Source organism: Pseudomonas sp. E45-MNA-CIBAN-0222 (assembly GCF_040310405.1).
Lineage (GTDB): Bacteria > Pseudomonadota > Gammaproteobacteria > Pseudomonadales > Pseudomonadaceae > Stutzerimonas > Stutzerimonas stutzeri_AC.
Window position 1 is genome coordinate 1 of the sequence record NZ_JBEOPU010000012.1, and the last position, 56,526, is coordinate 56,526.

Here is a 56,526-nt window from a genome sequence, read left to right on the forward strand (position 1 = left end):
GGAGCAGTTGAACACCTGGGTCAGTTTTCAGTCGGCAGAACAGCCTCTACTGGGTCAGTTTTCGGTCAGCGGCAACACTTCCAGCTTCAGAACGCTGGCGTCACCGTATTCATGAATTCTGACAATGCGTGCCATCATAGATATCTCGTTTATCAATGGGCCTCGACGTACATCCGGAAGGTATCCGGGCACTCGAAAGGTGACGAAAATTTAGTCATTGGTTGGCGCTAGATAAAGGCCTACGATGGCGCATTACTAGAAACAGAGTGTTTATAATGGATCGCCTGACCCAGATGGCCACGTTCGTCAAAACAGTTGAGCTGGGTTCATTCAGCGCCGCTGCGGAAGACCTGAATCTGTCCCCTCAATTGGTAGGGAAACAGGTGAAAATGCTCGAACAACATCTGGGTGTTTCCCTGCTGCACCGGACTACGCGCAGGCAAAGCCTCACCGACTTCGGCAGGGCGTTCTACCCGCGAGCAAAACTGATCCTTGCAGACATGCAGTCTGCCGAGAACCTGGCCGCCCTCACTCGGGGCACACCAAGCGGCCGCCTTCGCATCAACGCGCCGGTCACGTTCGGAATTCGCACGCTTTCGCCACGCCTGCTGGAATACATGGTTCGGTATCCTCAGGTGTCTGTTGACCTAACGTTATCGAACGAACTGGTCGATATCGTTGATGATGGTTACGACGTGGTATTTCGCATCGGCGAGCTGCTGAGCAGTGGGTTGAAGGCAGTGCCACTGGAGCCCTATCAGATGGTTTTATGCGCTGCGCCGTCCTATCTTGCACGTCGCCCTCCCATCATCAATCCGTGGGATCTACAGCAGCAGGAGTGTCTGGGGTTTACCTATTCTGATGGCCGCTCACACTGGAGCTTCGACAGCCCGGAGGGGCGTATAGATGTTCCTATTACAAGCAAATTAACGATCAATCAAGGTGATCCACTGCTGGCAGCGGCTGTAGCTGGTCTAGGTGTGGTTCTACAGCCGATAGAGTTGGTTAGCGATGCACTGCGCGATGGGACACTGGTGCGTCTGTTGCCGCAGTACCCCGTGCCGAATACCGCAATGCACATCCTCTATACCCCTGACCGAAGAATGACTCCAAAGCTGCGCAGCTTCTTGGAGTTTGCGCGTGAGGCTTTTGGGCAGCGAGGCCCTCTCTAACGCACGAAAATCAATGTCTGCGCTATCCGGTATTCGTAAAGGACGACGATTACCGTGGCTCACCGGATATGACCAAGCACCCCTTGCTGAGGAAGTACCTGCTGGAGCACTTCGCGGCGGAAGTCGAAGAACTGAAGGATGCCGTGTTCGTTGGCCTGGGGCCGCAGGTCCATAAGGTGCTGGACCGCCTGATCCAGGAGCGGGTGAATCGTCCATCCATTTTCGCACCTCGCGATTGAAACCTGGAATCACACCAGGCAATCCTGCTCCATGAACCTCGAACCGCAGTCAAAATAAGACCGTAAATTGAGTTGAGGTGATTATGATCGGGTGCCAACGGGAACACCTTAGAAACCCAAGACGCCTCCCTAGATCATTGGTAACTTCAAACTCAGGAGCGTTTGGCTTCAACGCAGCCTAAACCCAACCGACTGCGGGCAGCTCTACTCGCCAACGCACGCAAAGCCACTCTCACAGATAGGTGACTGCGATGCTTGACAAGGCTCGAAAGGTTCATATACTCGCGCTCACTGTGAGCAATCCAACAAATCAAGGTTTCTTGCATAATGCGCTGAAGCCTTGATTTGGCCGGGATATTGAAGTTTGGGATTCAAATCCCCCCGGCTCCACCAATACAACATCTAAAGACGTCCATGGACGTCTTTTTTTGTGCCTGAAACACAGTAAATAAGCGGCTTCCAGCACTATCACCATCCGATAGCGTCCAGCGACATCTACGTTTTGCTGTATTCCACATGGTATTCCAGGCGTTCCGCTGATATTTTTGGAATACACAACAACATGGAATACATCATGGGTGCCCACGCCACGCGCCTTTCAGACTCCAGAGTCAAAGCAGCCAAGCCAAGGGAAAAGGACTACACGCTGACTGATGGTAACGGCCTTCAGTTGCGAGTGAGAATCAATGGCTCTCGACTATGGAATTTCAATTACATCCATCCCGTGACAAAAAAACGAATCAATATGGGGCTTGGCACCTTTCCCGAGGTGAGCCTGGCCCACCAAACACAAAGCCCCGAGAATCTTGAGATTCTCGGGGCTTTTTCTTTGTGCTGGCGAAAAGGTATGAAGCTCTCAGATAACGGGGTGGAGTAGCTGCCAACAAATGCTTGAGGTTCAAGCGCCCATTTTGCGCAAGATGCCTGGCTCGTCCTCCCGACGCCTCTCATTCCATCACCGCAAAGCCAACCCGCACTATGCTGATTCTGCTACGCCTACCGCACGGCGCGGCGTGGAAAATAAAGCTGTCCCCCTTTAGCCCTTTATCTTCGCAGCGTCGAAAAAGTTTCGACTTACGTACGCTCAACGGCAGCTCCAATCTCGGCAACGTAGATTTTCACCGAGCTATTTGGAAACCGGGCGATGGTATTTACTGCCCAGTGGTACTCGATAAACGGCGCCCGGCTTATCCAGCACTCACCAACGGCAACGTCACCACGAATTCGCTGCCCTTCCCACTGCCCTCGCTCATGCCGACGACCTTGCCGCCGTGCGCTTCGACCAACTCCCGTACGACAGTCAGGCCGATGCCCAGCCCGGACCCGTTGAAGCCGATGGCGTGTTCGTCTTGCACGTAGGGGTCAAAGATGAAAGGCAGCACTTTGGCAGAAATGCCGATGCCGCTGTCGCTGATGCTGATTCTCAAAACGTCAGCATCGACCGTTGCAGCGAGGGCGATTTTGCCGCCGGCTGGTGTGTACTTGGCGGCATTGGCCAGCAAGTTGCCGAGAATCTGTGTGAGGCGAGCCGGGTCTCCGTTTACGAATAGAGCGCCGTTGGGAAGGTGGGTTTCGAAGTGCTGCTGTTTCGCCGTCATCACCGGGCTGCACGCCCCGATGGCATTGTTCAGAATCTCGATCATATCGACGTGCTGGCGCTCGACTCGCAGCTTTCCAGTGCTCACGCGGGAAACATCGAGCAGGTCGTCGACCAGCTTTGAAATATGCCGTACCTGCCCCTCGATCAACTCGCGCATCCGCGGTAGCTGGTCGCTCGGCAGCCGAACCATACGCTCGGCAATCAGGCTGATGGGCGTTAGTGGGTTGCGCAGTTCATGGGCCACCATTGCGAGGATGTTTTTCTGCTGACTCAGTGCGCGCTCTGCGGTGGCATGCAGGTCTTGCGCGCTGAGTGCAGCGAGGACCAGTTGCGCACTCGCTTCACGCAACTCTTGGTACAAACACTGATCCTCCAGGCGCGGGAGGGTTGCAGCGTCTGATTGCGCCAGCAGTATCGCCAAGACCAACTGCTGATTGGCCTCTATCAGTTGCTCGACCTGCTGGGTATCCACCAGTCGATTGCTGGCGTCGCTCAACTGATTTTGCAGCGCGGCCAACACGGCCCGCGCCTCGACGGCCTTTTGCCCAAGCAGGAAGAGCTCGTGAGCGGCATTGGCCACCTCGCGTTCCTCCTTGCCGTCGTTTTCGCTCACGAGTCGGGCTCAAACATTTTTTATGTCCTGCGTGTGGCGGTCCTGCACCCTGTTCGTCGGTCGGCCACCGAGCAGTCCTTCTTGATCCGGCAGCATGTCGCGAATCTGCAGGCCGTTTTCGTCGATGTGGTATTGGCGCAACTCATTGCAGTGCGCGCTGGCCCGTACCTTGACCACCGCCATGATGCGCAGCAAGCGGCTTTCCACTTCAATATAGCGCTGCACGATGATCGCGTCGGTCATGAACGCCGTACCGTAAGGGCTGAAGCGCAAGTCGGTGTAGCGGTCCTCCAGCTCAGAGGTCATCAACACGCTGACCCCGGCCCCCGTCAGCGCCGTGACCATGCGCGACAATGACTCACGGAAGTCCTCTCGGAAGGTCGGCGCCAGCGCCAGTTCGAAGCCCGACAGCGAATCGATTACCACCCGGGTGGCGTTCAGTCGGCTGATCTCGCTCAGGAGTAACTGGACGACTTCGTCGATGGAAAGATCCGGGGCACGGCTGTCCACCAAACCTACCTGCCCGCTCATGATCAGGTTGGCCAACTTGGGATTCTGCGAGTAGCTGGGCCGCTGCTCGAACACGGCGATTACGCCGGTTTCGCCATTGCGCGCGCCTTCGGCCAGGAAGGTCGCGGCCAGAATGCTCTTACCCGAGCCCGACGGTCCTGCTACCAGCAACGAGTACCCCCGAGGCAGGCCGCCACCGAGCATTTCGTCCAAAGCGGGCACGCCCATTTTCAAGCGCTTGATCGGAGATTCAGGTGGCGCATCCACCGAAAGATTGGCGATTGCCGGTGCGAAGACCTTGATCCCCCCAGTGGTGATGCGGAAGGTGTGCAGCCCCGGCAGGGTCGGCTGGCCGCGCATCTTCATGATCTCCATCTTGCGCACCATGGAATTGCGCTCGACGCTCTGGCGTAACCAGATCAGGCCATCGGCCACGGTGAAAATCGGGTTGGTGTCGGTTTCGGTGAAGTACTCACCGATCAGGAAGGTCGTCGCCTGCCAAGTAGTCATCAGCATCCCCAGTTGCTGGATAAACTGCGGCAGGTTGTTGTTCGGGTTGTCCTGGGTCTGGCTGGCCAGAACCACGGAGCGGAATGAGTCGACGAACACCAGCGACGGGGAGTGCGCCTCGACTTCACTGACGATACGCCGCAGCACTTCGTCCAGATCGCCGGCCAGGGTGTCGTCGGCCAGGTTGATGTAGCGAATCGACCGGTTTATCGCTTCGCTGTCGAAGAAGTCGAACTGCTGCTGATAACGCAGCATCTTAAGCGGCGGCTCGCCGAGTACCGTAAAGAACAGCGCCGGGCGTTCAGGCGTCGCCAGGGAAAACATCATCTGGTGCGCGAGGGTGGTTTTGCCGCAGCCAGGCGGACCGGCAATGAGGTTGAACGAAAACTCCGGAAGGCCTCCGCCCAGCACCTCGTCCAGTCCTGGCACGCCGGTGGCCAGACGGTTGATAGCTACTTTGGTGCTCATGGCGAATTTTCCTGCGAAGGGGTTTCACTCAAAGAAGGCTGCCACACGCCACGAAGCAGACGTGCGGTAAGCGAGGGCCCGATCAGCGTGGTCAGCAGCTCGTAGAGAGTAGTCAGCAACATCTCACCGAAAAACTGCGCGTCGGTTTCGTCCTGCTCGACGAGTACGGTTTTGAGTTCAATCAGATCCATCGGCGTCTGCAAATTGTCATACGTGCAGGCCAAACGAGGATGGGTGGATGCACACAGATGCAGGCTGCGGCGATAAAGCGCGATCACGCCTTGCTGACCAATGATGGGCGTAAAGGCTGCGCTTATATCCTGCAGTATCGCGACGATCGCTTCGGCAATTCGTGCAGTGTCAGCATCGGGACCAGCACGGTGCGCCAGAGAAGCTACGATCTGGCGGCTCTCTTCGCTTAGCGTGGACATGGCTGACTACTATCTGATGAGCAGAGCCCGATGGTACACCCTATAGCGCGCTATCGAGTCTCCATCGGGCGCAGCATTGCAAACGCGGTGTTTGCGGAGGGTGGATGGGGCGAAGGACAACGCCGGCGGGCACCGCCCCTAGCGTCGCGCCCCTTGGTTCAGACGCCTGCAGCAAGTGCAGCGCGAGGCCTGCCCTACTCCCTGATTGGCGCGGCAGGGCGATTGAGCCCTGTCGCAGCGCTGCCCTTCTACGCACAGCGTATTGAACCAATCATCCGTAAATCGCCGGCTCCCGATAGTGCCGGGTGCAGGCCTCGCCGTTTTCACGGAACAGATGGCACTTGTCGGCCTTGAGGCCGGCGGCGAAGGTTTCGCCTTCGGTGACGCGCAGGTTGCCGTCGACGCAGAGGGTAATGACGTCCTGCAGGCGTTCCAGGGTGAGGTAGAGCAGGTTGTACTGGCCCAGACGTTCGGCCACGGTGATCTGGCCGTGGAAGGTGAAGTCGGCCTCTTCCGGCATGACGAAATGTTCGGGGCGGATGCCGAGGGTGAGCGGGTCGCCGGGGCTCACCGCGCTGCCGTCCACCGGCAGGGTCAGTGGGTAACCGCTGGGCAGCTCGATGGTGACGGCTTCAGGGCTGGCGGAAATGGCCCGCACCTCGACGAAGTTCATTTGCGGCGAGCCAAGAAAGCCAGCCACGAAACGGTTCTTCGGGTAGTGGTACAGATGCAGCGGTTGGCCGACCTGGGCAATTTCGCCGGCATTGAGCACCACGATCTTGTCGGCCAGGGTCATGGCTTCAACCTGATCGTGGGTCACGTAGATCATGGTGGAGCGGATGCGCTGGTGCAGACGGGCAATCTCGATGCGCATCTGCACGCGGAGAAAAGCATCGAGGTTCGACAGTGGCTCGTCGAAGAGGAAGACCTTTGGCTCGCGGACCATGGTGCGACCGATGGCGACGCGCTGGCGCTGACCGCCGGAGAGGTCCTTGGGTTTGCGTTCGAGCAGCTTTTCCAGTTGCAGGATTTCCGCGACCGCCTCCACGCGGCGCGCGATCTCGCGCTTGTCGACGCTGGCGAGCTTGAGGCCGAAGGCCATGTTCTCGGCCACGGTCATGTGCGGATAGAGCGCGTAAGACTGAAAGACCATGCCCACCGAGCGATCCTTGGGTGGCAGGTCATTGACCCGCTGGTCGCCGATCAGCAGATCGCCCGAGGTGATGTCCTCCAGCCCGGCGATCAATCGCAGCAGGGTGGATTTGCCGCAACCGGATGGGCCGACGAAGACGACGAACTCACCGTCTTCGATATCCAGATCGATATGCCGGGTGATCGGCGTACCGTCGTAACTCTTGCAGATGTCGCGCAGCGTGACACTGGCCATCGTTGTTGTTCTCCGTTGGATGCCGCCATGCACTCTCTATTTGCAGCGGCGGGCTGGCCCACCGCTGCCAACTCGCTTAACCCTCGAGCCGCACGTAGCCGAAACCATGGGCCGGCAGCCGTGCCCATTGCCCATCGTATTCGGCGAAGCTGGCCGGCACGTCCACCAGCGGCACCGCCTGCCCGGGCAGCTCATAGCTGCGCGGCACGTCGCCCAGGTTGAACAGGCACAGCCAGACTTGCTCGCCGAGGCGCCGCTCGAACACCAGCAGGGCGTCGTCATGGTAGACCATGTGGATATCGCCCTCGATCAGCAGGCGCTGCTCACGTCGCCAGCCGAGAAAGCGCCGATAACAGTTGAGCATCGAATGCGGATCGGCTTCCTGCGCCGCCACCGACAGCGAGCGGTGCGAGTCATCCACCGGCAACCACGGCTGGCTCCCGGTAAAGCCGGCATGATGCGCCTCGCTCTGCCACGGCATCGGCGTGCGGCAACCGTCGCGCCCTTTGAATTCCGGCCAGAAGGTAATGCCGTACGGATCGACCAGATCTTCGTAGCGCAGTTCCGCTTCCGGCAGGCCCAGCTCTTCGCCCTGGTACATGCAAACGCTGCCACGCAGGGATAACAACAGTGCCATCAGCAACCGGCCGCGCTCCGGGTCGGGTCGGCCATTGAGCGCCCAGCGCGTCATCACCCGCACCACGTCGTGGTTACCCATGGACCAGCACGACCAACCGTCCGCGAGTTCGCGCTCGATGCCTTCCACGGTGTGGCGGATATAGGCCGGGCTGCACTGCTCGGTGAGCAGGTCGAAGGAATACGCCATGTGCAGCGTGTCGCCGCCGCTGGTGTAGGCGGCCATGGTGCGTAGCGACTCGTCGCAACCGATCTCCGCCACCGAGGAGGCACCGGGGTAACGCTGCAGCAGGGCGCGCAGGCGCCGCAGGAAGCCCATGTTCTCCGGCCGTGTCTTGTCGTAGATATGGCGCTGGTAGGCGTAAGGGTTGTCGATACGCACACCGATGCTGCCTTCGCGAATCTCGGTATTTGGCGGGTTGTCGCGCAGTTCGGCATCGTGGAAGTAGAAGTTCGCGGCATCCAGGCGGAAGCCGTCCACGCCGAGCTTGAGCCAGAACTCCATATCATCGAGCACCTGATCCTGCACGGCCTGGCAGTGGAAGTTCAGGTCCGGCTGGCTGGAGAGGAAGTTATGCAGGTAGTACTGCCGGCGCCGGCTGTCCCAGCTCCAGGCCGGACCGCCGAACACCGACAGCCAGTTGTTCGGCACGGTGCCGTCCGGCTTGGGGTCGGCCCAGACGTACCAGTCGGCCTTTTCGTTGTCGCGGCTGGAACGGCTTTCGACGAACCACTGATGCTGGTCGGAGGAATGGTTTAGCACCTGGTCGATCAGCACGCGCATGCCGCGTTCGTGGCACGCCTCGACCAGCCGGACGAAGTCATCCAACGTGCCGAACAGCGGATCGACACCGCGGTAATCGGCCACGTCGTAGCCGAAATCCTTCATCGGTGAGGTGAAGAAAGGCGACAGCCAGATGGCGTCGACGTTGAGGCTGGCGATGTAGTCCAGCTTGTGCAGCACGCCGGGCAGGTCGCCCACGCCGTCGCCGTTGCTGTCGAAGAAACTACGTGGGTAGACCTGATAGATCACCCCGCCGCGCCACCAATTCTGAAGTTGCTCGGACATGCCACGTTACCTATGAGTGACCAGTGAAGATGTGGCCACTCTAGGTGCGGCAACCGGTCGCAACATCCTCCGGCGGCGGGCTGTTGCAGGCGTAAGGCCTGGGCGTAGACCGCCCGCTTGCCGAGGGCGTAGACAGCGAGCCGGTCAGCGCAGCCGCGCCGGGTTGCCGACCACCGTGGCGCCGGCCGGCACGTCACGAGTGACCACGCTGCCGGCGCCGATCACCGCGTCGTCACCGACCGTCACACCCGGGAGGATGATCGCCCCGCCGCCAACCCAGACGTTGCGGCCGATATGGATCGGCCGGCCGAACTCCACGCCCGTGCGGCGCGCCTCGGGGTCACGCGGGTGATCGGCGGTGTAGAGCTGCACCGCCGGGCCGATCTGCGCACCGGCGCCAATATGCACCTCGACCACATCGAGAATCACGCAGTTGAAGTTGAGGAAGGCGCCTTCGCCCAGATGGATGTTGTAGCCGTAGTCGCAGTGGAACGGCGGGCGGATCACCGCGCCGGCACCGACCGCAGCCAGCCGCTCGGCCAGCAGCGCCCGACGCTCGTCCGGCGAGGCCGCGAGCGCCGCGTTGTAGCGCACCATCCAGGCCTTGGCAGCGGCCTGATCGGCGAGGATCTCCGGGTCACCGGGGTAGTACAGCTCGCCGGCCAGCATCTTCTGCTTCTCGCTCATCGCCATGGCAACGCCTCCATCTCTGAAGGCCCGAGGGTGCCACAGCCTGGCGCTGCGCTCCTCCTCCCCCGCCCGGCGGCGAGCGGGCGAGGCGATGGACGGTTCGGCCCGGCGCCTTCGCATCCACCGGCGGGCTCGACTAGGGTTGATGCACCGTCCAATCGCCTCTGGAGCACTGCCTGTGAAACTGATCGGTCGCTACATGTCGCCTTTCGTCCGCCGCGTCGGCGTCAGCCTGCATCTGTTGGACGTACCATTCACCAACGAACCGCTCAGCGTCCTGACGGATAGTCTGAAGATTCGCGGATACTCGCCGCTGGGTCGCTTGCCGGCGCTGGTGCTGGACGATGGCCAGGTGCTGATCGACAGCAACGCCATTCTCGATTATTTCGATCAGCAGGCGGGCGCCGAGCGCGCACTGCTGCCGCTGTCCGGCCCCCAGCGCAGCGAGGCGATGAACCTGCTGGCCTTCGCCGTCGGTGCCTGCGAGAAAACCGTGGCGGCCTACTACGAACGCGATCGGCGGCCAGAAGGGCTGGTCTGGGACGACTGGTATCGTCATTGCGAAGATCAGGCGCGCGGCGCACTGGCATTGCTGGACGCACGCCAGGCCGAGCGCGGCGAGCGACCATTGCTGGGCGAGCGCATGGGCCAGGTGGATATCAGCGCGGTGGTCGCCTATGACTTCGCCCGTATCACCCTGCCCGACACGCTGGCGCCGGACGGCGCCTTTCCGCATCTGACCTCAGCGTCGCAGCGCGCCAACACCCTGCCCGCCTTCTTCCAAACGCAATGGAAGGGCTAAGCGGCGCCCTGCAGCCCAAGCGCTATCGGCGCACTGCCGGTGAGCTCAGCGCGGCGCGCGAACCTGGGCCACTACCTCGTCCAGGGTCGGGTTGGCCTTGCCCATGCCATTGAAGAACACGGCGGGAATACCACCATTGAGCACCGCGACGGTGCGCTGCAGCTGCGCCTGCTGCTCAGCGTTGGGGTTGCTCGTCTCGGTACTGAAGTGGCTGAAGCGCTGCACCGCGATGCCCATGCGGGACAGCCCGGCCGCCAGCTCGTCGGCCCGCCGCGCTTCATCAGAAGGACAGTTGACCGGCGCAAAAACCATCACCACGCCCGGGCGCGCACCACCGGGCATCGCCACCGAGATGAACCCCGAGGGGCTGCTTGTCGTGCTTGCCTGGAGCAATGCCTCCTGCTGATGGCCGCTCCACAGTTTGTAGCCGAGACCCAGGACGGCGGCGATAAACAGCACGCGGGCCAGGCTCATGGGCGGCCTCCGTCGTGCTGTGCTGCGCCGAGCGGGCGCCGGCCGGTTCGTTGAGCTGTCGTTATCATCCGCCACATCCCTGTTGTGCTGTACGGCCCGCGAGCATAGCCGGTCGCATCGGCGGCGGCGAGCGGGCCTAGTCGCCCTGAATCTTGCTCAGCAGGTCGCGTGCCAGCTGCACCGCTTCGCTGCGATGGGCGATGTTGAGCTTCTGGTAGAGGCTGCGGATGTGCGTCTTGATGGTGGTGGGCGCGACGTTGAGGTGATCGGCGATCTGCTCGTTGGACTGCCCGGCGTGGATCAGGCTGAGCACCTGCCATTCGCGCCGGGTCAGCGGTGAGCGGCGGATCAGCTCGGGTACGTCGGGACGGTTGATGATGTCCTGGATCACCGCCTCGTCGAGGGTGATGCGGATGGCGCGACTGAAGTCGCGCTGCTGCTGCGCCAGCTGGATCAGCCGCGTGGCACGCTGGGCTTCCGGCTCGTCGAGGGTGCGCTCATGCAGCAGGCACTTGAGCATGCCGATGATCGGCTTGCCGACTCGCAGGAAGCTGCCGATTGCGCCGCTACCGCTGGCCAGGGACATGGCGCGCTGCAGGTGATCCAGCGCCTGCTGGCGTTCTTCACGCAGCCAGTGCAGCTGCGCCAGGAGGATGTGGTTGCGATTGCGGTCCATCAGCAGACCGTGACACTCGGCGTCGGTCAGCAGCTGGCGCAGGATGGGCAGCGCGCTGTCCAGCTGCCCCAGCGCCACATGGGCACGGGCGTGGTTGCGCGCGTTGAGCTGGGAAAAGTGGTTGGCACCGGCACTGACCGGCGGCGCGCTGATCAGCCATTGGCGAATCGCCTCGCGATCCTGGCTGGAATCCCAGTAGGCAAGCATCACCGCATGGGCGTTGGCCAGCCAGTCGATGTGGTAGCGGTCATCGGCGAGCATCGTTTGCATCTGGCTAATGTAATCGGCACAGGCATTCTGCTGGCCGCGGGCGTAGGCGACGCCGGCCAGCAGTGCGTGGCTCTGTAGGCGCCAGCGCTGGTCACCAAGTTCGTCGAGAATCTGGATGCCCTGCAGCGCGCACTGCTCGGCGGCATCCAGCTGATGCCACTCCAGCAGCACCTGACCGCGTATCCGGTAGATGAACTCGACAATCGGCGTGGCCTGCAGGTTCTGCTGTTCGATGTACTGGATGGCCCTTTCCTGCAGCGTGTAGGCCTTCTGCAGATGCCCCTGGGCGATGGCGATTTCAGACAGTTGGCCAAGGTTCCACACCACCAGATGCGAAGCATTGATCTCCCGTGCGCGACGCTCGGCTTCCTCGTACTGCTTCTGCGCCTGCGGCAGTGCCCCCTGCACGAAATGCGCCTCGGCTAGCCCTGACATCGCTGCCACGCGCGAGGTGCGCATGATCAGCGGTTCGCGGGTCAGCGCCTCCTGAGCCAGTGCGATGGCGCGTTGTTCATCGCCCTGGTTCATCGCCACCTGCGCCCGGACGGCATTGAACTCGCAGACAATGCGCGCCCAATCCTGTTCGGAGCAGCTGCGCTGCAGGGTCAGCTCGCTGGCCTTGAACCAGCGCTCGACGTGATCGAACTGATAGGAGTTCTGCGACACCCAGGCCTGCAACAGGGTTAGCAGCGGCGAGCCGGCGATTACCGGCTCCGGCAGGGTTTCCAGGCATTGCTGCAATAGCCCGAGACGGCCCTGACGATAGAAGGCGCGCCCGTGGCGCTGCAGAATTTCCGCGACCTGCTGCGGATCACTCGCCTGCACCGCGTGCCGTGCGGCCTCTTCGGGCATGTTCTCGGCCAGTAGCGCCTCGGCGGCACGCAGATGCAGCTGATTGACCCGCTGCGGCTGGTGGGTGCGCAGCTCGCCCTGCAGGAACACGGCGAACAATGGGTGATAGCTGTACCAGCGACGCAGGCTGTCCAGCGGCTGGATGAACAGCCCGCTGCGCTCGAGCCGCTCGAGCATTTCGCGGCCGTGACAGGCCTCGGTCAGACGATCGGCCAGGGCGGCGTCGAAGCGGTCGAGCAGGCAGGTCGCCTCGAGAAAACCGCGCAGGTCCTCGGGCAGCCCCTCGATTACCTGTTCGCGCATGTAGTCGCGGATATCGGGGTGGCCAAGCAGCAGGTTTTCCAGAAACAGGTCCATGCCGCGGCTGGTCTGCACTTCCTGCAGCGCCAGCTGCAGTGCGCAGGGCCAGCCACCGATGCGGCGGTTGAGCCGTTCGACCTGCTCGCGGTTGATGTTTACCGGCACGCCCAGCTCCAGCAGGGCCTGCACCTCGTCGTCCTCGAACGCCAGCTGGCGGGCATCGAGCAGCAGCAGCTGATGCTTGACCCGCAGCTCGGCAACGCCAAGCTCCGGCAGCCGGCGGCTGCACACCAGCAACGTCATCCAGCAGGGCATATGCCGCAGGAAGAAGCGCAACCCGGCGATCAGCTCACGCTCGTGCAGCACTTCAAATTCATCGAGCACGATCAGGATCGCCTCGTGCTCGCCCGGCAGTTCGGCCAGCAGTTGAGTGAACAGCGCATCCAGCGAGACCTGGCCCAGCTCGGCGAGTGCAGCGGATAGCGGGCAACCGGCATCGAGCTGGCGGTCCAGCGCCTGGGTCAGGTAGCGGCCGAACTGCAGCGCCAGGTTGTCGCTGGCATGCAGCTGTAGCCAGGCGACGCGGCCATCGAAGGCCCGCGCCCATTGCGCTGCCAGGGTGGTTTTGCCGAAGCCGCTGGCCGCATGCAGCACGGCCAGGCGTACCTGCGGCAGGCGCAGCTGCCACTCGTCCAGTCGTGGGCGTTCGAGCAGACCTGGCGGCAGCATGGGGATCGCCAGCTTGGTGGGGATCAGCGGCAGCAAGGCTGGCATCGAGGCATTCATGGACGGCTCCCTGTTCTCGTTATTGTTCTCGTCGTGGCCTGGCGAACCGGCTCGCATAGCTTCCGCTCCCCGGTCTGGCGCCTGTTTCGCTATATCCTTCAGCCCTTCACGCCGCCCGCGGTAAGACCGCCGACGATCCACTTCTGGCAGTAGAGGAACACCGCGGTGATGGGTATCCCGGAGAGCACCGCCGCCGCGGCGAAATCACCCCACAGGTAGTTTTGCGGGTACAGGTACTGCTGGGCACCCACCGACAGGGTCAGCTTGTCCACGTCCATCAGCAGCACCGAGGCGATGGGGTACTCGGTGACACTGGTGATGAATGCCAGGATGAACACCACCGCCAGGATCGGCACGCTCATCGGCAACAGGATATGGAAGAACGCCTGCCAGGTGGTCGCGCCATCTACGATGGCGGCTTCCTCCAACGAGGCATCGATGCTCTCGAAGTAACCCTTGATGGTCCAGATATGCAGTGCCATGCCGCCCAGCGAGGCGACGATCACCGCGCCGTGGCTGTTCACCCCGAGCCAGCTGACGTGCTGACCAAGCTGGTCGAACAGCGCGTAGATGGCCACCAGCGAGAGTACCGGCGGAAACATCTGAAAGATCAGCATGCCTTTGAGGATCGGCGCTTTGCCGCCGAAACGCATGCGTGCGAAGGCGTAGGCGCTGGTGGTCGACAAGAGCAGGATCAGCACCGAGCTGACCAGCGCGATCTTCACCGAATTCCACAGCCACAGCAGCACCGGGAATGGCGGCTGGGTGACGCTGCCATCCTCGTGGGTGTAGGGGATGCCCAGCGCCAGCGACCAGTGCTCCAGCGTCGGGTTCTCGGGGAAAAGGCTGCCGGTGGCGAAGTTACCCTCGCGGAAGGAAATCGAGATCACCATCAGCAGCGGAAAGAGGATCACCGCAACGAACGCCAGCAGCGCCGCGTGGGTTGCCCACAGCCGGTAACGGGCGGATTTGGGTTGCACCATGGCCATGCGGTTCTCCTTATACCTTCACTTTCGAGAGTTTGAGGTTGAGCAGCGCCATGGCGCCCACCAGCAGGAAGATCATCGTGGCGATCGCCGCGGCCAGGGCGAAGTCCTGCCCGGAGTCCTGGAAGGCGATGCGGTAGGTGTAGCTGACCAGCAGGTCCGTGGTGCCGGCCGGCGTGGTCGCGCCGATGATGTCCGGGCCGCCGCGGGTCAACAGCGTGATCAGCACGAAGTTGTTGAAGTTGAAGGCAAAGCTTGCGATCAGCAGCGGCATCAGCGGCTTGATCAGCTGCGGCAGGGTGATGCGCAGCAGGTTGTCCAGCGGACTGGCGCCGTCGATCGCCGATGCCTCGTACTGGTCCCGCGGGATGGCCTGCAGCAGCCCCATGCACAGCAGCAGCATGTACGGGTAGCCGAGCCAGGTGTTGACGATGAGAATCATCGTGCGCGCCAGGGCCGGGTCGCTGAACCAGTCCGGGCGCATGCCGAACAGGCTATCGAGCAGCAGGTTGATCTCACCGAAGTTCTGGTTGAACAGGCCGCGGAACACCAGGATGGAAATGAATGCCGGTACCGCATACGGAAGGATCAGCATCAGCCGGTAGAAGGCCTTGCCGCGCACCAGTTCCCACTGCAGCAGGCTGGCCAGCACCAGGCCCAAGGCCAGCGTGAAGACCACCGTCAGACCGGCGAAGGCGAAGGTCCAGGCGAAGATCTGCATGAAGGGTTCGCGGATGCTCGGCTCGGTCAGCACCCGGGAGAAGTTGGCGAAGCCGGCGAACACGGTGAAGCCCGGTGGCACAGCCTTGCCGGTTTCGTCGACATAGAAGCCGCGCTCCATGTCGGCGGTCAGCCGCGCGCCAGTGCGGTTGTCGACCAGCACGCCGGGGCCATCCTGCCGATATTGTGGCTCCACCGCCGCCACCTCGCGCAGCCCGTACAGCCGCAGCAGGCTGCCGTCCGGGGCCTGCATCACCCACTGTTCCAGCGCCTTGCGTCGCTGTATCACCTCGCGCAGCGCCAGCGCATCGCCCAACTCACCAGCGGCTTCGGCCGGTTGCAGGGAAAGCGGCGCATCGACGTCTGGCTCTCCGGTCAACGGCGGGCTGACGAACACGCCCTGCTCGCCCTTGTCGATGCGCAAGCGCTCGCCATCAGGACTTTGATGCAGCGTAAAACGGAAGCGCTCGCCGGCCAGGTAGGTCTGATTGAGGTGATAACGCTCGACCTGTGCCTGGCTCAGCAGATGGCTGCCGCTGTAGTTGGTAAAGCCGATGCCCACGGTGTAGAGCAGCGGGAAGATCACGAACACCAGCATCCCCGCCACCGACGGGAAGATGTAGCGCTGCGCGTACATGCGCCGGTTGATGAACAGGTAGCTGGCGATGCCCGAGACCACCAGCCCGAGCAGGGCGAATGCCATCTGCCCCTGAACGTAGAGGGCAACCACCAGATACAGCGCAAAGGCATTGAAGGCCAGCCAAAGCAGCCAGCGCAGGCCTGTGGTCACGGGGCGGGGCAGGCCCCAGGGAGTCGAACGGGTCATGGCAGGGCTGGGCAACTCGGCACGGGCATTCACGGGAGAAGAACCTATATGAACGGAGCTTAGTCTGCCGGCACGCCTGTGCAGGCGGCCGGCGACGGGTTCAACGGGTGATGCGCTTGGCGGCATCATCCAGCGCGGCATCGACGTCCTGTCGGCCGGAGGTGATGTTGGTCAGCGCAGCGGCCATGGATGACCAGAACGCCCCCATCTCCGGCACGTTGGGCATCGGCTCACCCATTTGCGCGTTCTCGAAGGTCGCCTTGATGTGCGGGTTGGCGGACAGCTCTTCCATATAGGCCGTGTTGGCCACCGCGCCCAGCGGCACGTCGGCGTTCACGGTCTTCAGCCCCTCGACCTGCAGCAGGTAGTTCTCGAGGAACTCCACGGCCAGATCCTTGTTCGGGCTTGCGGCGTTGAGCAGCGCAGCCGCGACGCCGACGAAGGGCTTGCCCGGCTCGCCGTCGACTCCCGGAATCGGTGCTACGCCGAAGTCGATGCCACTCTTCTCGATGTTCGACCAGGCCCAGGGGCCGCTGATCATCATCGCCGAATCGCCTTTGTTGAACGCCGCCTCAGCCACGCTGTAGTCGGCACCCTTGGGCATTGCACCCTTGTCGATCAGGTCGCGCAGCACCTGCGCACCGGCCTTGGCGCCAGCGTTGTTAACCCCGGTGGACTTGACGTTGTAACCGCCATCGGTCTGCTCGAACACGTAGCCGCCCTTGGCCGAAAGTAGCGGCCAGGTGAAATAGGTGTTGTTGTAGTCCCAGAGAATGGCGCGCTTGCCTTGGGCGGCGAGCTTCTCGTTTAGCGCGAGAACGTCATCGAAGGTCTTCGGCGGGGTGTCCACCAGCGCCTTGTTGTAGATCAGGCCGATGGTTTCCACCGAAATCGGGTAGCCCCACAGCTTGTTGTCGTAGGTCACCGCCTGCCAGGAGAAGTCGGCGATGCCGGACTTGGTGTCGGCGCTGGGGGTGACTGGGGTGAGCAGGCCGCTCTTGGCCCATTCGCCAATGCGGTCATGGGCCCAGATGAAGATGTCCGGGCCATTGCCGGTGGCTGCGGCCTGCTGGAACTTGTCGGTGGCGCTGTCGGGGTGGGCCACTTCGACAGGAATGCCGGTTTCGGCGGTGAACTTCTTGCCGACTTCGGCCAGGCCTTTATAGCCCTTGTCGCCGTTGATCCAGACGACCAGCTTGCCTTCCTCGATCGCCGCCAGCGCCGGTAGCGGCAGGCTGAAGGTGGCCGCCAGGCCGACGGTGGCGATACACCAGAATTTCTTGTTCATGCTTCGCTTTCCTCGTGGCTTCTTATTAGTTGTTCCACCTGCTGCCGGCCTGAGGCTCTGGCAGTCGTTCCATCCTCGGCGCGTCCCGTGCCATCTACATCCTCCCCCTCCAGGAGGCGGAGGGCGTAGATGTGGGGCGTAGGCAGTGGCCCGCAAGCGCACAAAATACGCCATCAGCCTAGCGCTTACGCCTATACCTGGCAGCCGACGCGCAGTCAAATGTGGCGAAAAAGCATAATGGAGCCACTTCGATGCGTGCCCACCGCCTACCCGCCCTGTCGCTGCTGCTCGGACTCACCCTTCCGCTGCCCGTACTGGCCGATCCCGAGCTGGCCGCCCGGCTGGATGGCCAGCCGCTGCCGCTGAGCTGGAATGCCCTGGCCAACGACCGCTACGACATCGAGCTCAGTCTCGCGCCCGGCCAGTTGCAGTTGCGCATGCCCCAGGCCAGTGGCGAGGCCGTGGCCCTTGCGCCCTTTCGCCGTCAGCCGCTTGGCACAGACAGCATTTACCGCTACGAAGTGCCTGAAGCCGGACGCTATCGGCTGATCGTCGAGACCGGCGCCGCGCCGGCCCTGCGCCTGCTGCCGATCAAGGCCGCCGAGCCGCAGGCAGCCACCGCGGTCTGCAAGCCATGGGAGGGCGGCGCAGTGGAGGTGACCGTTGGCGAGGTGTTCCACGACGGCGAAACCCTGCGCGACGCACTGTCCGGCGCCACGGCGGTGGTCCGCGACGGCCGGGTCAGGCTGCAGCCCGCCGCCGGCAGTGACGGTCTGCTGCTGCTCGAACGCGCCGAAGCGCCCGAGCAGCCGGTCGCACGCGACTGGCGCAACGCGATCGTCTATTTCGTACTCACCGACCGCTTCGCCAACGGCGACCCGAGCAACGACCGCAGCTATGGCCGCGAGCCGGATGGCAAGGATGAGATCGGCACCTTCCACGGTGGCGACCTCAAGGGGCTGACCGAGCGGCTCGACCATATCGCCAGCCTGGGCGTCGACGCGCTGTGGATCAGCGCGCCCTACGAGCAGATCCACGGCTGGGTCGGCGGCGGCGATCGCGGCGACTTCCGCCACTACGGTTACCACGGCTACTACGCACTCGACTTCACCCAGCTCGACGCCAACATGGGCAGCGACGACGACCTGCGCGCCCTCATCAGCGAGGCCCATGCCCGCGGCATCCGCGTGCTGTTCGATGTGGTGATGAACCACCCCGGCTACTCGACCCTGCAGGACATGCAGCAACAGGGCTTCGGCGCCCTGCGCGACGGCATGGCCGACTACCTGCCCGAGCAGTGGAGCGCCTGGCAGCCGGAGCCGCACGAGAACCTGCACGCCTACCACAACCTGGTGGATTACGAGCACCCGAGCTGGGCCGCCTGGTGGGGCCGCGACTGGGTGCGGGCCGGCATCGCCGATTACGACACGCCGCCCAGTAGCACGGTCGATCCGCTCAAGGGCTCGCTGGCCTTTCTGCCGGATTTCCGCACGAGTCCGAGGCGGTCGTCGCGCTGCCGGAGTTTCTCGCGCACAAGGCGCAGACCCGTGCCGAGCCGCGCGAAGGCTACCGGGTGCGCGACTACCTGATCGAATGGCTGACCGGCTGGGTCCGCGAGTTCGGCGTCGACGGCTTTCGTGTCGACACCGTCAAGCATGTCGAACCCGCCACCTGGGCCGAACTGCGCGCCGCCGCGGAGCGCGCCCGCGCCGATTGGGCTCGTACCAACCCGGACGATCCCATGGCCAGCGAGCTGTTCTGGATGGTCGGCGAAGTGTTCGGCCACGGCCCCGAAGCCAGCGACTATCTGAACCAGGGCTTCGATGCGCTGATCAACTTCGACTTTCAGGAGCAGGCCGTGGCTGCCAGCGACTGCCTCGCCGCCGCCGAACCCAGCTACGCCGACTATGCCAGGCGCCTGGCCGAGACGCCCGGGCACAACCTGCTGAGCTACGCCTCGTCCCACGACACAGCGCTGTTCAACCAGCTAGCCAAGGGCGACCTGACCCGCCAGCGCGGCCTCGCCGCCGCCCTGCTGCTGGCGCCCGGTGCGGTGCAGGTCTATTACGGCGACGAAAGCGCGCGCGCCTTCGGTGCCAGCGGTTCGGACCCGTATCAGGGCACGCGCAGCTCGATGAACTGGGCCGAGCACGAGCGGCCCGAGATCGCTGGATTGATCGAGCACTGGCAGCGGATTGGCCAGTTCCGTGCGCGGCATCCAGCCATCGGCGCGGGTGAACACAAACTGCTTTCGCCCGGCCAGCCCTATGCCTTCGCCCGCGAGCTGGGCGAGGACAAGGTCATCGTGGTGCAGGCACGATGAGCGCCGCCTCGTTGACCGCCGCGGCACGGCGCCAGGCCCAGCTGGCCTTTCTTGCCAGCGGCACCGAGTTTCGCCTGGGCCACGCGGAGGATTGCCCGCTGCCACCGGAACAACTGGCGGCGGTGCGTGGCGACGAGCCCTGGGTGCGCGCCTGCCTCGACGACGGCCTGACCGCTCGGGTCTATCGCGTGCAGCTGGCCGGGCGCGAGTGGGCGCTGAAGGTCGCCCGGCGGCCCTGTCGTGTGCAGAACCCGGACGGCCAGACGAGCTTTCTCAACGAGCTGCAGCGCCGCCGCGACCTTGCCCGGCTGATGCGCACGCCGGAGCAGGCCGAACGCCTGGCCGGTATCGTGCCGACGCAGTACGCCTCGCTGCAGCAGGGCATCGTGCTGTCGCCCTGGGTCGAAGGCCGGCGCATCGATCGCTGGGACGAACGTCAGCTTGTCGAGCTGTTCGACCTGCTGATCGCCCTGCTGCTGGCCGGCCTGTTCGAATGGGATCTGGCGCCTGGCAATACCCTGGACGATGGCCGCATCCGCCTGTTCGATTTCGGCTACCTCTACCCCTTCGACCCGCTGCGCCAGTACAACAGCGACGGCCTGGCCTCGCCTGGCTTTCACCCCGCCGAGCGCTTCGAGACACGCCAGCTGTTCGCCTGCCTGCTGCGTCTGGAACAGCAAAGCGAGACATGGGCACTGGCGGATTTCGAGCTGGAGAAACGCATCGCGCTGGATGCCTACGAGCGGTTGCAGCGAGAACTCGCCGCCCGTGGTGCCAGCCAGGGCGTGCTGGACTGGCTGAGCGGCCTGATGCGTCGCTGGCGCAACGCGCTGGCTGGCGATCTAGGCGGGTTATACCTGCAGGAGGCCTGGCGCTCGCACTGGCTGGACGTGAAGGACGACCTCAGCGGGCAGAGCTGCACGCCGCTGACCCTGCAGCGCCTGGCCTGGCTCCGGGATAAAGCCATTGCCCTGCATGCCGATCTGCTCGCCAGCGGCGCGCTGGCCAACGAGCGAAACCCCGGCCGCGATGCCTTGCTCGATGACTTACGCCAGGCCGAAGCCCAGGCGATTCGATGGCAATTGGCAGATGTTCAGAACGCCCAAGAGGTATGAGCCGCGCGGGTGGGGCGACGCTATGGCCACAGCGGAAACCTGAAGGTTGGCTGCAAGGCGAAGCTCCGCTGCGGTGGGCTGAAGCCCATTCTACGATGCAGCCAATCTCGCCCTACGCGTAAGCGTGCGACTCGCAACGGCAGTCGTCCCTGTAGGCACCAGCAGCACCTGCGCTGTCTCGCTCAAAATCCGCAGCTGGACCAGCCGCCGTAGGGTGGGCTTCAGCCCACCACAACGATCCCAGCAACAGCCACGCGGCTACCAGGAACCACGGCCGAACCCAACACAACGGTGCCGCCAACAAAAAACCCGCCTCACATAGGCGAGGCGGGCCACAGGTACTCGTGCTTCTTAGGGCTAGAAGCGCCCGACCGTACTGGTGCCTTCGCTGGGCGTCAGGCGGTTGTTCGCCCCGCCCTGCCACTGCCGCACCAGCGTTGCGTTGGCCTCATTGCGGATCAGGCATTTCCATTCCACGTTCTGGCCGGCAGGCAGCGAGATGCTGCCTTTCCAGGTCGGGTAGCCGCTGGTATCGGTCAGGCGCACGGCCGATGTTGGGCTCCAGTTGCCAAGCTGGCTGACGTTACCGGCCGCGTAGACGCTATCGCCGGGCTGCGTCACGCCGTTGTCGCAGCGGAAGTTGACGCTGACCAAGGCGCCGGGCTCACCACCACCGTTATCGCCACCGCTCCCAGCGCCGCTGCGCCATACCCGCACCTGGCCGTTGCTGGCGTTGACCGCCTCGCTGAAGCTGCCGCTGGCGACCTGGCCGGGACTGGCCAGATCGGAGTTGAGCGCCACCACCAGGGTCTGCTGGCTGCCGCTGACGGTGGCGACCAGGCCGCTGTAGCCGCTGTGGAAGCTGATCGCCGAATCGGCACGCACGCCGGCAGCGCGACGTACCTGTATCAGCTGGCGGATGAAGTCGCCGTAGCCCCAATCGTACATGTGCGACCAGTACACCACCGGCGTTCCGGGGCTGGTGAGGATGTACGCGTAGGCCTGGCGGATCAGCCCGTCCTGCAGCGCCCAGTGATGCTGACCTCCGTTCTGCCCGGGCGAGTAGCCGGTGTCGTGGTTGTCGACAAAGGTCACCGCCACCTCGCGCCAGCGCGGGTCGGGGTTGCCGTTCAGGCCGTTCTTCCAGTCGGCGATCGAGCCGTTCTGCATGCGCTCCTTGAGGGCGAAGTCGAACACCGGGCACTTGGCGCGATCAGACCAGTCCTTGATGATCTGCTGCCAGCTGGCCGTGTTGCGCCAGTCCCAGCTTGGGTATTCGGAGGGGCCTTTCCACAGTTCGCCGACGCAGAAGCTGTTGTCGGCACTGTCGGTCATCCAGCTGTTGACCCGCTCCGGTGCGAAGCCGCGAACAAAATCGAAGCGAAAACCGCCGGCGCCGTACTGGCTGCGCAGATTGGCGAACTCGTCGCGGAACATGCCGTAGACCTGCGGATGACTGGTATTGAGGTCCGCATCGCCGCCGACGAAACGATCACCGTCGTCGCAGTCGTTGGGGTAGTTGCCCGGATCGGCGCAGTCGTTGCGCCAGAAGCCCTGACCGGCCGGCAGGTTGATTTCCTTGTTCGGGTAGCCGCGGTTCATGTGGTTGGGCACCACGTCGTAGAGCACCTTCACCCCGGCACCACCCAGCGCCCCGGCGGCCTGGCGCAGCTGGGCATCGCTGCCATAGCGGCCGTTCTTGTTGAAGTCGTGCCAGAAGTAACCTTCGCCGCCGCCGGACTTGCCGCCTTCGCTCCAGCTGGAGAAGTCACGCCAGGGCACCGGCATCCAGATTGACGAGAAGCCGTCGGCAGCGATGGTCGAGGCCTGTTGGCGGAGGATGTTGTACCAGTCGTTGGGCGCTTCGCGGACGACGTTCCAGTGGAAGCCCTGGAGGATGATTTCGTCGCCGCCGTGGTAGCGAACCCCGGCCGGGCTCTTGCCGGCCTGATCGGCCAATGCGGGAAACGGCAGCAGGACCGCCGCCAATACGGCGGCACGCAGGATGTGGCTCATCGCAATACTCCGGTTCTTGTGCTTGTACGGGTATCCGACGGCAAGGCCGCCAGACGAGGATGAACGCCGGCCGGGTCTTCGACCGGCAACACCCAGGCTGCCCCTGCGCGTGGTCCCCACCAACCTCCCCCATGGGCTTTGCGGCGGCGTAGTGGCCAGGCGGAAGGCCCCTGGCAATCATCTGCGCCCCTCTCGCCTCATCCACGCCCCAGGGATTACGCCGTTCTCATCCCTCGTACGCCCTCGCTCTGCGCCAGCGAATTCTTCTTCCGGGAGGATGCTGCCCCTGGCCCTATCCCCGAGGCTTTCGCCACCCAGCTGCGCCGCCCCTGGCAGGCAGCTACGGCGTGATCGATTCGGCATTAACAAGAAAAACAAGGACCTCGTCATGAAGCACACCGCGCACCCTAGCTTTGCCTTCAAACCCGCCTGCATCCTCGCTGCGCTGCTGGTCAGCGCTCCGGCCCTGGCGGTCGACTTCCACGGCTACCTGCGCTCGGGCGTTGGCGCCACCGCAGGTGGCGGCGATCAGGCCTGCTTCCAGGCCGCCGGCGCACCAGCGAAATACCGCCTGGGCAACGAATGCGAAACCTACGCCGAGATCGGCCTCGGTAAGGAAGTCTGGAGCGAAGGCAACCGCAGCTTCTACGTCGACAGCATGATCGCCTACCGCTCCGACCAGGGTAACGACTGGGAAGCCACCGGCACCGACACCAACGGCGGCGAGAACAATCCCTTCGACGAGGCCGGCACCACCTCCATCCGCCAGTTCAACGTGGTCGGCAAGAACCTCATCCCGAGCCTGCCGGGCGCGGCGATCTGGGCCGGCAAGCGCTACTACAAGCGTCACGACGTGCACATCAACGACTACTACTACTGGGACGTCTCCGGCCCCGGCGCCGGTATCGAAGACATCGACCTGGGCTTCGCCAAGGCCAGCGTGGCGTGGATTCGCAACACCGACGGCGACTGGGTCTACCAGGGTTCGGGCACTGGCACCAACCTGGCGAACGACACCCTCGATTTCCGCCTCGCCGAGATCGACGTCAACCCGGGCGGCAAGCTGGAGATCGGCTACGACTACGGCAAGGCCAACCTCACCGACGAGCAGGAGCGCGACCCCGGCTACCAGGACCAGAAAGGTCATCTGGTCACCCTCGAGCACACCCAGAGCAACTGGTTCGGCGGCTACAACAAGCTCGCCCTGCAGTACGGCACCGACGGCATCATCGGCAGCAGCGGCCGCAACAACACCGGTAACAGCGACGGCAAGATGTTCCGCCTGGTCAACCAGGGCGTGGTCGGCCTGACCGACAACATCGAGATGATGTACGTGCAGATCTACGAGGACCGCGACTTCGACAACGACTCCGGGCAGACCTGGGCCAGCTTCGGTGTGCGCCCGGTGTACAAGTGGAGCGACGTGATGAGCACCGCGCTGGAGTTCGGCTATGACCGCGTTGATCCGCAGGCCGACGGCGAGCGCAGCCGCGACCTGAAGAAGCTCACCCTCGCCCAGCAGTGGTCGGCGGGCAACAGCTTCTGGGCGCGCCCGCAGATTCGCGTGTTCGCCACCTACGCCAAATGGGACGGCGGACGTTACCAGGCCGCCAGCGAGTCCATTGATGCCGGTGACGACGACGGCATCACCTTCGGCGTGCAGGCCGAGGCCTGGTGGTAAGCCGCAACGTTTAAGTGCCGTCGTGGACCGACCGCGACGGCGCCCTTTCCGCTCCCACCGTCCTGACGGTGCCTTTGCCCCGACGCTGGCAGGTCGGGGCATTTTTTGTTCGGAGAACCATCATGCATCGCTTGTCCTTCCTTACCGCCGGGCTATTGGCCCTGGCGCTCGCCGGTTGCAGCAGTGAGCCGCTGCGCCGGGTCGACGCTCTCACGACCAGTCCGAAACCGTTGGAACGTCCGGTCGAGCAGGCCCGTGACGCGCTGGCTGCCGCGCCAACCTGCTGCAGTGGTATTGACCAGTTGCCGTTCGAAACGCTGGAACCCGGTTTCGCTGGCGACGTACTGATCGACACCCAGGCGCCGGCCTACACTTTCGAGACCGGCAAGAGCTTCTTGCGCGCCTTCACCCTGCCGGCCGGCGGCCCCTCGTTCGAGATCCGTCTCTACAGCCAGGCCGGCAGCAGCGTGCTGGCGCCCAACGCCATGCTGCTGGACAGCCGCATGCGCCCGACCCGACTGCTGGATGGTGACGATTTCACCTACGTGCCGCCCACCGGGCTGAAAGGCGACAGCCTGGATGCACGCATCCGCATCGACCGCTCCCAGCCTGAACACCCTGGCAACGAGCGCTACCTGATTCTCTACACCAGCGACGCACAGATGGCCGGGCAGACCGTTCTGCAGCACCCGGCAAAGGCCTATGCCAAGGCGGCGGGCAACGAGCCGCCGAGCATTCCCGATCCAGTGGCGCCGCACTCGCCGGTGGGGGTGATCAGGCTGGTGATGATCCCCGACCGTGACGCCAATGCCCCGGCCAAGGGCTACGTGCCCGGCTACAGCATCGGCCAGGAAATGGGCAACGAACTGCCCGGCACGCCGGGACCGGCAGTACTGCCAGAAACATCGGCCTACTACCGCCAGGCGATTGATGCCGCACTGACGCAGAAGGACCTGGAACGCGCCCTGCGCCTGGCCGACGAAGCCACGCGAGTGGGTGATAGCGGAGCGAAGAAGTACCTGCTGGAGCGCATCGAGATTCGCTGAACAAAACCGGCAAGTGCGCGCACCATCGCCTGCTACCACTGTAGGGTGGGCTTCAGCCCACCAATTGCAGGAGGGCCGACTCTCCCAGCCGGCCCGGTACGAACGAGACGACTCGCACATCTGCGCCATCGAAGCGGTGGATGGATAAAGCGTCATCCACCCTACGACGTCTGCTGGCACCGTAGGGTGGGCTTCTGCCCACCAATTGCAGGAACGCCGAGTGCGCAAACCGCCTTGCGCGCGTCAGGACACGGCGCTGCGCGTCAGGCCGTCAGCTTCAACCCCACCAACCCCGCCAGCAGCAGCACGACACTGACGAGCCGCGCGGTCGAAGCACTCTCGCCGAAGATGACAATACCCAGGGCTACAGTGCCTAGCGCACCGATTCCGACCCAAATGGCATAGGCGGTACCCACCGGCAATACCTGCATTGCGCGGGCGAGAAGGAAGAAGCTGGCGGCCATGGCCACCAGGGTGAGTACGCTCGGCAGCGGGCGGGTGAAGCCTTCGGAAGCCTTGAGGCCAATGGCCCAACCTACTTCCAGGAGGCCGGCAATGGTCAACATGATCCAGGCCGAATGCATGACGATGACTCCATCAACTGCAGGGCCGTCCCCGCACGATTCGACATGCCAGCGGGTCGTCCCGCGGCGGACGCGACCCTAGCACAGCCGCGCACCGTTTTGGACCACTCACAGCGCCCATTGATCGATAGCGTTCCTAATCGGGAAATGCCGAACCATCGCAGATGTCCGCGGTAGATGGATGAAGCGACATCCACCCTACGAGTCCCGCGTAGGGTGGAAAACTGCGAAGCATTTTCCACGTCGGATAGCGGACCGATGTCCCCTGCCTCAGGCCACCTCATGCCCGCGGGCCGCTTCGCTCAGGTAGAACCAGGCGGGACGGTCCAGCTCCAGTTCGGCGCCCAGCAGCGCCTCCTCGATCCGCTCCCAGCGCAGGCTGCCGAGGATCGGCAACGGACGACCGGGTAGCTGCCGCAGCCAGGCCAGCGCCACCTGATTGGCCGTGGCGCCCCGGTCGGCGGCGACCTCACTGAGTGCGCTGCACAAGCGCTCACCGAAGCGTCCTCCGCCCATGGGCGACCAGGCCAGCACCTGCAGACCCGCGGCCTGCAAGGCATGCAAACCGCCGTCCCATACCCCTTGCTGGGCCTTCAGCGAGAGTTCGATCTGGTTGCAGCGCAGCGGCACGCGTTGCGCCAATGCCTGGCAATGCAACACCTCGGCGTTTGACAGCCCTACCCAGCCGACCTTGCCGCTGGCGATCAGGTCGTTCAGCGTGTCCGCCACCTCGTCGACCTGCAACAGCGGGTCCGGCCGGTGCAGCAGAAAACCGTCGAGCCGCTCGACACCCAGACGCGCCAGGCTGCCGTCCACCGCCTCGCGCAGATAACGGGCACTGGTGTCGTAGTGCTTGACCTGCCAGCGCGAGCAATCCTGCTCCGCCGGCACGATATCGACCTTGCCGATGATCTGCAGACGCTGGCGCAGCGCCGGCGCCAGGCGCAGGGCCGCGCCGAAGTGCGCCTCGCAGCGCCCGCCAGCATAGAGATCGGCATGGTCGAAACCGTTCAGCCCGCGCTCGACACAGCGTTCGATGAACGCCAGCAGTGCCTGGGGTTCACCCAGCTCGGGGTATTCCAGCAGGCGCATCATGCCCAGCAACAGCGGCTGGGCGAGCACGGGCGACGCCATGGCACGGCTCCGTCAGAAGATGTAATCGGTGGTCAGGAAGCTCGACTGGCGGTCACGAATGATACGGTCGACCAGCTGCTTGTTGGCCTCGTTGAAGCGGGTCGCCACCAGAGTGCGGATGGAGAACACGCGCAGGGCGTCATGTACCGACAGCGTGCCCTCGGCGGAATTCTTGCGGCCGTTGAACGGATAGCTGTCCGGCCCGCGCTGGCACTGGGCGTTGATGTTGATGCGGCCGACCTGGTTGACGAAGGCATCGACCAGCTCGCCGACCTGCGCCGGGTCGTTGCCGAAGATCGACAGCTGCTGGCCGTAGTCGGAGGCGGTGACGTAATCGATCACCTCCTGCAGGTCGCGGTACGGCACCACCGGCACCAGCGGGCCGAACTGCTCTTCGTGGTAGACACGCATGGACGAATCCACCGGGCTCAGCACGGCCGGCTGGAAGAAGGTCTGGTGCGACTCGCCACCGCCGGCGTTGATCACCCGCGCGCCCTTGGCCACGGCGTCTTCGAGCACCGCATGCAGATAATCGGTCTTGCCCGGCTCGGGCAGCGGCGTCAGCGCGACGCCGGGCTCCCAGGGCATGCCCGGCTTGAGCGCGTTGACGCGAGCGGCGAAGCGTTCGAGAAAGCCATCGAGCACCGCCTCATGCACGAAGAGGATCTTCAATGCCGTGCAACGCTGGCCGTTGAACGACAGCGCGCCGGTCACGGCCTCTTCCACCGCGTTGTCCAGATCGACCTCCGGCAGGACGATGCCCGGATTCTTCGCGTCCAGCCCCAGCGCGGCGCGCAGGCGGTGCGGGCGCGGGTGCAGTTTCTTCAGATCGGCGGCGCCCTTGTGCGTGCCGATAAAGGCGAACACGTCGATCTTGCCGCTGGCCATCAGTGCACTGACGGTCTCACGACCACGGCCGTAGATGACGTTGATGACGCCGGCCGGGAAGCTGCCGCGGAAGGCTTCGAGCAGCGGATGTACCAGCAGCACACCGAACTTGGCCGGTTTGAACACCACCGTGTTACCCATGATCAGCGCCGGGATCAGCGTGGTGAAGGTTTCGTTCAGCGGGTAGTTGTACGGCCCCATGCACAGCGCCACACCCATCGGCACGCGGCGGATCTGGCCGAGCGTGCCCTGCTCCAGCTCGAAGCGGCTGGAGCTGCGGTCCAGCTCCTTCAGCGCATGAATGGTGTCGACGATGTAGTCGCAGGTGCGGTCGAATTCCTTTTCGGAATCCTTGAGGTTCTTGCCGATCTCCCACATCAGCAGCTTGACCACAGCCTCGCGCTGTTCCCGCATGCGCGCCAGAAAGCTCTCGACGTGGGCGATGCGCTCAGCCACACGCATGGTTGGCCAGGCGCCGCGGCCGTTATCGTAAGCGGCGACGGCGGCGTCCAATGCGCGTAGCGCGGCGTCGGCATCCAGCAGCGGCGTACTGCCAAGGACCACCTGATGCTCGCAGCCGTCCGCCTCGCGCAGGAACACCGGGCTGCGTACCTCGGCCATAGGACCGTCCCAGTGCATCAGCTCGCCATCGACCAGATAATCGCGCTGCGTAACCGGTGCATCCGGACGATAGGCCTCGGGAATCTCATCCAGACGGGGGAAAAGCTCGGAAAGCGGGCGCGCGTTGCTCATGCAACCTCCAGGTAGCGAGAAGATGGGGAAGATGCGGCGGGCCTTCGCCCGCCGCGGGGGGATGGGACGATTACAGCTCGCGCTGTTCGGCACGCTCGGCGCGCAGGTCGAAGTCGCGCGGCAGCTCGGCCGCCGGCGCGCTGTCCAGCGCCTGCAGGGCCTGGCGCGTGGCGCTTTCGATGGCGGCCCAGTCGCCGGCACGCACGGCCTTGGCGTCGACCATCCAGGTGCCGCCAACGCACATCACATTGGCCAGGCTGAGGTAATCCCGCGCATTGCGCGCATTGACGCCACCGGTCGGGCAGAAGCGGATGTCACCGAACGGCCCGCCCAGCGCCTTGAGCGCTGCCACGCCGCCACAGATCTCGGCGGGGAACAGCTTGAAGCGGCGATAGCCCATCGCGTAGCCGAGCATAATTTCCGAAGCACTGGCGACGCCTGGCAGCAGCGGTAGCGGGCCCTGCAAGGCGGCTTCAAGCAACGCCGGCGTGCTGCCGGGCGAGACGATGAACTGTGCACCGGCGGCCTCGGCCTGCTCGAGCATGTTGGCGTCGAGCACGGTGCCGGCGCCGACGATCAGCTCCGGGCGCTGCTCGCGCAGCAGGCGAATGGCGCCCAGGCCCAGCGCCGAACGCAGGGTGATTTCCAGCACGCGCAGGCCACCGGCGGCCAGGGCGTCGGCCAACGGCAGGATGTCCGCCTCACGCTCGATGGTGATCACCGGCAGGATGCGCGCAGCGCTACACCACTTGTCGATCAGGGCGATCTTGTCGTTCATGGCGTCGGCGCTGGTTTGGATAGATGTCATGGATAATTCCTTGCGGCCTCAGGGGCACCAGTAGATTTCGAGGGGACGGGCGAGGAAGGCGCGAATCGGCATCGCTTCGTAGGGCTCGCCAGCCAGGGCCTGATTGAGCGTGGCCAGCTTGCCCGGGCCATGCAGAGCGAGCAGCGTCAGGCGGGCGCTGGCCAGCAGCGACAGGCTCATACTCAGGCGCTGGCGCGGCACAGTTGGCGCCTGCATCGGCAGGCAGCGCCGCGTACCACGCGGGTCGAGCGCCTGCTGCAGATTCGGGCTCTCCGGGAACAGCGAGGCTGTGTGGCCGTCCTCGCCCATGCCCAGCACCAGCACGTCGATCGGCGGCAGCTCGGCCAATACGGCGTCGGCGCGTTCGGCGGCCTCTTCCAGACTCGCCGCGCTCTGGTACAGGCCAACCAGGCGTGCCGCGGCGGCCGGCCCCTGCAACAGATGGCGACGCAGCAGGCCTTCGTTGCTGTCGGGATGGCTGACCGGCACCCAGCGCTCGTCGGCGAGGCTGACGGTGACCTTGGCCCAATCCAGTTCCTGCTGCGCCAGGCGCTCGAAGAAGGCGATCGGGCTGCGGCCGCCGGAAACCACCAGGGTCGCCGCACCGCGCTCGGTGATCGCACCACGCAGGGCGTTGCTAACGGTCAGCGCCAGTTCGCCGGCCAGCTGCTCGGCGTCACCAAGGCTGAAACCCAGGGTCTGCACGGGCAGATCGAGATTAGAGATCGTCATACCAACTCCTGCCATCACGGCTGATCAGGGCAATCGAGGCAGCCGGTCCCCAGCTGCCTGCTGCATAAGGTTTGGGTGGGGCGCCGACGCGCTGCCAGCCGTCGATCAGCTGGTCGCACCACTTCCAGGCGTATTCGATTTCGTCCTTGCGCACGAAGAGGTTCTGGTTGCCCTTCATCACTTCCAACAACAGGCGCTCGTAGGCATCGGGGATACGCGGGCTCTTGTAGGTTTCCGAGAAGTTCAGCTGCAGCGGGCCGCTGCGCAGCTGCATGCCCTTGTCCAGGCCCTGGTCCTTGGTCATCACCAGCAGCGAGATGCCCTCCTGCGGCTGCAGGCGGATGATCAGCTTGTTGCCGATCAGCTGGCGCTGTTCCGGGGCGAAGATGTAGTGCGGCGGCGCCTTGAAGTGGATAACGATCTGCGACAGCTTCTGCGGCATGCGCTTACCGGTACGCAGGTAGAACGGCACGCCGGCCCAGCGCCAATTGCAGATTTCCGCCCGCAGCGCGACGAAGGTTTCGGTGTCGCTCTGGGTGTTGGAGTTTTCTTCCTCCAGATAGCCCGGCACGTGGCGGCCAAGGATGCTGCCGGCGACGTACTGGCCGCGCACCAGCTGCTGGCCAAGATGTTCTGGCGCAATCGGCGCCAGCGCCTTGAGCACCTTGACCTTCTCGTCGCGGATGCTGTCGGCCGAGAGGTCGCTGGGCGGGTCCATGGCGATCAGGCAGAGCAGCTGCAGCAGGTGATTCTGAATCATGTCGCGCAACTGGCCGGCCTGGTCGAAGTAGCCCCAGCGGCCTTCGATACCGACGGTTTCGGCGACGGTGATCTCCACGTGGGAGATGTGGTTCTGGTTCCACTGGGTTTCGAACAGGCTGTTGGCAAAGCGCAGGGCGATCAGGTTCTGCACCGTGTCTTTGCCCAGGTAATGATCGATGCGGTAGGTGCGGTCTTCCGGGAAGAAACGCGCCACCGCGTCGTTCACTTCGCGGGAGGATTCCAGGTCATGACCGATGGGCTTTTCCAGCACCACGCGGGTGCGCTCGGCCAGCCCGGCCTCGGCCAGCCCGGCGCAGATCGCACCGTAGACGGAAGCCGGCGTGGCAAAGAAAGCGACGATGCTTTCCGCGTTGCCGGCCTTGTCCGCTAGCGCGACGAAATCCTCGGCGCGCCGAAAATCCATACTCAGGTAGTCCAGGCGCGCCATGAAGCGCTGCAGCACGGCTTCATCGAGGTCGCGTTCGCCGACGTGGCGGCGCAGATGTTCTTCGATCATCGCCAGATGGCTCGCCGCCTCGCCGCTCTCACGAGCCAGCGCGAGCAGGCGCGTTTCGGTTGGCAGCAGGCCGGCGCGATCGAGCTGATAGAGCGCGGGAAACAGCTTGCGCAGGGCCAGATCACCGAGGGCGCCGAACAGCGCCAGGGTGCAGGGTTCGACAGATAGTGGCGTCATGATGTTTGTTCTTCTACTAAAACTGCACTATGAATACACGGCGATGCCCTGTTATTCAAGTTCAATGTAGTAATAAAAACAACATTTACCGCAGATTTAGATACCTGTGGCCGCTCCGCACCGCCCTCAGTAGGATAGGCCACCCCTTTGGCAAGCCGCATCAGGACCGACATGGACCGCGTACACAACCTGCTTGAGCAGATCCAGCGCCGCATCGAAGACCTCAACAAGGCCGAGCGCAAGGTCGCCGAGGTGATCCTGCGCAACCCGCAGCAGGCCACCCGCTTCAGCATCGCCACCCTGGCGCAGACCGCGCAGGTCAGCGAGCCGACAGTGAATCGCTTCTGTCGCTCGTTCGGCGTCAGCGGTTATCCGGAACTGAAGATGCAGCTGGCGCAGAGCCTGGCCAGCGGCGCCGCCTACGTCAGCCAGGCGGTGGAACCCGACGACGGCCCAGCGGAATACACCCGCAAGATCTTCGGCTCGGCCATCGCCTCACTGGACAGCGCCTGCCAGAGCCTCGACCCGCAACTGGTCAGCCGCGCCGTGGACCTGATGATCCAGGCCCGGCAGATTCACTTCTTCGGCCTCGGCGCCTCGGCCTCCGTGGCACTGGATGCGCAGCACAAGTTCTTCCGCTTCAACCTGGCGGTAACCGCCCATTCGGACGTGCTGATGCAGCGAATGCTGGCCTCGGTGGCGCACACCGGCGAGCTGTTCGTGATCATTTCCTACACCGGGCGTACCCGCGAGCTGGTGGAGGTGGCGCGCATCGCCCGGCAGAACGGCGCCTCGGTACTCGGCCTGACCGCCGCCGGCTCACCGCTGGCACAGGCCAGCACGCTGAGCCTGAACATTCCGCTGCCCGAGGACACCGACATCTACATGCCGATGACCTCGCGCATCATCCAGCTCACCGTACTCGACGTGCTCGCCACCGGCATGACCCTGCGCCGCGGCGTGGATTTCCAGCCGCACCTGCGCAAGGTGAAGGAAAGCCTCAACGCGAGCCGCTATCCGGCGGATGAAGAGCCGAGCTAGAGCAACCGCGCCGGCGGAGATGTTGCTTTAACAACATCCCGCCATCACACACCGGAACGCGCCGGATCAGCGTGCCAGCGCCTGCTCCAGCGCCACCCCGGCGCCCTCCAGCCCCGGAAACTCAGCAGTCACCAGCCACACCGGCACATCGCCGAGATAGCCGCTCATGGAGCCCTTGCTGGTAAAGCCGTGAGCAAAACCACTGACCGCGAAGAAATCGGCGAAACGCGGCACGACACCGCCAACGATATACACCCCGCCGCGCGCACCGAGCGTGAGCACGTTGTTGCCGGCAACCCGGCCGAGCCACACGCAGAACTGCTCCAGGGTCGCCACCGCCACATGATCGCCCGCGAGCGCGGCCGCGGTGACTTCAGCCGGCGACGCCAGTCGCGGCGACAAACCGGCCAGGGCACAGACCGCACGGTAGAGCAGCAGCAAGCCGCCGCCACTGAGCACGTCTTCGGCACGCACATGACCAAGCTGCGCGAAGAGCATCTGCCACAGCGCCGCCTCGTGTGCATCGGCCACGGGCAGATCGACGTGCCCGCCCTCCCCCGGCAACGCACGCCAACAACCATCACCCAAGGGCATCAATGCGGCGACGCCAAGCCCGGTACCCGGCCCGATGACCAGCGCCGGCGCGCCTGTCTCGGCCTCGCCAGCACAGATCATGCGCCGCCCCGCTTCGCCTACCCGCGTCATACCCAGCGCCATCGCGGCGAAGTCATTGATCAGCAGCAGCTCGTCCAACTGCAGAGCGCCACAGAAATCGCTTCGCGTCAGCCGCCAGTGATTATTGGTAAAGGTGAACTGCTCGCCCTTGACCGGCCCGGCACAGGCCAGACAGGCCGCTTCGACGCTGCCCGCCGCCAAACCCAGCGAAGCCAGGTAATACTCAACCGCCGTCTCGGGCGTGGCGAAATCCGCCGTTGCCAGTACCCGCACCGACTCCAGCCGCGAGTCGCGCCACAATGCGAAGCGTGCATTGGTTCCGCCGATATCCCCTACCAGCGCCAGCCTCATCGCAGCGCCTCCAGCCCGGCAGTGAACACGCAGGCGCCCTGCTCGGCGGAGCTGAACGCCGCCCGCATAAAGCCGAACAGCTCGCGCCCGCAGCCCTGGACAGTCGCAGCCGGAACGGCAGCCGGTGATCGGTCGGCCAGCTCGGCGGCATCAACCAGTAGCTCGAGCACACCGGTCTGCCCATCCACACGCAGCAGATCGCCGTCGCGCACGCGCGCTAACGGGCCGCCATCGATTGCCTCCGGGCACACATGAATCGCCGCCGGCACCTTGCCCGACGCACCGGACATGCGCCCGTCGGTGACCAGCGCGACCTTGAAACCGCGGTCCTGCAACAGACCAAGATAAGGCGTCAGCTTGTGCAACTCGGGCATGCCGTTAGCGCGCGGCCCCTGGAAGCGCACCACCGCAACGACGTCGCGCTCCAGCTCGCCCGCCTTGAACGCCTCGACCAACTCCAGCTGATCGGCAAAGACCCGCGCCGGCGCTTCCACGACACGGTGCTCGGGCGCCACGGCGGACACCTTCATCACCCCGCGACCGAGATTGCCGCTCATCACCCGCAGCCCGCCTTCAGCCGAGAACGGCCGCGCGACCGGCCGCAGGATGCTTTCGTCCAGGCTCGCCGCAGCGCCTTCACGCCAAGTCAGCCGACCGTCTTCGAGGAAGGGCTCCTGGGTGTAGCGATTGAGGCCGCGACCCATCACGGTATGCACATCCTCGTGCAGCAGGCCGGCCGCGAGCAGCTCGCGCACCAGCAGCGCGACGCCGCCCGCGGCATGGAAGTGATTGATGTCGGCTGAACCATTGGGATAGACCCGCGCCAGCGTCGGCACCACTGCGGAAAGGTCGGCCATGTCCTGCCAGGTCAGCTGGATGCCCGCTGCCTGGGCGATGGCCGGCATGTGCAGGGTGTGATTGGTCGAGCCGCCGGTGGCATGCAGCGCGACGATGGCGTTGACCAATACGCGCTCGTCGACGAGCTCACCGAGCGGCGTGAAGCTGCCGCCCTGTGGCGTCAGTCGAGTGACCTGGCGCGCGGCCTCGGCGGTCAGTGCATCGCGCAATGGCGTGCCCGGGTTGACGAAGGACGAGCCCGGCAGATGCAGGCCCATGACTTCCATCAGCATCTGATTGGTGTTGGCGGTGCCGTAGAAGGTGCAGGTGCCAGGGCTGTGATAGGCCTGCATTTCCGCCGCCAGCAGCTCATCGCGACCTGCCTTGCCTTCGGCATAGCGCTGGCGCACCGCGGCCTTGTCCTTGTTGGCCAGACCGGACGGCATCGGCCCGGCCGGCACGAACACGGCGGGCAGATGACCGAAGCGCAGCGCGCCGATCAGCAACCCGGGAACGATCTTGTCGCAGATGCCGAGCAGCAGCGCCGCATCGAACAGGTTGTGCGACAGCGCCACCGCGGTGCTCATGGCGATCACCTCGCGACTGGCAATGGCCAGCTCCATGCCCGGCTCGCCCTGGGTGACGCCGTCACACATCGCCGGCACACCACCCGCCACCTGCCCCACCGAGCCGATATCGCGCAGTGCCTGGCGCAGGCGCTCGGGGTAATCCTCGTAGGGCTGATGCGCCGAGAGCATGTCGTTGTAGGCGGTGACGATGGCAATATTGGCCGCGTCTGGCAGGCGCAGGCGCTGCTTGTCCTGGGTGCCGCAGCCGGCAACGCCATGGGCGAAGTTCGCGCATTGCGCGCCGTTGCGTGCCGGCCCGGCACTGGCAGCGCCGCGAATCATGGCGAGATAGGCTTCGCGTGTCGGCCGGCTGCGCTCGATCAGGCGCTGGGTGACTTGGACCACGACGGGATGCATGAAACCTCCTATTTGTAGTTTTTATAAACAATAGGAGCGAATCATAACGACGAAACACAGCTTTTCGAAGAAATATGTTTGTTTAAACAACAAACATCATTCACTGGCGCAGCAATTCCAGCTGACGGCGCAGCTGGGCGACGCAGGCCTTTTCCGCCCGCAGTCCGGAAGTCAGCTCAGCCTTGTCCTGCTCCAGGCGCACGATCATCTGACCAAGGCCGTCCAGCAGCTCGCGCAGCACCTCCAGTTCTCGGCATTGGCTCTGCCGACCCATCCATAACAGCCAGAGCAGTACCAGTAGCACCATCACACCGCACAGCGAGGTGCCAATCAGCAGCCAGGCGAGGCTCATTGCACTCATCGTTTCGCTCCTTTGATTGCGGCGCAGTGCCGCTTCCAGAGACACAACGATATGTAGCTTATAATTACACGTCGATAATGTTTACTTGCACAGGTAAACAATTGCAGCAGGTCATTGCCGCCATCCGGTCGCGAAGAATAGTCACGTAACACCTAGGCCGTTAGGCGATGTGCCAGCATGACGCAGCGCGATGCAACCACCTGTCGCCTTTCCTTACAGGTCAACACCAGATTTAATCGCCGACCTCCACCGTCCGACGAGCGTCGTCGGGCTCGCCAGGATCGCGCTGCTCAAGCTGCAGGAACAACGCAGCGGCGAGCATCGCCATGCCGCCGACGCAGAGAAACGTCAGCTGAAATGCCCGTAGCACTTCACTGCTCTGGGCGTCATCCACAGTGAAGCCCCCCAGCAGTGCACCGGCGGTGGCAACGCCGAGACTCATCGATAGCTGCACCACCACCGACAGCAGGCTGTTGCCACTGCTCGCGTCGGCATGGCTGAGGCCGACCAGGGTAACGGTGTTCATCGCGGTGAACTGCATCGAGTTGACCATGCCGATCAGCCCCAGGTGCACCAGCAGCAGCCAGGTCGGCGTTTGCCCATCGATAGTCGCCAGGCTGGCGATCAGCGAGCCGAGCAGCAGCGTGTTGCCGATCAGCAGACGGCGATAACCGAGACGATCGATGATCGGCTTGGCCAGGGATTTGACCGCCATAGCCCCCAAGGCCAGCGGAATCATGCTCATCCCCGCTTGGGCTGGCGAATAGCCCAGCGCCACCTGCAGCAGCAATGGCAGCAGGAACGGCAGCGCACCACCACCCAGGCGGGCGAACAGGTTGCCGAAGATGCCCACCGCAAAGCTGCGCGTGTGGAACAGCTTGGGACTGAACAGCGGCGCATCGATGCGCCCGGCGCGCAGCCAGTAGGCGGCCATGCACGCTGCGCCGCCGAACAGAAGCAGCATCACGCGAGCGTGCGACATATGCATCTGGCCGAGCCCCTCCAGGGCGACGGTGACCAGCACCATCGCCGCACCGAACAGCAGGAAGCCGAACGTATCGAAGCGCACCCGCTCCGGTCCCTTGAGGTCCGGCATGAAGCGCAGCGCAGCGATGCAGCCGATTACCCCCACCGGCAGGTTGATCAGGAAAATCCAGTGCCAGGAGGCGTACTCCACCAGCCAGCCACCCAGGGTCGGACCGAGCAGCGGGCCGACCAACCCCGGCAGCGCGATGAAGGCCATGATGCGTACGAAGTCGCTGCGCGGAAAGGCCCGCAGCACCACTAGACGCCCCACCGGCAGCATCAATGCACCGCCCAGCCCCTGCAGCACTCGGGATGCCACCAACTGGTTGAAGCTGGTGGACAGCGCACAGAACAGCGAGCCCACGGAAAACAGCACGATCGCGGTGACGAAGATGCGCCGGCTACCGAAACGGTCGGCAATCCAGCCGGACGCCGGAATCAGCAACGCCACGGTGAGCATGTAAGCGATGACCACGCCCTGCATGCGCAACGGGTTCTCCGCCAAATCACGCGCCATGGCCGGCAGCGCAGTGTTGAGAATGGTGCCATCCAGCGTCTGCATGAAGAAGGCGATGGCCACCAGCCACGGCAGAATCCGCGCGGTACGAGCGTCGAGTGATACAGGCGGTTGCATGAAGGCCCCAACTACAAAAGTTGCACCATGTTAGAGGATTCGCTCGCCGCCGGTTCGCGCAGACATCGCTCACGCCCCCGCATCAATAGCGGCTGTGACGACCGGTCGCAGCCCATCGCTAGCCCGCGCGAACAGCAGCCTGTAGCGCCATACAGGCTTGCATACATCCCCGGGTAACAAAATATTTCTTGGGAAATTGACGCGAATCATTATCATTCGGAAGCGCAAGTGCAATCTTCTCTCCGTCCTTTTTCTGCTTTTCCGGAGGCTTCAATGCGCATCCCTGCCACCCTGGCCATCACCACGCTGCTACTCACCCCACTCGCCCAGGCGAAGGAATACCCCATTGGCGAACCGCAGCATTGCGGCGGCATGGAGGTCGGTGCGGTGTATCTGCAGCCGGTCGAGATGGACCCGCCAGGCATGATGCGCGCCGCCGCCGAATCCGACGTGCACCTGGAGGCCGACATCAGCGCCACCGAAGACAACCGCAATGGCTGGCAGGAAGGCAGCTTCGTACCTTATCTGAGCATCCACTACACGCTGCGCAAGAAGGGCTCCGACGAAGTCGTCGAAGGCGATTTCCATCCGATGGTGGCTAACGACGGCCCGCACTACGGCGATAACGTCAAGTTGCTCGGTCCGGGCAAGTACCAGCTGACCTACAAGATCCTGCCGCCAGGCTCGGGCCACAACATGTTCGGTCGCCACACCGACAAGGAAACCGGCGTCGCCCCCTGGTTCGAAGGCTGCGAGCTGACGTACGAGTTCACCTACGCCGGTATCGGCAAGAAAGGGGGTTACTGATGCGTCGCGCCGGGCAATTGCTGCTCGGCGTACTGCCGCTGCTGGTCGGGCTCGCAGGCCCGGCTCAGGCAGCGCTGCCGACGTACGAGCTGACCATCCGTGACGGCCACTTCGAGCCGGCAACCATCGAAGTTCCGGCCCGCCAGCGTTTCAAGATCATCGTGCACAACGCCGGCAGCGGGCCGACCGAGTTCGAGAGCACGCCATTGCGCGTCGAGAAGGTGCTGTCACCCGGGGTGACCTCCTTCGTCGTGATCCACCCGCTGAAGCCGGGCCGCTATCCGTTCTTCGACGAATTCCATATGGATCTTCCCGAAGGCGAGATCATCGCCAAGTAGTAAAGGAGCACATCCATGGGCCAATCCATGTTCATCGTCTGGCGCGAAAGCGTCGAGGCCCTGCTGGTCATCGGCATCCTGCATGCCTGGCTGCGTCAGCAACCGGGCGCCGGCAATGCGCTGCGCATGCTCTGGGCCGGTGTCGCTGCCGGCCTCGGCCTAGCTGCCGCGCTGGGCTGGGGTGTACTGCAGGCCGGCGACTGGCTCGCCGGTAGCGGTGGCGAATGGTTCCAGTGCGCGATGCTGCTGGTAGCCAGTATGCTGATCCTGCACATGGTCGGCTGGATGCACCAGCACGGTCGCACACTGAAGACCAGCCTGCAGAACAGCGCCGCGGAAAAGCGCAGCCAGGGCAGCGGCTTCGGCCTGTTGCTGCTGGCCATGCTCGCCGTCGCTCGCGAAGGCAGCGAGACGGTGGTGTTCCTCTACGGCATCGGTAACCAGCAACAAGGGTTGGACCTCACCCGCTTCGTCATCGGCGGCGTGCTCGGTTTCGTGCTCGCCCTGCTCAGCTATGCCGCGCTGCAGGCCGGCAGCCGCTATTTCAGCTGGCGGCGCTTCTTCCAGGTCAGCGAAGTGATGTTGCTGCTGCTCGGCGGCGCCCTGCTGATGGCCGCGCTGGATCGCTTTAGCGGCCAGCTGATGGGCATGGATGTACCGGAAGTGCTTTACACCGTGTTTGGCGATCCGCTCTGGGATACCTCAGCCCTGCTGGATGACGGCGGCACTCTGGGCGGCACCATCGCCGGCCTCACCGGCTATCGCGCGATGCCTTCGCTGGCAGCCGTGGTGATTCTGGGACTGTATTGGCTTGCCGCATGGGCCTGGCTCAGACCCCGGGCGCAGGTGCAGCTCGCTGCGAGGCCGGCATGATCACCCAGGCGCCGTGGCTGGCGCGATTCGGTGACCTGCTGCGCCAGCATGCGAAGGCCATTCGCACGCTGCAGTGGCTGGTAGTGGCCTTCTACCTGACGCTGCTAGTGATCCCCGCCGCTCTCGATCTGCCGCCAGCCCAGGCCGGCATGCTCGACAACCTGACGGTACTGGCGCAGTTCATCTTCTGGGGCCTGTGGTGGCCGTTCGTGCTGCTGTCGATGATCTTCTTCGGCCGCCTGTGGTGCGGCGTGCTCTGCCCCGAAGGCTCGCTCAGCGAATGGATCAGCTGGCGCGGACTGAACAAACGTACGCCGCGCTGGATCCGCTGGAGCGGCTGGCCGACCATCGCCTTTATCCTCACCACCGTCTACGGCCAGCTGATCAGCGTCTATGACTATGCCCAGGCGGCACTGCTGATCCTCGGCGGCTCCACCGTCGCGGCGATGCTGGTGGGCTTTCTCTACGGCCGCGGCAAGCGGGTCTGGTGCCGCCATCTGTGCCCGGTCAGCGGCGTGTTCGCCCTGCTCGCCCGCTTGGCGCCGGTGCACTACAAGGTCGACGAACAGCGCTGGCTGGAAAATCGCGAACCGCACCTGCCGACACCCAACTGCGCGCCACTGATCGACATCCGTCGCATGCAGGGCAATGCCGATTGCCACGCCTGCGGCCGCTGCAGCAGCCAGCGGGGCGCAGTGCAGCTGAGCGCCCGCTCGCCCAATTCTGAAATCCTCATCGTCGGCGGTCAGCAGCAAAGCGATCACTGGGACAGCACCCTGTTGCTGTTCGGCATGATCGGCCTGGCCATGGGCGCCTTCCAGTGGACGGTCAGTCCCTGGTTCATCACCCTCAAGCAGGCCGCGGCGGAATGGCTGGTAGATCGCGACATCTTCTGGCCGCTGGAAGCCAACGCGCCCTGGTGGCTGCTGACCCACTATCCGCAGGCCAACGACGCCTTCACCTGGCTCGATGGCGCCGTGATCCTCACCTACATCTTCGGTGCCTCGTTGCTCGTCGGCGGCGCGTTGTGGCTACTGCTGCGCGCCGCCGTGCGGGTAATGCGCCGTGGCGACAATGTGTTCCAGCACCTCGCATTGGCACTGGTGCCGCTGGGTGGCGCCGGGCTGTTTCTCGGCCTGTCCGCCACCACGGTCAAGCTGCTGCGCTACGAGGGCTTCCTGCTGGCCTGGGCGCAACCGGCTCGCGCCGCGCTGCTGATCGGCGCCGTGGCGTGGAGTCTGTACCTGGCGTGGAACGTGATCAGCCGTCACGGCGGCAACGGCCTGCGCCGGCTGCTGGCGTTTGCCTGCGTCAACGTGGGTTGCGCGCTGGTGGGCTACGGCTGGTGGTTGCAGTTCTGGGGCTGGTGAGTTGCCTGTACATGGTGGGCTAGAGCACGTCCCAGATGGGACTGCAGCACCGGCAGGCGCAGGGTGGGTTCAGCCAACCAGAATCCCTTCAACGCCCTGCACGGTGGGCTAAAGCCCACCCTACAGAGCCAGGCCTAGCGCGCAGGCAGCGCGTGGAAAGGTGCTCGCCACCTTCGCTAGCCACGCAACACGAATGAAGGAAACAGACGATCCATGCGCTCCCACAAGCGCTGCTGGTCGTAGGGTGCACGGCTTTCGGCGAGGTTGTCGTCGAGCATCCGCGCGGTGCGTACGCATTGCACGGCGAAGCGTTCGACACCCAACCGGCGCAGGCGCTGGGCCATCTCCCAAAGGGTATCGGCGTCAAACAGCTGCCAGTGCACGGTGGTCCGGCATTCGTGCTCGACGCCGCTTTCCAACAGGTGTTCGAGGCTCTTCCAGTTGGCCTTGCCGCTGCCATCCACGCCGGTGATCGCGGTGCTGTGCTCGGGTAGCGCCTTGATATCGAAACCGACCCAATCCACCAGCGGCAGGATGTTGGCGAACAGCTTCGGCTTGATGCCGGCGCTGTGCAGGCCGACCTTGTAGCCCAGCGCCCGCACCTGGGCGATCGCCTCGGGCAGCGCGGTCTGCAGGGTCGGCTCGCCACCGCTGAACACCACCGCCTCGAGCAGGCCGACGCGCTGTTCGAGAAAGGCGAGAATCTCCGACCAGGGCTTCTCCTCGTTGCCACACGCGGGAATCAGCTGCGGGTTGTGGCAGTAGCGACAGCGCCAGCCGCAGCCCTGGCAGAACAGCACGCAGGCCAGATGGTCGGGAAAGTCCAGCGTGGTCAGGGGGACCAGCCCCCCGACGCGAAGTGCTGCGGTCACCGCGCCGCCGCTTCAGTGAAATGCAGGCGCTCGCGATGCTCGGACTGCTTGCCCGGATTGAACGCGGTAACCGGGCGGTGATAGCCCATCACGCGGGTCCAGACTTCGCAACGCTGGCGCTGGTCCTGGGGCAGTTGGCTGGCTGGGTTCATGGTGACGCTCCTTTTGCTGAGGGTGAAGTATGCGGCGCCGCACCTCTTGGAGCGGCGTGACATGGGATCGCAGATCAGACGGCCAGGGCCGCTTCGGCCTGTTGCTTGTGCAGCAGCGCCTCGTCGCATTTCGGGCAGAACTCGTGCTCGCCGGCGAGATAACCATGCACCGGGCAGATCGAGAAGGTCGGCGTGACCGTCAGGTACGGCAGGCGGTAGCGCGACAGCGCATTGCGTACCAGCTTCTTGCAGGCCTCGGCCGAGGAAATCTGCTCGGCCATGTACAGGTGCAGCACGGTGCCGCCGGTGTACTTGCACTGCAGCTCGTCCTGCAGCTCCAGGGCCTCGAAGGGGTCGTCGGTGAAGCCGACCGGCAGCTGCGAGGAGTTGGTGTAGTACGGCGCCTCGGCCGAACCGGCTTGAAGGATGTCAGGGAAACGCTTGCGGTCCTCCTTGGCGAAACGATAGGTGGTGCCTTCGGCCGGCGTTGCCTCGAGGTTGTAGAGGTGCCCGGTGTCTTCCTGAAACTGCACCAGCCGCGCCCGCACGTGGTCGAGCACCTCGATCGCCAGCGCGCGACCGGCAGCGGTCTGCAGCCCCTCGGTGTCGTCGGTGAAGTTGCGCACCATCTCGTGCAGGCCGTTCACGCCAATGGTGGAGAAGTGATTGCGCAGGGTGCCGAGGTAGCGTTTGGTGTACGGGTAGAGCCCGGCATCCATATGGTGCTGGATGACCTTGCGCTTGACCTCCAGGCTCTGCCGCGCCATGTCCAGCAGCGCATCCAGCTGTTCGAGCAGCGCCGCCTTGTCACCACGGTAGAGATAGCCCAGGCGCGCGCAGTTGACCGTCACCACGCCCAGCGAGCCGGTCTGCTCGGCCGAACCGAACAGTCCGCCACCGCGCTTGAGCAGCTCGCGCACATCCAGCTGCAGGCGGCAGCACATCGAGCGCACCTGGTTCGGCTGCATGTCCGAGTTGAGGAAGTTCTGGAAGTACGGCAGCCCGTAGCGCGCGGTCATCTCGAACAGGCGCTCGGCGTTCTCGCTGTCCCAGGGAAAGTCGTGGGTGATGTTGTAGGTCGGGATCGGGAAGGTGAACACCCGGCCGAGGCCATCACCGGCTTGCATCACTTCTATATAAGCGCGGTTGATCAACTCCATCTCGGCCTGCAGCTCGCCGTAGGCGAAGGGCATTTCCTCGCCGCCGATATAGGGGATCTGCTCGCGCAGGTCTTCCGGGCAAACCCAGTCGAAGGTCAGGTTGGTGAACGGCGTTTGCGTGCCCCAGCGCGACGGCACATTGAGGTTGTAGATGAACTCCTGGATCGCCTGACGCACCTCATCGAAACCGAGCTGGTCCTTGCGCACGAACGGCGCGAGGTAGGTATCGAAGCTGCTGAACGCCTGGGCCCCGGCCCACTCGTTCTGCAGCGTGCCGAGAAAGTTGACCATCTGCCCCAGCGCGCTGGACAGGTGCCTGGGCGGGCCCGCTTCGACCCGTCCGGGAATGCCGTTGAAGCCTTCATTGAGCAGCGTGCGCAGCGACCAGCCGGCACAGTAGCCGGCGAGCATGTCCAGGTCGTGGATATGCAGATCACCCTCGCGATGCGCGGTGCCGATTGCCGGGCTGTAGACCTCGTCCAACCAGTAGTTGGCAGTGACCTTGCCGGATACGTTGAGGATCAGCCCGCCGAGTGAATAGCCCTGGTTAGCGTTGGCGCGTACTCGCCAGTCTTCGCGGTAAAGGTACTCGTTCATCGATGTCGCCACATCCACCACCGCCTTGCGATCGCGACGCAGCCGCGCATGGCGTTCGCGGTAGACGATGTAGGCACGGGCGGTATCGAAGTAGCCGGCCGCCATCAGCGCGCGTTCAACGCCATCCTGCACTTGCTCGACCTCTACGGCTGTGCGATGGGCAAGCTGCAGGCGAACAGCCTCGGCCAGCGGCTGCGCTACTGGTGCTTCGAACTCACCGGTAGCAGCACCTGCCGCCACGATGGCACGCTCGATCTTGTCCACTTCGAATGCCGCTAGCCGGCCATCGCGCTTGCGTAGCGAAACCGGTTTTGCCAACTCTGCCTGCCTGGGCATCAACGCCTCCATAACCATATGTAGTGTATTTTTTCTAACCAAACACAATATGGTGTGACTTTAGAGGCGGAAGACCATTACCGAATTGACCGTCGTCAAGCATGCGCGAGTGATTGCCGAACGGCTCCCGGCGCTTGCGGCGAGCAGACTTGTCCGTGGTCAAGGAAGCCTCCGACACGGGCCTCCTAGGATGCAGCCTGATAAAACCCGGTTCAGCCCGGGGGAGGAAACATGCTCACCGAAAAAACTCTGGTGGCCGAGTTGTGCCGCCATCATCTGTTCAGCCGCCTGCCTGAGGCTGCGTTACAGGAGGTGTGCGCCTCAGCCAACCTGAAACGCCTGCCTGCGGGAGCCTCGTTGTTTCACCAGGGCGACAAAGCCGATCGCTTCTATTTTCTTTTCAGCGGACAGATCAAGCTGCACCGCGTCGTTTGCGACGGGCAAGAAAAACTGGTGGAAGTCATGCGGGCTGGCGAGTCGTTTGCAGAAGCTCTGCTGTTCAAGGGTGCTCCCTGCTATCCGGTCAGTGCCACTGCACTCAAGGCCAGCCTGGTGGCGAGCCTCAACGGCCCGCACTATCGACGGATTCTCGAGCAGCATCCGGATATCTGCCTGGACATTCTCGCCACCCTGAGCATCCGCCTGCACCAGCGCATGACCGAGATCGACACCCTTACCCTGGCCAACGCCAGCCATCGGGTGGTGCGCTTTCTTGCTCAATCGCAGCAGGACGACAGCGGCGTCGTGGTACTCGACGTGCCGAAACGGCTGATTGCTTCGAAGCTGGGCATTCAGCCGGAAACCTTCTCGCGAATCCTGCACAGGCTTATCGATGCCGGGACCATTTCCGTGCAGCGGCGGCGCATCGAGATTCTCGACAACCGCAAACTGGCCGCCTATGACGAATGACCTGCGGCAGAACGCCCCAGTGTTCTTGATTGCTATCAAAGCCGGTCGCCTATGCGACTTGGAGAATGACCCGCACCACGCCACCGCCAGGAAATCGCGATGATCACCACCACGCCTGTTCCCTTGGTCTATTCATGCTCCGGTTGCTCGAACGTCGCGCAACTGGCCAACACCCTGGCGGTTCGCCTCGACCGCGCCGGACTTGCGGAGATGTCCTGCATCGCCGGTGTCGGCGGGCGGGTCGCGGCGCTGGTGAAGAAAGCCAACTCCGGCCGCCCAATTCTCGCCATTGACGGCTGCCCAATGCACTGCGCCCGCGCGTGCCTGGCGCAACATGGTGTGACACCCGACGTGCATATCACCCTCAGCAGCTACGGGCTGCGCAAACGCTATCGGGAAGACTGCAGTGAGGACGAGATCACTGCGCTGTTCGAAGACATGAAAGACATCATTGCCAGTGAGCGCATGCAATTGCGTACGGCGTGAGCTGAACGGCGAGTAAGACTGCGGCCCGATGCATCCAGCCCGCCGCTAAGGTGGATGCGGGCCCTGTTCTTGTAGGCTGAAGCCCACCCTACGAAGGCGTTGCGCCAGACGAAGTTTTATCTGACAACCTCACACCGCGGACCTCACTTATCAAAGAGGCCCGTAACTGCAGGGTGGGCTTTAGCCGACCAAGATGGCCATCCGGTGACTTTGCCCCCTGGAAAAAAGCTCTCCATCCGCAGCAGGCAACCACCCTGTTACGCCCTGGCCGCCTGTGCCCGCCCGGCGGCGGCCACCTCCTCGCCGGCACCCTGCAACAGTTTCCACAGCCAGCTCGGCAGCGTGTCGGGGTCGAGACTGTCGATCAGATTCTTGATCGCCAGACCCAGCTCGGTATCACCCTCGATAACCAGCCGGCGGCGGAAGAACAGCGTATCCGGGTCTTCCTGACGGCTGGCCAACAGCAGGAACTCGCGCCAGTTGCCGCGAATGGTCACCTCCACCGGTGCCTGCGCCGCAATGCGCAGCTGCTCGCGCTCGCAGGTCAGGCACCAGGCAAGGCCGAGGTCGGCGACTTCGAGCTTCATCCAGTGGCCGTCAAGCACGTCAAAGGCGCCGTCGCTCAGTGCTTCGGCGAATACCTGATTGAGGCTGCGCTCCAGCGCCAGGCGCTGGAGCAGGAATGGCGTCTTGGCCGCAAGCGGCAACAGCCGCCCGCCGAGATTCACCAGGTGGGCACGTGGGTTCAGCATAATCCGGCCTCCTCGGCACGCAGCATGCCCGGCTGGCCATGCCAATACCCGTTGCAGCCATCCACCGCCAGTGGCGGCAATGCACCCATGCACACCGCATCGAAGGCAGCGACCACCTCGTCCATACCGGCAGCGCGCGGGCTCAGGCGCAGCAGATCGGCACCGCTGTCGACCAGGCCCGCGTAGTCGGCGAGCAGGTTGCTGACCGCTGCGGACATGGTCTGGATACCGTTGATGGTGAACAGCGCCTCACCCTCCTGGCTCAGCAGCGGAATGCCCTCGGGATAGTTCTGGCAGCAGAACTGGCAGTCGTCCTTCGGCCGGTTCTCGGCACGGGCGGTGAAGCAGCGCGCCGAATAGGCCAGCGGCAGATGACCGTAGGCGAATATCTCGATTTCCGGCAGCGTGACGTCCAGCTCCAGCATCTGCGCCCGAGCCCTCTTGATCAACTTGCCGGACGCTTCCACCGGCGGTACCCAGCGGCTCATGCCGCTGGCCACCAGCTCGGCCAGGGCGTATCCGTTGTACAGATTCAGCGCCGGCCCGCCGACGAAGGGCAGCTTGCGCTCGGACATCAGCTGCACCGCGCCCATGTCGTTGGCTTCAACCAACAGTTCGCCGTTGTCGCACAGGCGACGCAGGCTGGACAGCTCGGAGGCCGCCTCCACCAGGGTCAGGCCGGACAAGACCAGTTGCGCCGACGAGGCTTCCGCGAGATCGCGGGCCAGGCCGAGCCAGTCGTCAAGCATCAGCGCACGGCGCTTGGAACACACCGTTTCACCGAGGTAGATCACATCCAGCGGCTGCTCTGCCATGTTTGCGTAGAAATCCAGCGTCTGCTGGCGATCCCAGTAGAACAGTACCGGGCCGAGAGAGAGTTTCATACGTGGCTCCTCGTTCATTGCCAGGCCCGGTGGTAGGCGCCCAGAGTGGTCTGTGAGCCTTCGGAAAGACCATCGAGCACCTGACGCCAACCGGGTTCCACCGCATAGCGCTGCGGTGCCTTGAGGTAGCTGTCCAAAGCCGAACGCCAGACGCGGGTAACCTGCTCGACGTAGGCCGGGCTGCGCTGGCGGCCCTCGATCTTCATTGCGGTTACGCCGATGGCGGCGAGTTCGGGAATCAGGTCCAGAGTGTTCAAGCTGGTCGGCTCCTCCAGCGCATGGAAGCGCTGGCCGTTGACCATGAAGCGGCCCTTGCACAGCGTCGGGTAGCCCGCCGATTCGCCTTCGGCGTAGCGGTCGATCAACACGTTATTGAGGCGCGAAGTGAGCCCTTCCGGCTCCTCGCTCCAGCGCACCGCCTTGGCGGGCGAGCAGACGCCACAGAGGTTCGGTGATTCGCCGGTCAGGTAGGACGAAAGATGGCAACGGCCCTCGGCCATGATGCACAGACTGCCAAAGGCGAACACCTCGATCGGCACCGGGCTGCTGGCCGCGACTTGTTTGACCTGCTTTAGGGAAAGTACTCGCGGCAGCACCGCGCGGTTGATGCCGTAGCGCTCCTGATAGAAGGCCAGCGCCGCGGCGTTGGTCGCCGAGCCCTGTACCGACAGATGCAGATTGAGTTTGGGATGACGCTTGCTGGCGTAGCCGAGCACGCCGGGGTCGGCGGCGATCAGTGCATCGACACCCATGTCGGCTGCCTGATCCACGGCACGCTGCCAGCGGTTCCAACCTTCGGGCTGAGCATAGGTGTTGACGGCGATATACAGCTGTCGGCCCTTCTCGCGGATCAGCTGCAGGCCCTTGTCGAGCTGCTTTTCATCAAGGTTGAGACCGGCGAAATGGCGGGCATTGGTGTCGTCGCGAAAACCGACATAGATAGCATCGGCGCCCTGCTGGACGGCGGCTTTGAGCGCAGGCAGGCTTCCTGCCGGGCAGACCAGGTGCATGACAACTCCTAGACATTCGGGTACATGCGCGCCACGCACTGGCGGCGCGGCGGTCGTTCGGCTGAACGGAAAACAGCCGGCAGTCTAGGCAGCTGACCAGTGGCCAGCATTGATAGGGGTCAAGAATGATCGGACGTCGCGAGTGCGACGAAATGCAGCACACAGGCTCCCGCCAGCGATCGGATCGCTAGCAGGAGAGCGGAGCTCAGATGCCCTCGTCGCCCTGAAACTCCTCCGTGGCGCGGGCGACCATCTGCCGCCAAGCCCCCGACTCCTCGCCGAGCAGGCGAATGGCCTTGAGGCTCGCGGCAAAGGCGTCACGGTAGTGCAGCGGGTTGTTTTCGCTGGCGGCCCGCTCGGCGAAGGTCTGAGCCTCGCTAAGCAGCGCTTCGAATTCGTTCTGGTCCAGGGCCATCGGGCTCTCCTCGGTTAGTGATTTGAGGTTAGACCATCGCATGACTCCTGCGACTCTCGCCGGCCGACGGGCGCTACTTCAGCTTCAGTCGCCGCGCCAGTTTGTGCAGGTTGCTCGAATCGACATCCAGCAGGCGTGCGGCCTGTGCCCAGTTCTCGCCGCTGGCTTCCAGTGCGCGGACGATGGCCTGCCGTTGCGCGGCATCGACGCTTTGCCGCAGTGGCATTACCTCCTCGGTTGGAATCGGCTCCTGGGCCAGCAGTGTCGGCTGCATACCTGCGCTGTGGCTATCCAGGTCCAACAGGTCGGGTTCAAGGGTAAGAATCTCGCTGCGCGAGGCGCCACGGCTCAGAAGACGCAGCGCTGCGCGGCTGACCACATGCTCCAACTCGCGCACGTTGCCTGGCCAGGCGTAACCGAGCAAGGCACGTTCGGAGGCGGGTGAAAGACGCATGCTGCGCAACCCCAGACGGGCGCGATTGAGCTCGAGGAAATGGCCGGCGAGAATCAGAACATCATTGCCGCGTTCGCGCAGCGGTGGAATCGGCGCCGGATAGACCGACAGGCGATGATAGAGGTCGGCACGAAAATGCCCGTCGCGCACGCTTTCGCGCAGGTTGCGATTGGTCGCGGCGATGATGCGCACATCGACCTGACGCGGCTTATCGGCTCCCAGACGCTGGATCTCGCCGTTCTGCAGCGTGCGCAATAGCTTGGCTTGCACCGTCAGCGGCAGCTCGCCAACCTCGTCGAGCAGCAGCGTGCCCCCATTGGCAGCGTCGAAGCGTCCCGGCCGGTCTGCGGTGGCGCCGGAGAACGCGCCCTTGACGTGGCCGAACAGCTCGCTTTCGGCTAGCGACTCCGGCAACGCTGCGCAATTCACGTGCACCAGCGGCTTGTTGCGCCGCCGCGAATGACGATGCAGCCAACGGGCGAACAGTTCCTTGCCGACTCCGGTCTCGCCGAGCAGTAGCACCGGCAGCTCGGAGTCGGCCACAACCTGCAGCTCGCGCAACAGGTCGCGGATCACGTCGCTCTGGCCGAGAATTTCTCCGTCACCATGGTCGAGCGTTGTTTCCATCACATCGCTGCGTGCCAGACGCAGGCCGCGATTCTCATGCTCCAGACGGGTCACCCGCACGGCCGCCTCGATCACCAGGGTGTAACGCTGCAGGTCGTGCCGGGCGTCGTCATCGAAGGTGCCGGCATGCAAGGCATCGAGGGTCAAGGCGCCCCATAGCTTGCCCTCGACGTACAGGCTGACGCCCATGCAGTCGTGCACTGGCAACGGTTCGCCAATATGTGCATCGAGCAAACCGTCGTATGGATCAGGCAAACGACTGTCAGGTTCGAACCAGGTCGGCTCGCGCTGCGACAGAATCGCAGCAAGCCGCGGGTGTTGAGCAATCACGAAACGCCGACCGAGTGCCTCTTGCACCAATCCAACCGCCGCCAGTGGGCGCAAGCTATCCTCATCCAGGCGGAGCAGCACAACGGCGCCACAACGGAAACGCTGGTGCAGGGTGTGCACCAGGCGCTGCAAGCGTACGGCGTTTGGTAGTTCGGTGGTCAAGTCGGCAAGTAGTGCATCAGCCATCATGGTGCAAGATACCCTCATGGTTTTAAACACCATAGCCGCGATGGGTGATTTCTACCAGCGGTGCCTCGCAGTCGGCGGTTTCTGCGGGCTCCGGCGCTGGCATGGCTGTTGCGATGGACTGAAGCATATCCATCAGGACCGCCGCTATGACCACCGACCTTATCGACCACACCCTCGGCCATCTCGCATGTTCGGTACCCGGTGCCACACGCGTATTTCGTCAATTTCGACTGGATTTCTGCTGCGGCGGTGACCTGCCGCTGCGCGAGGCCGCACAACGCATAGACGTCGACCCGCAAGTCATCGCCGGCGCTCTACTGGCACTGGAGCCAGAGGACTCTGAAAAGGACTGGCGCGCAGCTCCCGCGGGAGAGCTGATCGAATACATCCTGGCGCGCTTCCATGAGCGGCATCGCGACCAGTTCCCGGAGCTGATTCGCCTGGCCAGCCGGGTCGAACAGGTCCATGGCAGCCGCCCCGAATGCCCCAACGGTCTCGCCGAACACCTGTGGCATATGCAGCAGGAGCTGGAAAGCCACATGCTGAAGGAGGAACAGATTCTCTTCCCGATGCTACAGCGCGGCATGCGCTTCCCGCAGGCACAGGGGCCGATCTCGGTAATGCGCTACGAGCATCAGGAGCACGGCAATGCGCTGGAGCAGCTGGCCGCGCTGACCGATGACATCACTCCGCCGGCCAACGCATGCAATACCTGGCGCGCGTTGTATCGCGGCCTGGAGGAAATGCGCAGCGATCTGATGCAGCACATCCACCTGGAGAATAACGTGCTGTTTCGCAATGCCGAGGCGTCGATGCCGGTACAGAGCGCCCAGGTCGTCGAACCAATCGTGGAGATTCGCCCATGAAACAGTATCTGCAGCCGGTAGCCTGGGGCGTGGCGATGGCCTCGATCATTGCCCTGGCCAGCAACTTTGCCCTGACCATGGTCGTCAGTCCTGTACAAGCAGCCACCGCGCACGACCATGGCCACCATGCACAACCGGCTGCCGCGACAAGCGCAGTTCCGGGCGAGCGCTGGGCTACCGATGCCGCCTTGCGCGAGGGCATGACGCGCATTCACGAAGCGGTGCAACGCAGCATTCCAGCCAATCCGGGCGAGCCGCTCAGTGACGAGGCGGCGTCCACCCTGCAGCGCGACATAGAAGGCGCAACCAGCTACCTCATCGCCAATTGCCAACTCCCGGAAGCGGCAGATAACGCCCTGCACGGACTGCTGATTGATCTGCTCAAAGGGGCCGAGGCGCTATCGGAGCCCGACCAGCGCGAGGAAGGCCTGCAACGCATCGTCCAAACGCTTGATCGTTACCCGCAGATGTTCGTCGAGCCAGTCTGGCGAGACGGTTTCGTCGCTCACCTGCACTGATCGGGCACCTCGACGCCCACTCAACGTTGTCCAGACTTTGACGATCATCAAGGTCTGGCCTGCTTCATCGACACTACATGCGCTAGGCTGAAGGCCGACGTTGTTGTCATTGTTCAACTGAAACAGGACGCCTTGCATGGTGCTTCACCGCGTACACCACCAGATTCTCCGCAGCCACCACCTGTTCGAACCGCTGAACGAAGAGCAGATGGAAGAGCTGCTCAACGCCAGCCAACTGCTCAACCTGGACAAGGGTGACAACCTGTTCCACCAGGGCGAACCGGCACACAATTTCTACTTCGTCATCTCCGGCGCGGTGAAGGTCTACCGCCTGACCCCCGATGGCCAGGAGAAGGTCTTCGAGGTCATCGGCAACCGCCAGACTTTCGCCGAAGCCATGATGCTGATGGACACGCCAAATTACGTAGCCTCGGCCCAGGCAGTCTGCCCCTCGCAGGTCTATCGCTTCTCCAACGCCGCCTATATGCGCCTGCTGGAAGCCAATCAGCGCCTTACCTTTGCCCTGCTCGGCAAGCTCTGCGTGCGCCTGCACCAGCGCATCAACGAGATCGAAACCCTGTCACTGAAGAACGCGACCCACCGCGTGGTGCGCTATCTGCTGACGCAACTGGCACGGGTTAAAGACGGTAGCAACAGCTTCGAGCTACCCATGGCCAAGCAGTTGGTAGCCGGGCACCTGTCGATCCAGCCGGAAACCTTTTCGCGGATCATCCGGCGCCTGATCGACGAAGCCATCATCACCCAGGAAGGTCGCCAGATCGCTATCCTCGATCGCCAGCGACTCGAGCAGTTCGAGTGAGTTGATCGTCGTCAAAGCCCGCGGTTTTCCCGCCGTGTCAGGCTGTATCGACCGACAGGAGCGCCGCCATGCCCAGATGCCTGTATTGCCAACAGGACAACCCACCACAGGAAGCCGAGTGCAGCAATTGCGGCATGCCACTCCCCAAACACGCCGATAGCGCTCCGGAACGCCGGCAACGGCGCTTCCTATGGTTCTGCATCGGCCTCGCCATCTTCTGCGCGGTGATGGTCGTCTGGTTGCCACGCCACCTGTTCTGATCGTCTGACCTGCCGCCGCTTCGCCGCACCTGCTCTCACGTATCGCCAAGAGAGCATGGTCTGGCCGCAATGCCTGGAAGGTACAAAGGATCCCCCACCAAAGTGGTGGGCTGAAGCCCACCCTACGACTGTGCCCATCAACCGTCGTGCGCCTGTACGGCGGGCCTCGTGGTGGCATAACCGAAAACGAAATCCGCGCCGCTATGCGGAGCCACCTGTTTGCTAGGCCCGCAGGGTGGGCCATCAACCGTCGTACGTCTGTACAGTGGGTCTCGTGGCGGCATAACCGAAAACGGCACCCGCGCCGTCATGCGGAGCCACTTGTTTGCTAGGCCCGCAGGGTGGGCTTCAGCCCACCAGAGCCTAAGCACAAGCCTGCCACCACCAGAGATCGCTGAAGCGCCATGCAAAGCTGTCGCGCTATCCGGCCTTTCCGACAGATTTCATCGCGCCGCTACCGAGGCAATCAGCCAATGCCATCACGGCTGGGTCAGTTGCTTGTACAGCTGCGGCAGGCGGAAAGGCAGTTGTTGCGGTTCTTTGATCAGGGTGTAGCCGTTGGCGCCGAACATGTACGGGAGGTAGTCGCCGGCCTCACGGTCGATGGTGATGCAGAACGGTAGCAGCCCTTGGCGACGTGCTTCCATGACAGCCTGGCGGGTATCTTCGACACCGTAACGGCCTTCGTAGAGGTCGAGGTCATTAGGCTTGCCGTCAGTCACCAGCAGCAACAGCTTGCGTCGCTGCTTGCAGTTGCCCAGTAGCTCGGTGGCCTGACGGATGGCAGCACCCATACGGGTGTAGTAGCCGGGCTTGAGTGCCTGGATGCGCCCGCGGGTCTCATCGCCGTAAGGCTGACGGAAGCTCTTCAGCTCTTGCATGCGGACCTGCTGGCGACGCAGCGAGGAGAAGCCGTATAGCGCGAACGGATCGCCGACGGCCGACAAGGCTTCGCCGAACAGCAGCAGGCTATCGATGACAACGTCGATCACACGGTGCTCGTTGTCCAGATGTGCATCGGTGGACATGGATAGATCGGCCAGCAGCAGGCAGGCCAGATCACGACGATTCTGCCGTTGCTCCATGAACAGGCCGCGCTCGGCACACTGGCCGTTCTGCCGCTCGACGTGAAAATCCAACCAGGCCTGCATGTCCAGTTCAGAACCCTGGGGTTGCTGGCGCAGCCACTGGCGGTCGTTGCGCAGATGTTCGAACTGTCGGCGCAAGCGTCTTGCCAGGGGCGAAAGGCGCAGCGGCAACGGCTTGGGTTCGGAGCCGCAGGGCAACATCATCTGCAGATTGACGAAGTCCTTCTGCAGGCACTGCTTGCGATAGTTCCACTCGGGCAACTTGATGCCTTCACCCAACGGCACATCGTCAAAGTCCGACGCAGGCAGGTCCAGGTCGAGCTTCAAGCCGCCACCCTGACGCATCCGCTGGCGCGACAGAGCCAGTTCGTCGAGGTCCTCGGCGACGCGGGCCGCGTCGAGGTCTTCGGTGTCGTCATCGCAGCGGTCCAGTTCGACATGCTCGGACCAGCTGAACAGGTTTTCCAGACGGAACAGCAGCAGCCCGCCTTTGCTGGAGCTATCGTCGACGCGCCGGGCACGCTTGCGCTGCCGGGACTCGCCGCTAGGCGGCGTTTCCAGATCGCCCTCGCCCTCCTCGGCCCGATAGACCGCCTGAGGCTCGCCAAGGTTTTCCGCCGGGTAAAGCCACAGCGGCAACGGCCAAGGCGCTCGCTCGCAGCGCGGGAACTGGCTGACGCTGCCAGGCTCGCGCAGAGCTTGGCAAAGCGCCGCTTCCAGCGCAGCCTCGGCTTTGGGCAGCTGTTTTGGATCAGGGCGCAATTGCAGATGCGCCTCGACCAGGCGCTGATAACGCGGGCGCATGGCTGGAAATTGTTCGAGCAGCGCTTGTGTCCAGCGCTGATTGTCACGCGCCCAGTGGCGCATCTGTCCGGCCTGCGCTGCGATCAGCGCCAGCCAGCGATAAAGATCCTGATTGAGTGAGACTTCCGGGTACACCGCAAGACTCTGTGGAAGGCGCAGGTTACTGCTGTCGCACCAGGCCACCGGCAATTGCGTGCAGGTGCCGGCCACCTGTTGCAGCAGGTTGCGCCGCAGCACCAGGTCGCGGGCGCTAGCGGCCTCGACACCGACACCGCTGGCCCCACCCATGGCGCGAAACATCAGCGACAACGATCGCTGCATGCTCTCAAGATCGACCCGTGCCTCCGGAAAATCCGGGCTGGCGCGACGGGTGATGAAGCGGTGCCAGACACTGCCGACCCACTCTTCCACTTCGATGGTAAAGGCCATGACGCTTACTCCGTACCGGCGCTGATAAAGCAAAACGGCCCGCTGTTACCAGCCGGGCCGTCGATCCTCATTGCACTGTGTCTCAGGCCGCAGCAGGAGCTGCTACTACAACCGGTACCCGACCGCGCTGGCGGAAGCTGTACAGGTAGCAGACCAGGCCGATCAGGAAGAACACCCCGGCGATGAAGCGCAGCCAGAAGAAGATGGCCAGCTGGTCAGCGGTGTTCATGAAGGACATGGCAGCGCCGTCGGCAGGAATCCGTTGCAGCCAGATCTGCACGACACCAGCAGCGGTGAGGAACAGGGTGATGGCGATCATGGAGATGGTCATCAGCCAGAAGCCCCAGACTTCAATACGCTGTGCCCGAGCATCAGGCGCCTCACCCAGACCACGCAGACGCGGCATGGCGTAGCTGATCATGGTCATCACGATCATTGCGTAAGCGCCGTAGAAGGCCAGGTGGCCGTGTGCGGCGGTCAACTGCGAGCCGTGGGTGTAGTAGTTCACCGGGGCCAGGGTGTGCATGAAGCCCCACACGCCAGCGCCAAGGAACGCGGTCACGGTAGTACCGATTGCCCACAGCGATGCAGCCTTGTTCGGATGTTCGCGGCGACGACGGTTCACCATGTTCAGGGCAAACAGCACCATGGCGAAGAACGGTAGCGGTTCAAGGGCTGAGAAGATTGATCCCACCCACAACCACACAGTCGGCGCGCCGATCCAGAAGAAGTGGTGTCCGGTACCGATGATGCCGGTGATCAGGGCCATGGCGATGATCACGTACAACCACTTCTCGATTACTTCGCGGTCCACGCCGGTGACCTTGATCAGGACGAAGGCCAGCATCGCACCCATGATCAGTTCCCAAACGCCTTCTACCCACAGGTGTACGACGAACCACCAGTAGAACTTGTCGCGAGAAAGGTTTTCCGGGTTGTAGAACGCGAACAGGAAGAACACTGCCAGGCCGATCAGACCGGTCATCATCACCGTACTGACCACGGTCTTGCGACCTTTGAGCATGGTCATGCCGATGTTGTAGAGGAAGCCCAAAGCAACCACCACGATCCCGATCTTGGTGATTGTTGGCTGTTCGAGAAACTCTCGTCCCATGGTCGGTAACAGGTCGTTTCTGGTCATTTCTGCCAGAGCCGCGTAGGGCACGAACAGGTAGCCGAGAATGGTCAGCACGCCCGCGGCGGCAAACACCCAGAACAGGATGATGGCCAGTTTCGGGCTGTGCAACTCACAGTCCGATTCCTCAGGGATCAGGTAGTAGGCCGCCCCCATGAAGCCGAACAACAGCCAGACGATCAGCAGGTTGGTGTGAACCATCCGCGCCACGTTGAAAGGCAGCAGTGGGAACAGGAAGTCGCCCACCACGTACTGAAGCCCCATGATCAGGCCGAACAGCACCTGACCGACGA

At 63.8% G+C, this 56,526-nt stretch carries 49 protein-coding genes and 2 pseudogenes (1 of these 51 only partly in view); 19 read left to right on the plus strand and 32 right to left on the minus strand.

Translation table 11 applies throughout. The annotated features are described in order from the left end of the window. Window positions 1-275 precede the first annotated feature (275 nt). The 3 genes and pseudogenes from AAEZ08_RS17260 to AAEZ08_RS17270 all read left to right on the plus strand — a co-directional run. Window positions 276-1,172 (plus strand): LysR family transcriptional regulator, encoded by an 897-nt coding sequence (locus AAEZ08_RS17260; RefSeq protein ID WP_500124767.1) that lies wholly within the window; start codon window positions 276-278, stop codon window positions 1,170-1,172. 68 nt (window positions 1,173-1,240) lie between these two features. After that, the gene (locus tag AAEZ08_RS17265; RefSeq protein WP_301619111.1) at window positions 1,241-1,411 is read left to right on the plus strand and encodes a hypothetical protein; all 171 of its coding nucleotides are present in this window, start codon (window positions 1,241-1,243) and stop codon (window positions 1,409-1,411) included. Between the two features lie 574 nt (window positions 1,412-1,985). Then, window positions 1,986-2,192: pseudogene (locus AAEZ08_RS17270) on the plus strand (integrase arm-type DNA-binding domain-containing protein); the annotation flags it as partial. Between the two features lie 406 nt (window positions 2,193-2,598). Here AAEZ08_RS17270 and AAEZ08_RS17275 read toward each other — a convergent pair. From AAEZ08_RS17275 to AAEZ08_RS17300, 6 genes are all read right to left on the minus strand, one after another. After that, on the minus strand, window positions 2,599-3,624 hold the full coding sequence (locus AAEZ08_RS17275) for an ATP-binding protein (RefSeq protein ID WP_181067360.1): 1,026 nt from the start codon (window positions 3,622-3,624) through the stop codon (window positions 2,599-2,601). 9 nt (window positions 3,625-3,633) lie between these two features. Continuing rightward, window positions 3,634-5,112 carry an ATPase domain-containing protein gene (locus AAEZ08_RS17280; RefSeq protein ID WP_500124768.1) on the minus strand — a complete coding sequence of 493 codons (1,479 nt, stop codon included), beginning with the start codon at window positions 5,110-5,112 and terminating at the stop codon, window positions 3,634-3,636. After that, on the minus strand, window positions 5,109-5,543 hold the full coding sequence (locus AAEZ08_RS17285; protein WP_500124769.1) for a hypothetical protein: 435 nt from the start codon (window positions 5,541-5,543) through the stop codon (window positions 5,109-5,111). The genes AAEZ08_RS17280 and AAEZ08_RS17285 overlap by 4 nt, the downstream gene beginning before the upstream one ends. Window positions 5,544-5,814: 271 nt before the next feature. After that, window positions 5,815-6,930: a maltose/maltodextrin ABC transporter ATP-binding protein MalK gene (gene malK / locus AAEZ08_RS17290; RefSeq protein ID WP_122098100.1), complete on the minus strand. Its 1,116-nt coding sequence runs from the start codon at window positions 6,928-6,930 to the stop codon at window positions 5,815-5,817. Window positions 6,931-7,006: 76 nt separating this feature from the next. Then, complete coding sequence (locus tag AAEZ08_RS17295) at window positions 7,007-8,635, minus strand: alpha-glucosidase (RefSeq protein WP_500124770.1); 1,629 nt, start codon at window positions 8,633-8,635, stop codon at window positions 7,007-7,009. Window positions 8,636-8,779: 144 nt separating this feature from the next. Beyond that, window positions 8,780-9,328 carry a sugar O-acetyltransferase gene (locus AAEZ08_RS17300; RefSeq protein ID WP_500124824.1) on the minus strand — a complete coding sequence of 183 codons (549 nt, stop codon included), beginning with the start codon at window positions 9,326-9,328 and terminating at the stop codon, window positions 8,780-8,782. Window positions 9,329-9,503: 175 nt separating this feature from the next. On the opposite strand from AAEZ08_RS17300, the gene AAEZ08_RS17305 reads away from it, so the two are divergent. After that, on the plus strand, window positions 9,504-10,127 hold the full coding sequence (locus AAEZ08_RS17305) for a glutathione S-transferase family protein (protein ID WP_500124771.1): 624 nt from the start codon (window positions 9,504-9,506) through the stop codon (window positions 10,125-10,127). Window positions 10,128-10,172: 45 nt separating this feature from the next. Here the strand turns inward: AAEZ08_RS17305 and AAEZ08_RS17310 are convergent, their stop codons facing one another. The 5 genes from AAEZ08_RS17310 to malE all read right to left on the minus strand — a co-directional run bounded on the left by AAEZ08_RS17310 (window position 10,173) and on the right by malE (window position 17,305). Further along, window positions 10,173-10,601, minus strand: a complete 429-nt coding sequence (locus AAEZ08_RS17310) for a hypothetical protein (protein WP_500124772.1) — start codon at window positions 10,599-10,601, stop codon at window positions 10,173-10,175. A 136-nt stretch (window positions 10,602-10,737) separates the two neighbouring features. Then, complete coding sequence (gene malT / locus AAEZ08_RS17315; protein ID WP_500124773.1) at window positions 10,738-13,485, minus strand: HTH-type transcriptional regulator MalT; 2,748 nt, start codon at window positions 13,483-13,485, stop codon at window positions 10,738-10,740. A 98-nt stretch (window positions 13,486-13,583) separates the two neighbouring features. Beyond that, the gene (gene malG / locus AAEZ08_RS17320) at window positions 13,584-14,474 is read right to left on the minus strand and encodes a maltose ABC transporter permease MalG (protein WP_038663183.1); all 891 of its coding nucleotides are present in this window, start codon (window positions 14,472-14,474) and stop codon (window positions 13,584-13,586) included. A gap of 10 nt (window positions 14,475-14,484) precedes the next feature. After that, window positions 14,485-16,050 (minus strand): maltose ABC transporter permease MalF, encoded by a 1,566-nt coding sequence (gene malF, locus AAEZ08_RS17325; protein WP_177333428.1) that lies wholly within the window; start codon window positions 16,048-16,050, stop codon window positions 14,485-14,487. A gap of 67 nt (window positions 16,051-16,117) precedes the next feature. Then, on the minus strand, window positions 16,118-17,305 hold the full coding sequence (gene malE / locus AAEZ08_RS17330) for a maltose/maltodextrin ABC transporter substrate-binding protein MalE (protein ID WP_038663189.1): 1,188 nt from the start codon (window positions 17,303-17,305) through the stop codon (window positions 16,118-16,120). Between the two features lie 251 nt (window positions 17,306-17,556). Between malE and AAEZ08_RS17335 the strand changes: the two are divergent. Continuing rightward, window positions 17,557-19,628 (plus strand): annotated as a pseudogene (locus AAEZ08_RS17335) (alpha-amylase). Next, complete coding sequence (locus AAEZ08_RS17340; protein WP_500124774.1) at window positions 19,625-20,743, plus strand: hypothetical protein; 1,119 nt, start codon at window positions 19,625-19,627, stop codon at window positions 20,741-20,743. Before AAEZ08_RS17335 ends, AAEZ08_RS17340 begins: the two are co-directional and overlap by 4 nt. Window positions 20,744-21,100: 357 nt before the next feature. On the opposite strand, the gene mta is transcribed toward AAEZ08_RS17340, so the two are convergent. Beyond that, window positions 21,101-22,759 (minus strand): glucan 1,4-alpha-maltotetraohydrolase, encoded by a 1,659-nt coding sequence (gene mta / locus AAEZ08_RS17345; protein ID WP_500124775.1) that lies wholly within the window; start codon window positions 22,757-22,759, stop codon window positions 21,101-21,103. Between the two features lie 388 nt (window positions 22,760-23,147). Between mta and AAEZ08_RS17350 the strand changes: the two genes are divergently transcribed. Continuing rightward, window positions 23,148-24,440, plus strand: coding sequence for a maltoporin (locus tag AAEZ08_RS17350; RefSeq protein ID WP_003283581.1), 1,293 nt, complete (start codon window positions 23,148-23,150; stop codon window positions 24,438-24,440). A 122-nt stretch (window positions 24,441-24,562) separates the two neighbouring features. Then, entirely contained in the window at window positions 24,563-25,486 is a 924-nt protein-coding gene (locus AAEZ08_RS17355) for a MalM family protein (protein WP_181067350.1), read from the plus strand. Between the two features lie 263 nt (window positions 25,487-25,749). Here AAEZ08_RS17355 and sugE read toward each other — a convergent pair whose 3' ends face one another. From sugE to zwf, 6 genes are all read right to left on the minus strand, one after another. Further along, window positions 25,750-26,070 carry a quaternary ammonium compound efflux SMR transporter SugE gene (gene sugE, locus AAEZ08_RS17360; protein ID WP_003283584.1) on the minus strand — a complete coding sequence of 107 codons (321 nt, stop codon included), beginning with the start codon at window positions 26,068-26,070 and terminating at the stop codon, window positions 25,750-25,752. A gap of 270 nt (window positions 26,071-26,340) precedes the next feature. Continuing rightward, a complete protein-coding gene (locus tag AAEZ08_RS17365) occupies window positions 26,341-27,204 on the minus strand; it encodes an aldo/keto reductase (RefSeq protein WP_500124776.1) in 864 nt (287 codons plus the stop codon). Between the two features lie 12 nt (window positions 27,205-27,216). Next, entirely contained in the window at window positions 27,217-28,845 is a 1,629-nt protein-coding gene (locus tag AAEZ08_RS17370) for an NADP-dependent glyceraldehyde-3-phosphate dehydrogenase (RefSeq protein WP_500124777.1), read from the minus strand. A gap of 70 nt (window positions 28,846-28,915) precedes the next feature. Continuing rightward, the gene (locus tag AAEZ08_RS17375; protein ID WP_122098087.1) at window positions 28,916-29,653 is read right to left on the minus strand and encodes a bifunctional 4-hydroxy-2-oxoglutarate aldolase/2-dehydro-3-deoxy-phosphogluconate aldolase; all 738 of its coding nucleotides are present in this window, start codon (window positions 29,651-29,653) and stop codon (window positions 28,916-28,918) included. An 18-nt stretch (window positions 29,654-29,671) separates the two neighbouring features. Beyond that, window positions 29,672-30,385, minus strand: a complete 714-nt coding sequence (gene pgl / locus AAEZ08_RS17380) for a 6-phosphogluconolactonase (RefSeq protein WP_041014496.1) — start codon at window positions 30,383-30,385, stop codon at window positions 29,672-29,674. Further along, a complete protein-coding gene (gene zwf / locus AAEZ08_RS17385) occupies window positions 30,372-31,841 on the minus strand; it encodes a glucose-6-phosphate dehydrogenase (RefSeq protein ID WP_041014497.1) in 1,470 nt (489 codons plus the stop codon). The genes pgl and zwf overlap by 14 nt, the downstream gene beginning before the upstream one ends. A 171-nt stretch (window positions 31,842-32,012) precedes the next feature. On the opposite strand from zwf, the gene AAEZ08_RS17390 reads away from it, so the two are divergent. Next, complete coding sequence (locus tag AAEZ08_RS17390; RefSeq protein WP_014820929.1) at window positions 32,013-32,882, plus strand: MurR/RpiR family transcriptional regulator; 870 nt, start codon at window positions 32,013-32,015, stop codon at window positions 32,880-32,882. A gap of 66 nt (window positions 32,883-32,948) precedes the next feature. On the opposite strand, the gene AAEZ08_RS17395 is transcribed toward AAEZ08_RS17390, so the two are convergent. From AAEZ08_RS17395 to mdtD, 4 genes are all read right to left on the minus strand, one after another. Further along, window positions 32,949-33,908 carry a glucokinase gene (locus tag AAEZ08_RS17395; protein WP_500124778.1) on the minus strand — a complete coding sequence of 320 codons (960 nt, stop codon included), beginning with the start codon at window positions 33,906-33,908 and terminating at the stop codon, window positions 32,949-32,951. After that, window positions 33,905-35,731 carry a phosphogluconate dehydratase gene (gene edd / locus AAEZ08_RS17400; RefSeq protein ID WP_500124779.1) on the minus strand — a complete coding sequence of 609 codons (1,827 nt, stop codon included), beginning with the start codon at window positions 35,729-35,731 and terminating at the stop codon, window positions 33,905-33,907. The genes AAEZ08_RS17395 and edd overlap by 4 nt, the downstream gene beginning before the upstream one ends. A gap of 100 nt (window positions 35,732-35,831) precedes the next feature. Next, on the minus strand, window positions 35,832-36,092 hold the full coding sequence (locus AAEZ08_RS17405; protein WP_003279719.1) for a hypothetical protein: 261 nt from the start codon (window positions 36,090-36,092) through the stop codon (window positions 35,832-35,834). A gap of 232 nt (window positions 36,093-36,324) precedes the next feature. Then, the gene (mdtD, locus tag AAEZ08_RS17410) at window positions 36,325-37,752 is read right to left on the minus strand and encodes a multidrug transporter subunit MdtD (protein ID WP_500124780.1); all 1,428 of its coding nucleotides are present in this window, start codon (window positions 37,750-37,752) and stop codon (window positions 36,325-36,327) included. Between the two features lie 273 nt (window positions 37,753-38,025). On the opposite strand from mdtD, the gene AAEZ08_RS17415 reads away from it, so the two are divergent. Genes AAEZ08_RS17415 through AAEZ08_RS17430 form a run of 4 tightly spaced genes read left to right on the plus strand, consistent with a single transcriptional unit; the run spans window position 38,026 to window position 41,140 of the window. Next, window positions 38,026-38,559 (plus strand): iron transporter, encoded by a 534-nt coding sequence (locus tag AAEZ08_RS17415; protein WP_003279715.1) that lies wholly within the window; start codon window positions 38,026-38,028, stop codon window positions 38,557-38,559. After that, window positions 38,559-38,897, plus strand: coding sequence for a cupredoxin domain-containing protein (locus AAEZ08_RS17420; protein ID WP_003279714.1), 339 nt, complete (start codon window positions 38,559-38,561; stop codon window positions 38,895-38,897). The genes AAEZ08_RS17415 and AAEZ08_RS17420 overlap by 1 nt, the downstream gene beginning before the upstream one ends. Window positions 38,898-38,912: 15 nt before the next feature. Then, window positions 38,913-39,770, plus strand: a complete 858-nt coding sequence (locus AAEZ08_RS17425; protein WP_500124781.1) for an FTR1 family iron permease — start codon at window positions 38,913-38,915, stop codon at window positions 39,768-39,770. Next, window positions 39,767-41,140 carry a 4Fe-4S binding protein gene (locus tag AAEZ08_RS17430; RefSeq protein WP_500124825.1) on the plus strand — a complete coding sequence of 458 codons (1,374 nt, stop codon included), beginning with the start codon at window positions 39,767-39,769 and terminating at the stop codon, window positions 41,138-41,140. The genes AAEZ08_RS17425 and AAEZ08_RS17430 overlap by 4 nt, the downstream gene beginning before the upstream one ends. A 176-nt stretch (window positions 41,141-41,316) precedes the next feature. Here the strand turns inward: AAEZ08_RS17430 and AAEZ08_RS17435 are convergent, their stop codons facing one another. From AAEZ08_RS17435 to AAEZ08_RS17445, 3 genes are all read right to left on the minus strand, one after another. Beyond that, window positions 41,317-42,012 (minus strand): anaerobic ribonucleoside-triphosphate reductase activating protein, encoded by a 696-nt coding sequence (locus tag AAEZ08_RS17435; RefSeq protein ID WP_483031663.1) that lies wholly within the window; start codon window positions 42,010-42,012, stop codon window positions 41,317-41,319. Then, a complete protein-coding gene (gene nrdD / locus AAEZ08_RS17440) occupies window positions 42,009-42,164 on the minus strand; it encodes an anaerobic ribonucleoside-triphosphate reductase (protein ID WP_003279708.1) in 156 nt (51 codons plus the stop codon). The genes AAEZ08_RS17435 and nrdD overlap by 4 nt, the downstream gene beginning before the upstream one ends. Before the next feature lie 74 nt (window positions 42,165-42,238). After that, window positions 42,239-44,257 (minus strand): ribonucleoside triphosphate reductase, encoded by a 2,019-nt coding sequence (locus AAEZ08_RS17445; protein WP_500124782.1) that lies wholly within the window; start codon window positions 44,255-44,257, stop codon window positions 42,239-42,241. A gap of 231 nt (window positions 44,258-44,488) precedes the next feature. Between AAEZ08_RS17445 and AAEZ08_RS17450 the strand changes: the two genes are divergently transcribed. After that, window positions 44,489-45,166 carry a Crp/Fnr family transcriptional regulator gene (locus tag AAEZ08_RS17450; protein ID WP_003279703.1) on the plus strand — a complete coding sequence of 226 codons (678 nt, stop codon included), beginning with the start codon at window positions 44,489-44,491 and terminating at the stop codon, window positions 45,164-45,166. 99 nt (window positions 45,167-45,265) lie between these two features. Continuing rightward, window positions 45,266-45,652: a putative zinc-binding protein gene (locus AAEZ08_RS17455; protein WP_003279701.1), complete on the plus strand. Its 387-nt coding sequence runs from the start codon at window positions 45,266-45,268 to the stop codon at window positions 45,650-45,652. 257 nt (window positions 45,653-45,909) lie between these two features. On the opposite strand, the gene ubiT is transcribed toward AAEZ08_RS17455, so the two are convergent. The 5 genes from ubiT to norR all read right to left on the minus strand — a co-directional run bounded on the left by ubiT (window position 45,910) and on the right by norR (window position 50,313). Next, on the minus strand, window positions 45,910-46,404 hold the full coding sequence (gene ubiT / locus AAEZ08_RS17460; RefSeq protein ID WP_003279700.1) for a ubiquinone anaerobic biosynthesis accessory factor UbiT: 495 nt from the start codon (window positions 46,402-46,404) through the stop codon (window positions 45,910-45,912). Continuing rightward, window positions 46,398-47,288 (minus strand): U32 family peptidase, encoded by an 891-nt coding sequence (locus AAEZ08_RS17465; RefSeq protein ID WP_500124783.1) that lies wholly within the window; start codon window positions 47,286-47,288, stop codon window positions 46,398-46,400. Before AAEZ08_RS17465 ends, ubiT begins: the two co-directional genes overlap by 7 nt. A gap of 14 nt (window positions 47,289-47,302) precedes the next feature. After that, entirely contained in the window at window positions 47,303-48,298 is a 996-nt protein-coding gene (ubiU, locus tag AAEZ08_RS17470; RefSeq protein ID WP_003279696.1) for a ubiquinone anaerobic biosynthesis protein UbiU, read from the minus strand. A 205-nt stretch (window positions 48,299-48,503) separates the two neighbouring features. Beyond that, a complete protein-coding gene (locus AAEZ08_RS17475; RefSeq protein WP_003279694.1) occupies window positions 48,504-48,713 on the minus strand; it encodes a hypothetical protein in 210 nt (69 codons plus the stop codon). A gap of 73 nt (window positions 48,714-48,786) precedes the next feature. Then, window positions 48,787-50,313 (minus strand): nitric oxide reductase transcriptional regulator NorR, encoded by a 1,527-nt coding sequence (gene norR, locus AAEZ08_RS17480; RefSeq protein ID WP_500124826.1) that lies wholly within the window; start codon window positions 50,311-50,313, stop codon window positions 48,787-48,789. A gap of 146 nt (window positions 50,314-50,459) precedes the next feature. Here norR and ytfE point away from each other — a divergent pair, with 146 nt between their 5' ends. From ytfE to AAEZ08_RS17500, 4 genes are all read left to right on the plus strand, one after another. Then, window positions 50,460-51,179: an iron-sulfur cluster repair protein YtfE gene (gene ytfE / locus AAEZ08_RS17485; RefSeq protein ID WP_500124784.1), complete on the plus strand. Its 720-nt coding sequence runs from the start codon at window positions 50,460-50,462 to the stop codon at window positions 51,177-51,179. Further along, window positions 51,176-51,697, plus strand: coding sequence for a DnrO protein (locus AAEZ08_RS17490; RefSeq protein ID WP_500124785.1), 522 nt, complete (start codon window positions 51,176-51,178; stop codon window positions 51,695-51,697). The genes ytfE and AAEZ08_RS17490 overlap by 4 nt, the downstream gene beginning before the upstream one ends. Window positions 51,698-51,833: 136 nt before the next feature. Continuing rightward, window positions 51,834-52,517: a Crp/Fnr family transcriptional regulator gene (locus AAEZ08_RS17495; protein WP_003279689.1), complete on the plus strand. Its 684-nt coding sequence runs from the start codon at window positions 51,834-51,836 to the stop codon at window positions 52,515-52,517. A gap of 68 nt (window positions 52,518-52,585) precedes the next feature. Beyond that, the gene (locus AAEZ08_RS17500; RefSeq protein WP_003279687.1) at window positions 52,586-52,777 is read left to right on the plus strand and encodes a hypothetical protein; all 192 of its coding nucleotides are present in this window, start codon (window positions 52,586-52,588) and stop codon (window positions 52,775-52,777) included. 479 nt (window positions 52,778-53,256) lie between these two features. Here AAEZ08_RS17500 and AAEZ08_RS17505 read toward each other — a convergent pair whose 3' ends face one another. Together AAEZ08_RS17505 and AAEZ08_RS17510 are read right to left on the minus strand one after the other, a co-directional pair. Further along, on the minus strand, window positions 53,257-55,098 hold the full coding sequence (locus tag AAEZ08_RS17505) for a nitric oxide reductase activation protein NorD (protein WP_102820904.1): 1,842 nt from the start codon (window positions 55,096-55,098) through the stop codon (window positions 53,257-53,259). Between the two features lie 82 nt (window positions 55,099-55,180). Then, on the minus strand, window positions 55,181-56,526 hold the 3' portion of the coding sequence (locus tag AAEZ08_RS17510) for a cbb3-type cytochrome c oxidase subunit I (protein WP_003279682.1). The gene runs 79 nt beyond the window's last position; only the last 1,346 of its 1,425 coding nucleotides appear in the window; the start codon falls outside the window, past its right edge — the gene reads right to left on this strand; the stop codon is at window positions 55,181-55,183.

Excerpts from the sequence above, each read along its gene's own strand:
- AAEZ08_RS17260 (WP_500124767.1), top strand. The coding sequence starts at position 276 with ATGGATCGCCTGACCCAGATGGCCACGTTCGTCAAAACAGTTGAGCTG.
- AAEZ08_RS17265 (WP_301619111.1), top strand. The coding sequence starts at position 1,241 with ATGACCAAGCACCCCTTGCTGAGGAAGTACCTGCTGGAGCACTTCGCG.
- AAEZ08_RS17280 (WP_500124768.1), bottom strand. The coding sequence starts at position 5,112 with ATGAGCACCAAAGTAGCTATCAACCGTCTGGCCACCGGCGTGCCAGGA.
- AAEZ08_RS17285 (WP_500124769.1), bottom strand. The coding sequence starts at position 5,543 with ATGTCCACGCTAAGCGAAGAGAGCCGCCAGATCGTAGCTTCTCTGGCG.
- malK (WP_122098100.1), bottom strand. The coding sequence starts at position 6,930 with ATGGCCAGTGTCACGCTGCGCGACATCTGCAAGAGTTACGACGGTACG.
- AAEZ08_RS17295 (WP_500124770.1), bottom strand. The coding sequence starts at position 8,635 with ATGTCCGAGCAACTTCAGAATTGGTGGCGCGGCGGGGTGATCTATCAG.
- AAEZ08_RS17300 (WP_500124824.1), bottom strand. The coding sequence starts at position 9,328 with ATGGCGATGAGCGAGAAGCAGAAGATGCTGGCCGGCGAGCTGTACTAC.
- AAEZ08_RS17310 (WP_500124772.1), bottom strand. The coding sequence starts at position 10,601 with ATGAGCCTGGCCCGCGTGCTGTTTATCGCCGCCGTCCTGGGTCTCGGC.
- malT (WP_500124773.1), bottom strand. The coding sequence starts at position 13,485 with ATGAATGCCTCGATGCCAGCCTTGCTGCCGCTGATCCCCACCAAGCTG.
- malG (WP_038663183.1), bottom strand. The coding sequence starts at position 14,474 with ATGGCCATGGTGCAACCCAAATCCGCCCGTTACCGGCTGTGGGCAACC.
- malE (WP_038663189.1), bottom strand. The coding sequence starts at position 17,305 with ATGAACAAGAAATTCTGGTGTATCGCCACCGTCGGCCTGGCGGCCACC.
- AAEZ08_RS17340 (WP_500124774.1), top strand. The coding sequence starts at position 19,625 with ATGAGCGCCGCCTCGTTGACCGCCGCGGCACGGCGCCAGGCCCAGCTG.
- mta (WP_500124775.1), bottom strand. The coding sequence starts at position 22,759 with ATGAGCCACATCCTGCGTGCCGCCGTATTGGCGGCGGTCCTGCTGCCG.
- AAEZ08_RS17350 (WP_003283581.1), top strand. The coding sequence starts at position 23,148 with ATGAAGCACACCGCGCACCCTAGCTTTGCCTTCAAACCCGCCTGCATC.
- AAEZ08_RS17355 (WP_181067350.1), top strand. The coding sequence starts at position 24,563 with ATGCATCGCTTGTCCTTCCTTACCGCCGGGCTATTGGCCCTGGCGCTC.
- sugE (WP_003283584.1), bottom strand. The coding sequence starts at position 26,070 with ATGCATTCGGCCTGGATCATGTTGACCATTGCCGGCCTCCTGGAAGTA.
- AAEZ08_RS17365 (WP_500124776.1), bottom strand. The coding sequence starts at position 27,204 with ATGGCGTCGCCCGTGCTCGCCCAGCCGCTGTTGCTGGGCATGATGCGC.
- AAEZ08_RS17370 (WP_500124777.1), bottom strand. The coding sequence starts at position 28,845 with ATGAGCAACGCGCGCCCGCTTTCCGAGCTTTTCCCCCGTCTGGATGAG.
- AAEZ08_RS17375 (WP_122098087.1), bottom strand. The coding sequence starts at position 29,653 with ATGACATCTATCCAAACCAGCGCCGACGCCATGAACGACAAGATCGCC.
- pgl (WP_041014496.1), bottom strand. The coding sequence starts at position 30,385 with ATGACGATCTCTAATCTCGATCTGCCCGTGCAGACCCTGGGTTTCAGC.
- zwf (WP_041014497.1), bottom strand. The coding sequence starts at position 31,841 with ATGACGCCACTATCTGTCGAACCCTGCACCCTGGCGCTGTTCGGCGCC.
- AAEZ08_RS17390 (WP_014820929.1), top strand. The coding sequence starts at position 32,013 with ATGGACCGCGTACACAACCTGCTTGAGCAGATCCAGCGCCGCATCGAA.
- AAEZ08_RS17395 (WP_500124778.1), bottom strand. The coding sequence starts at position 33,908 with ATGAGGCTGGCGCTGGTAGGGGATATCGGCGGAACCAATGCACGCTTC.
- edd (WP_500124779.1), bottom strand. The coding sequence starts at position 35,731 with ATGCATCCCGTCGTGGTCCAAGTCACCCAGCGCCTGATCGAGCGCAGC.
- AAEZ08_RS17405 (WP_003279719.1), bottom strand. The coding sequence starts at position 36,092 with ATGAGTGCAATGAGCCTCGCCTGGCTGCTGATTGGCACCTCGCTGTGC.
- mdtD (WP_500124780.1), bottom strand. The coding sequence starts at position 37,752 with ATGCAACCGCCTGTATCACTCGACGCTCGTACCGCGCGGATTCTGCCG.
- AAEZ08_RS17415 (WP_003279715.1), top strand. The coding sequence starts at position 38,026 with ATGCGCATCCCTGCCACCCTGGCCATCACCACGCTGCTACTCACCCCA.
- AAEZ08_RS17420 (WP_003279714.1), top strand. The coding sequence starts at position 38,559 with ATGCGTCGCGCCGGGCAATTGCTGCTCGGCGTACTGCCGCTGCTGGTC.
- AAEZ08_RS17425 (WP_500124781.1), top strand. The coding sequence starts at position 38,913 with ATGGGCCAATCCATGTTCATCGTCTGGCGCGAAAGCGTCGAGGCCCTG.
- AAEZ08_RS17430 (WP_500124825.1), top strand. The coding sequence starts at position 39,767 with ATGATCACCCAGGCGCCGTGGCTGGCGCGATTCGGTGACCTGCTGCGC.
- nrdD (WP_003279708.1), bottom strand. The coding sequence starts at position 42,164 with ATGAACCCAGCCAGCCAACTGCCCCAGGACCAGCGCCAGCGTTGCGAA.
- AAEZ08_RS17445 (WP_500124782.1), bottom strand. The coding sequence starts at position 44,257 with ATGCCCAGGCAGGCAGAGTTGGCAAAACCGGTTTCGCTACGCAAGCGC.
- AAEZ08_RS17450 (WP_003279703.1), top strand. The coding sequence starts at position 44,489 with ATGCTCACCGAAAAAACTCTGGTGGCCGAGTTGTGCCGCCATCATCTG.
- AAEZ08_RS17455 (WP_003279701.1), top strand. The coding sequence starts at position 45,266 with ATGATCACCACCACGCCTGTTCCCTTGGTCTATTCATGCTCCGGTTGC.
- ubiT (WP_003279700.1), bottom strand. The coding sequence starts at position 46,404 with ATGCTGAACCCACGTGCCCACCTGGTGAATCTCGGCGGGCGGCTGTTG.
- AAEZ08_RS17465 (WP_500124783.1), bottom strand. The coding sequence starts at position 47,288 with ATGAAACTCTCTCTCGGCCCGGTACTGTTCTACTGGGATCGCCAGCAG.
- ubiU (WP_003279696.1), bottom strand. The coding sequence starts at position 48,298 with ATGCACCTGGTCTGCCCGGCAGGAAGCCTGCCTGCGCTCAAAGCCGCC.
- AAEZ08_RS17475 (WP_003279694.1), bottom strand. The coding sequence starts at position 48,713 with ATGGCCCTGGACCAGAACGAATTCGAAGCGCTGCTTAGCGAGGCTCAG.
- norR (WP_500124826.1), bottom strand. The coding sequence starts at position 50,313 with ATGATGGCTGATGCACTACTTGCCGACTTGACCACCGAACTACCAAAC.
- ytfE (WP_500124784.1), top strand. The coding sequence starts at position 50,460 with ATGACCACCGACCTTATCGACCACACCCTCGGCCATCTCGCATGTTCG.
- AAEZ08_RS17490 (WP_500124785.1), top strand. The coding sequence starts at position 51,176 with ATGAAACAGTATCTGCAGCCGGTAGCCTGGGGCGTGGCGATGGCCTCG.
- AAEZ08_RS17495 (WP_003279689.1), top strand. The coding sequence starts at position 51,834 with ATGGTGCTTCACCGCGTACACCACCAGATTCTCCGCAGCCACCACCTG.
- AAEZ08_RS17500 (WP_003279687.1), top strand. The coding sequence starts at position 52,586 with ATGCCCAGATGCCTGTATTGCCAACAGGACAACCCACCACAGGAAGCC.
- AAEZ08_RS17505 (WP_102820904.1), bottom strand. The coding sequence starts at position 55,098 with ATGGCCTTTACCATCGAAGTGGAAGAGTGGGTCGGCAGTGTCTGGCAC.